This window comes from Prauserella shujinwangii (assembly GCF_003001955.1).
Taxonomy (GTDB): Bacteria; Actinomycetota; Actinomycetes; order Mycobacteriales; family Pseudonocardiaceae; genus Qaidamihabitans; species Qaidamihabitans shujinwangii.
In genome coordinates this window covers 114,588-171,462 of the sequence record NZ_PVNH01000001.1, presented here as the reverse complement: position 1 = coordinate 171,462, position 56,875 = coordinate 114,588, and the positions used below count along the sequence as shown (strand labels likewise).

At 73.7% G+C, this 56,875-nt stretch carries 51 protein-coding genes, 1 pseudogene and 1 riboswitch (2 of these 53 only partly in view); of the genes and pseudogenes, 26 read left to right on the top strand and 26 right to left on the bottom strand.

Annotation, left to right across the window (positions count from 1 at the left end):
* The 3 genes from B0I33_RS00670 to B0I33_RS30285 form a co-directional block, all read right to left on the bottom strand.
* Positions 1–24 carry the 5' portion of a GNAT family N-acetyltransferase gene (locus B0I33_RS00670; RefSeq protein ID WP_106176969.1) on the bottom strand. The gene continues 462 nt to the left of window position 1, outside the view, so the window shows 24 of its 486 coding nt (coding positions 1–24); it begins with the start codon at positions 22–24; the stop codon falls past the left edge of the window.
* A gap of 272 nt (positions 25–296) precedes the next feature.
* Positions 297–1,373: an LLM class flavin-dependent oxidoreductase gene (locus B0I33_RS00665; RefSeq protein WP_106176517.1), complete on the bottom strand. Its 1,077-nt coding sequence runs from the start codon at positions 1,371–1,373 to the stop codon at positions 297–299.
* 65 nt (positions 1,374–1,438) lie between these two features.
* Positions 1,439–1,843 carry a PASTA domain-containing protein gene (locus tag B0I33_RS30285; protein WP_245900375.1) on the bottom strand — a complete coding sequence of 135 codons (405 nt, stop codon included), beginning with the start codon at positions 1,841–1,843 and terminating at the stop codon, positions 1,439–1,441.
* A 91-nt stretch (positions 1,844–1,934) separates the two neighbouring features.
* Here B0I33_RS30285 and B0I33_RS00655 point away from each other — a divergent pair, with 91 nt between their 5' ends.
* Positions 1,935–3,092 carry an acyl-CoA dehydrogenase family protein gene (locus tag B0I33_RS00655; RefSeq protein ID WP_106176516.1) on the top strand — a complete coding sequence of 386 codons (1,158 nt, stop codon included), beginning with the start codon at positions 1,935–1,937 and terminating at the stop codon, positions 3,090–3,092.
* A 24-nt stretch (positions 3,093–3,116) separates the two neighbouring features.
* Here B0I33_RS00655 and B0I33_RS00650 read toward each other — a convergent pair whose 3' ends face one another.
* A complete protein-coding gene (locus B0I33_RS00650; protein WP_106176515.1) occupies positions 3,117–4,292 on the bottom strand; it encodes an oxidoreductase in 1,176 nt (391 codons plus the stop codon).
* Positions 4,289–4,906, bottom strand: coding sequence for a TetR/AcrR family transcriptional regulator (locus B0I33_RS00645; protein WP_106176514.1), 618 nt, complete (start codon positions 4,904–4,906; stop codon positions 4,289–4,291). Before B0I33_RS00645 ends, B0I33_RS00650 begins: the two co-directional genes overlap by 4 nt.
* Before the next feature lie 78 nt (positions 4,907–4,984).
* On the opposite strand from B0I33_RS00645, the gene B0I33_RS00640 reads away from it, so the two are divergent.
* Positions 4,985–5,776: an SDR family oxidoreductase gene (locus B0I33_RS00640; RefSeq protein ID WP_106176513.1), complete on the top strand. Its 792-nt coding sequence runs from the start codon at positions 4,985–4,987 to the stop codon at positions 5,774–5,776.
* Here B0I33_RS00640 and B0I33_RS00635 read toward each other — a convergent pair.
* A complete protein-coding gene (locus tag B0I33_RS00635) occupies positions 5,710–6,531 on the bottom strand; it encodes a helix-turn-helix domain-containing protein (RefSeq protein ID WP_106176512.1) in 822 nt (273 codons plus the stop codon). The genes B0I33_RS00640 and B0I33_RS00635 overlap by 67 nt on opposite strands.
* A gap of 85 nt (positions 6,532–6,616) precedes the next feature.
* Here B0I33_RS00635 and B0I33_RS00630 point away from each other — a divergent pair, with 85 nt between their 5' ends.
* From B0I33_RS00630 to B0I33_RS00625, 3 genes and pseudogenes are all read left to right on the top strand, one after another.
* The gene (locus B0I33_RS00630) at positions 6,617–8,029 is read left to right on the top strand and encodes an MFS transporter (RefSeq protein WP_219927095.1); all 1,413 of its coding nucleotides are present in this window, start codon (positions 6,617–6,619) and stop codon (positions 8,027–8,029) included.
* A 78-nt stretch (positions 8,030–8,107) separates the two neighbouring features.
* Positions 8,108–8,500, top strand: a pseudogene (locus tag B0I33_RS30645) (DUF222 domain-containing protein); the annotation flags it as partial.
* 31 nt (positions 8,501–8,531) lie between these two features.
* A complete protein-coding gene (locus B0I33_RS00625) occupies positions 8,532–9,266 on the top strand; it encodes an HNH endonuclease (RefSeq protein WP_281259330.1) in 735 nt (244 codons plus the stop codon).
* 682 nt (positions 9,267–9,948) lie between these two features.
* Here the strand turns inward: B0I33_RS00625 and B0I33_RS00620 are convergent.
* Positions 9,949–11,562 (bottom strand): alkaline phosphatase D family protein, encoded by a 1,614-nt coding sequence (locus B0I33_RS00620; RefSeq protein ID WP_245900374.1) that lies wholly within the window; start codon positions 11,560–11,562, stop codon positions 9,949–9,951.
* Positions 11,563–11,888: 326 nt separating this feature from the next.
* The gene (locus B0I33_RS00610; protein WP_181193128.1) at positions 11,889–13,058 is read right to left on the bottom strand and encodes an ROK family transcriptional regulator; all 1,170 of its coding nucleotides are present in this window, start codon (positions 13,056–13,058) and stop codon (positions 11,889–11,891) included.
* Positions 13,059–13,301: 243 nt separating this feature from the next.
* Between B0I33_RS00610 and B0I33_RS00605 the strand changes: the two genes are divergently transcribed.
* From B0I33_RS00605 to B0I33_RS00595, 3 genes are all read left to right on the top strand, one after another.
* Positions 13,302–14,234 (top strand): sulfite exporter TauE/SafE family protein, encoded by a 933-nt coding sequence (locus tag B0I33_RS00605; RefSeq protein WP_106176508.1) that lies wholly within the window; start codon positions 13,302–13,304, stop codon positions 14,232–14,234.
* Between the two features lie 185 nt (positions 14,235–14,419).
* A complete protein-coding gene (locus B0I33_RS00600) occupies positions 14,420–15,547 on the top strand; it encodes a tryptophan dimethylallyltransferase family protein (protein ID WP_106176507.1) in 1,128 nt (375 codons plus the stop codon).
* Positions 15,548–15,567: 20 nt separating this feature from the next.
* Positions 15,568–16,950, top strand: coding sequence for a tryptophanase (locus tag B0I33_RS00595; protein WP_106176506.1), 1,383 nt, complete (start codon positions 15,568–15,570; stop codon positions 16,948–16,950).
* Between the two features lie 100 nt (positions 16,951–17,050).
* Here B0I33_RS00595 and B0I33_RS00590 read toward each other — a convergent pair whose 3' ends face one another.
* From B0I33_RS00590 to B0I33_RS00565, 6 genes are all read right to left on the bottom strand, one after another.
* A complete protein-coding gene (locus tag B0I33_RS00590) occupies positions 17,051–17,665 on the bottom strand; it encodes a GTP-binding protein (protein WP_106176505.1) in 615 nt (204 codons plus the stop codon).
* Positions 17,646–18,011, bottom strand: coding sequence for a DUF742 domain-containing protein (locus B0I33_RS00585; RefSeq protein WP_106176504.1), 366 nt, complete (start codon positions 18,009–18,011; stop codon positions 17,646–17,648). The genes B0I33_RS00590 and B0I33_RS00585 overlap by 20 nt, the downstream gene beginning before the upstream one ends.
* On the bottom strand, positions 18,011–18,436 hold the full coding sequence (locus B0I33_RS00580) for a roadblock/LC7 domain-containing protein (protein WP_106176503.1): 426 nt from the start codon (positions 18,434–18,436) through the stop codon (positions 18,011–18,013). The genes B0I33_RS00585 and B0I33_RS00580 overlap by 1 nt, the downstream gene beginning before the upstream one ends.
* Positions 18,437–18,461: 25 nt before the next feature.
* Complete coding sequence (locus tag B0I33_RS00575; protein ID WP_281259329.1) at positions 18,462–20,864, bottom strand: sensor histidine kinase; 2,403 nt, start codon at positions 20,862–20,864, stop codon at positions 18,462–18,464.
* Positions 20,865–21,116: 252 nt separating this feature from the next.
* Entirely contained in the window at positions 21,117–21,719 is a 603-nt protein-coding gene (idi, locus tag B0I33_RS00570; protein WP_106176966.1) for an isopentenyl-diphosphate Delta-isomerase, read from the bottom strand.
* A gap of 74 nt (positions 21,720–21,793) precedes the next feature.
* A complete protein-coding gene (locus B0I33_RS00565) occupies positions 21,794–22,780 on the bottom strand; it encodes a DMT family transporter (RefSeq protein WP_106176501.1) in 987 nt (328 codons plus the stop codon).
* Positions 22,781–22,876: 96 nt separating this feature from the next.
* Between B0I33_RS00565 and B0I33_RS00560 the strand changes: the two genes are divergently transcribed.
* A complete protein-coding gene (locus tag B0I33_RS00560; protein ID WP_106176500.1) occupies positions 22,877–23,548 on the top strand; it encodes a TetR/AcrR family transcriptional regulator in 672 nt (223 codons plus the stop codon).
* 60 nt (positions 23,549–23,608) lie between these two features.
* Here the strand turns inward: B0I33_RS00560 and B0I33_RS00555 are convergent, their stop codons facing one another.
* A complete protein-coding gene (locus B0I33_RS00555) occupies positions 23,609–25,060 on the bottom strand; it encodes an Nramp family divalent metal transporter (RefSeq protein ID WP_106176499.1) in 1,452 nt (483 codons plus the stop codon).
* Between the two features lie 128 nt (positions 25,061–25,188).
* Positions 25,189–25,902 carry an NUDIX hydrolase gene (locus B0I33_RS00550; RefSeq protein ID WP_245900373.1) on the bottom strand — a complete coding sequence of 238 codons (714 nt, stop codon included), beginning with the start codon at positions 25,900–25,902 and terminating at the stop codon, positions 25,189–25,191.
* Between the two features lie 225 nt (positions 25,903–26,127).
* Here B0I33_RS00550 and B0I33_RS00545 point away from each other — a divergent pair, with 225 nt between their 5' ends.
* From B0I33_RS00545 to B0I33_RS00535, 3 genes are read left to right on the top strand one after another with little or no spacing between them, the layout of a single operon-like run.
* Entirely contained in the window at positions 26,128–27,030 is a 903-nt protein-coding gene (locus B0I33_RS00545) for a 5'-methylthioadenosine/S-adenosylhomocysteine nucleosidase (protein ID WP_106176497.1), read from the top strand.
* Entirely contained in the window at positions 27,027–29,219 is a 2,193-nt protein-coding gene (locus B0I33_RS00540; protein ID WP_106176496.1) for a hypothetical protein, read from the top strand. The genes B0I33_RS00545 and B0I33_RS00540 overlap by 4 nt, the downstream gene beginning before the upstream one ends.
* Before the next feature lie 48 nt (positions 29,220–29,267).
* A complete protein-coding gene (locus tag B0I33_RS00535; RefSeq protein ID WP_245900372.1) occupies positions 29,268–29,957 on the top strand; it encodes a hypothetical protein in 690 nt (229 codons plus the stop codon).
* Between the two features lie 4 nt (positions 29,958–29,961).
* Here B0I33_RS00535 and B0I33_RS00530 read toward each other — a convergent pair whose 3' ends face one another.
* Positions 29,962–30,309 (bottom strand): DoxX family protein, encoded by a 348-nt coding sequence (locus B0I33_RS00530; protein WP_106176964.1) that lies wholly within the window; start codon positions 30,307–30,309, stop codon positions 29,962–29,964.
* A 106-nt stretch (positions 30,310–30,415) separates the two neighbouring features.
* On the opposite strand from B0I33_RS00530, the gene B0I33_RS00525 reads away from it, so the two are divergent.
* The 3 genes from B0I33_RS00525 (at position 30,416) to B0I33_RS00515 (ending at position 35,610) form a co-directional block, all read left to right on the top strand.
* Complete coding sequence (locus B0I33_RS00525; RefSeq protein WP_106176495.1) at positions 30,416–31,351, top strand: LysR family transcriptional regulator; 936 nt, start codon at positions 30,416–30,418, stop codon at positions 31,349–31,351.
* A riboswitch (cobalamin riboswitch) is annotated at positions 31,350–31,571 on the top strand. Its footprint overlaps the gene before it by 2 nt.
* Before the next feature lie 147 nt (positions 31,572–31,718).
* Positions 31,719–34,022 (top strand): 5-methyltetrahydropteroyltriglutamate--homocysteine S-methyltransferase, encoded by a 2,304-nt coding sequence (metE, locus tag B0I33_RS00520; protein ID WP_106176494.1) that lies wholly within the window; start codon positions 31,719–31,721, stop codon positions 34,020–34,022.
* 94 nt (positions 34,023–34,116) lie between these two features.
* Entirely contained in the window at positions 34,117–35,610 is a 1,494-nt protein-coding gene (locus B0I33_RS00515) for an FAD-dependent oxidoreductase (RefSeq protein ID WP_106176493.1), read from the top strand.
* 15 nt (positions 35,611–35,625) lie between these two features.
* Here the strand turns inward: B0I33_RS00515 and B0I33_RS00510 are convergent, their stop codons facing one another.
* Both B0I33_RS00510 and B0I33_RS00505 read right to left on the bottom strand, forming a co-directional pair.
* Positions 35,626–36,468 (bottom strand): SMP-30/gluconolactonase/LRE family protein, encoded by an 843-nt coding sequence (locus B0I33_RS00510; protein WP_106176492.1) that lies wholly within the window; start codon positions 36,466–36,468, stop codon positions 35,626–35,628.
* A gap of 124 nt (positions 36,469–36,592) precedes the next feature.
* On the bottom strand, positions 36,593–37,447 hold the full coding sequence (locus B0I33_RS00505; RefSeq protein WP_106176491.1) for a formate/nitrite transporter family protein: 855 nt from the start codon (positions 37,445–37,447) through the stop codon (positions 36,593–36,595).
* 292 nt (positions 37,448–37,739) lie between these two features.
* On the opposite strand from B0I33_RS00505, the gene cynS reads away from it, so the two are divergent.
* The 3 genes from cynS (at position 37,740) to B0I33_RS00490 (ending at position 41,666) form a co-directional block, all read left to right on the top strand.
* A complete protein-coding gene (gene cynS / locus B0I33_RS00500) occupies positions 37,740–38,189 on the top strand; it encodes a cyanase (protein ID WP_106176490.1) in 450 nt (149 codons plus the stop codon).
* Between the two features lie 449 nt (positions 38,190–38,638).
* A complete protein-coding gene (locus B0I33_RS00495; RefSeq protein ID WP_106176489.1) occupies positions 38,639–39,799 on the top strand; it encodes an HNH endonuclease in 1,161 nt (386 codons plus the stop codon).
* A gap of 940 nt (positions 39,800–40,739) precedes the next feature.
* On the top strand, positions 40,740–41,666 hold the full coding sequence (locus B0I33_RS00490) for a hypothetical protein (protein WP_106176488.1): 927 nt from the start codon (positions 40,740–40,742) through the stop codon (positions 41,664–41,666).
* 436 nt (positions 41,667–42,102) lie between these two features.
* Here B0I33_RS00490 and B0I33_RS00485 read toward each other — a convergent pair whose 3' ends face one another.
* Complete coding sequence (locus B0I33_RS00485) at positions 42,103–42,567, bottom strand: MarR family winged helix-turn-helix transcriptional regulator (RefSeq protein ID WP_106176487.1); 465 nt, start codon at positions 42,565–42,567, stop codon at positions 42,103–42,105.
* 126 nt (positions 42,568–42,693) lie between these two features.
* Between B0I33_RS00485 and B0I33_RS00480 the strand changes: the two genes are divergently transcribed.
* The 3 genes from B0I33_RS00480 (at position 42,694) to B0I33_RS00470 (ending at position 45,418) form a co-directional block, all read left to right on the top strand.
* A complete protein-coding gene (locus tag B0I33_RS00480; protein ID WP_106176486.1) occupies positions 42,694–43,614 on the top strand; it encodes an LLM class flavin-dependent oxidoreductase in 921 nt (306 codons plus the stop codon).
* 104 nt (positions 43,615–43,718) lie between these two features.
* Positions 43,719–44,738, top strand: a complete 1,020-nt coding sequence (locus B0I33_RS00475) for a metallophosphoesterase family protein (RefSeq protein WP_146147434.1) — start codon at positions 43,719–43,721, stop codon at positions 44,736–44,738.
* A gap of 155 nt (positions 44,739–44,893) precedes the next feature.
* Positions 44,894–45,418: a hypothetical protein gene (locus tag B0I33_RS00470; RefSeq protein WP_106176485.1), complete on the top strand. Its 525-nt coding sequence runs from the start codon at positions 44,894–44,896 to the stop codon at positions 45,416–45,418.
* A 20-nt stretch (positions 45,419–45,438) separates the two neighbouring features.
* Here B0I33_RS00470 and B0I33_RS00465 read toward each other — a convergent pair whose 3' ends face one another.
* The 3 genes from B0I33_RS00465 to B0I33_RS00455 form a co-directional block, all read right to left on the bottom strand.
* Positions 45,439–45,936 carry a DUF1772 domain-containing protein gene (locus B0I33_RS00465; RefSeq protein ID WP_106176484.1) on the bottom strand — a complete coding sequence of 166 codons (498 nt, stop codon included), beginning with the start codon at positions 45,934–45,936 and terminating at the stop codon, positions 45,439–45,441.
* A 109-nt stretch (positions 45,937–46,045) separates the two neighbouring features.
* Positions 46,046–46,708: a response regulator gene (locus B0I33_RS00460; protein ID WP_106176483.1), complete on the bottom strand. Its 663-nt coding sequence runs from the start codon at positions 46,706–46,708 to the stop codon at positions 46,046–46,048.
* Entirely contained in the window at positions 46,705–47,892 is a 1,188-nt protein-coding gene (locus B0I33_RS00455) for a sensor histidine kinase (RefSeq protein ID WP_106176482.1), read from the bottom strand. The genes B0I33_RS00460 and B0I33_RS00455 overlap by 4 nt, the downstream gene beginning before the upstream one ends.
* 153 nt (positions 47,893–48,045) lie before the next feature.
* Between B0I33_RS00455 and B0I33_RS00450 the strand changes: the two genes are divergently transcribed.
* On the top strand, positions 48,046–48,495 hold the full coding sequence (locus B0I33_RS00450) for a hypothetical protein (RefSeq protein ID WP_106176481.1): 450 nt from the start codon (positions 48,046–48,048) through the stop codon (positions 48,493–48,495).
* 305 nt (positions 48,496–48,800) lie between these two features.
* Here the strand turns inward: B0I33_RS00450 and B0I33_RS00445 are convergent, their stop codons facing one another.
* Positions 48,801–49,154 (bottom strand): STAS domain-containing protein, encoded by a 354-nt coding sequence (locus B0I33_RS00445; protein WP_106176480.1) that lies wholly within the window; start codon positions 49,152–49,154, stop codon positions 48,801–48,803.
* Positions 49,155–49,480: 326 nt separating this feature from the next.
* Here B0I33_RS00445 and B0I33_RS00440 point away from each other — a divergent pair, with 326 nt between their 5' ends.
* Complete coding sequence (locus tag B0I33_RS00440) at positions 49,481–49,996, top strand: ATP-binding protein (RefSeq protein ID WP_106176479.1); 516 nt, start codon at positions 49,481–49,483, stop codon at positions 49,994–49,996.
* Between the two features lie 120 nt (positions 49,997–50,116).
* On the opposite strand, the gene B0I33_RS00435 is transcribed toward B0I33_RS00440, so the two are convergent.
* The gene (locus tag B0I33_RS00435; protein ID WP_106176478.1) at positions 50,117–52,210 is read right to left on the bottom strand and encodes an AfsR/SARP family transcriptional regulator; all 2,094 of its coding nucleotides are present in this window, start codon (positions 52,208–52,210) and stop codon (positions 50,117–50,119) included.
* Positions 52,211–52,219: 9 nt separating this feature from the next.
* The gene (locus tag B0I33_RS00430; protein ID WP_106176477.1) at positions 52,220–53,026 is read right to left on the bottom strand and encodes an enoyl-CoA hydratase-related protein; all 807 of its coding nucleotides are present in this window, start codon (positions 53,024–53,026) and stop codon (positions 52,220–52,222) included.
* A gap of 121 nt (positions 53,027–53,147) precedes the next feature.
* Here B0I33_RS00430 and B0I33_RS00425 point away from each other — a divergent pair, with 121 nt between their 5' ends.
* The 3 genes from B0I33_RS00425 to B0I33_RS00420 all read left to right on the top strand — a co-directional run.
* Entirely contained in the window at positions 53,148–53,750 is a 603-nt protein-coding gene (locus tag B0I33_RS00425; protein WP_146147433.1) for a LysE family translocator, read from the top strand.
* Between the two features lie 233 nt (positions 53,751–53,983).
* Positions 53,984–54,226 (top strand): type 2 periplasmic-binding domain-containing protein, encoded by a 243-nt coding sequence (locus B0I33_RS29795; RefSeq protein ID WP_181193127.1) that lies wholly within the window; start codon positions 53,984–53,986, stop codon positions 54,224–54,226.
* 155 nt (positions 54,227–54,381) lie between these two features.
* Positions 54,382–56,875, top strand: partial view of an AfsR/SARP family transcriptional regulator gene (locus B0I33_RS00420; protein ID WP_181193126.1) — the 5' portion only. Its footprint extends 338 nt past the window's final position; only the first 2,494 of its 2,832 coding nucleotides appear in the window; its start codon is at positions 54,382–54,384; the stop codon falls past the right edge of the window.

Genomic DNA, 56,875 nt, shown 5'->3' with positions numbered 1-56,875 from the left:
GGCGGTGGCTTCGCGGACGTGCATGGCGCCAGTGTGCCCGACGGCCCCCGTGGCGCCGGGCGCCCGGTCACCGGGCCGTCCGGTCACCACACGACCACCGCGCGCAGGCTGGCGTGCGTGGACCCCACTCCGCATACGCGCGAAGCACGACACCCCAGTCCCGTGGCACCGTCCGGCCCGGTCACCATGCCGCCCCGTCACCGTGCGGCCCCGTCACCAATGCCGCCCGGTCACCAATGCCGCCCCGTCACCAATGCCGCCCCGTCACCGTGCGGCCCGGTCACCATGCCGCTCCGTCACCGCGCGGCGGCCGCGCGCAGGCTGGCGTGCGTGGGCGCGTCCGGCACGTGCGCCGGGCGCCGCGCGTCCAGCTCCGCCCGCAGGACGGGCACGACCCGCTCGCCGAGCAGGTCCAGCTGCTCGAGCACGGTCTTCAGCGGCAGTCCGGCGTGGTCGACCAGGAACAGCTGCCGCTGGTAGTCGCCGAAGTGCTCGCGGAAGGTGAGGGTCTTGTCGATCGCCTCCTGCGGGCTGCCCACGGTCAGCGGCGTCTGCTCGGTGAACTCCTCCAGCGAAGGCCCGCCGCCGTAGACGGGCGCGTGGTCGAAGTAGGGCCGGAACTCGGCCACGGCGTCCTGCGAGCGCTCGCGCAGGAACACCTGCCCGCCCAGGCCGACGATCGCCTGGTCGGCGGTGCCGTGCCCGTGGTGCTCGAACCGCTCCCGGTACAGGCCGACCAGCCGGATGAAGTGCTCCTTGGGCCAGAAGATGTGGTTGGCGAAGAACCCGTCGCCGTAATAGGCGGCCTGCTCGGCGATCTCGGGGCTGCGAATGGAGCCGTGCCAGACGAACGGCGGCACGCCGTCCAGCGGGCGGGGTGTCGCGGTGAAGCCCCGCAGCGGGGTGCGGAACCGGCCCTCCCAGTCCACGACGTCCTCCCGCCACAACCGGTGCAGCAAGTGGTAGTTCTCGATGGCGAGCGGGATGCCCTGACGGATGTCCTGGCCGAACCACGGATAGACCGGCGGGGTGTTGCCGCGCCCCAGCATGAGGTCCACCCGGCCGTCGGCCAGGTGCTGCAGCATCGCGTAGTCCTCGGCGATCTTCACCGGGTCGTTGGTGGTGATGAGCGTCGTCGCGGTGGACAGGATCAGCCGCTCGGTGCGCGCGGCGACGTAGCCGAGCATCGTGGTCGGCGACGACGGCACGAACGGCGGGTTGTGGTGCTCCCCCGTCGCGAAGACGTCGAGCCCCACCTCCTCGGCCTTCTGCGCGATGGTCACCATCGCCTTGATCCGCTCGGCCTCGGTCGGCGCGCGCCCGGTGGTGGGGTCCGGGGTGACGTCGCCGACGGTGAAGATCCCGAACTGCATCACGGCTCCTCGTCTAGTTCAACGCTCAACTACTGACGAGGCTACCCGCCGCCGGTGGCCGGCGGTCAGTCGGTGTACTTGACCGCCGTGAGGGTGACGACGGTCCCGGGTGGCACCCGCGTTCCCGCGGGCGGGTCCTGGCCGACCTGGACCCAGTTGCGGTCCCAGACCAGCATCCGGCCCTGCCCGGTGCCGTCCACCTCACGCAGGTTGAACAGGCCCGCCGCCTGCATCGTGTCCTGCGCCTTCTGATGGTTCATCCCCGCGACGTCCGGGACGGTGATCAGCTCCGCCGTGCTCGGCGCCCGCTCCGGCGTGCTCTCCACCGGCGGATCCGGATCGGGGCCGGCGGGCCCGCTCGCGGTCACCGTGACCGTGGCGGGCGCGCCCGGTGGCGTGCCCGGAGCGGCGCATCCGGCCGTCAGCAGGGCGGCGGCGAGGCATGCGGTGATGGTGTCCCGGCGTCTCACGGATGGTCTCTCGGTGTGCACGGCGCGGACGTTACGGTGCCCGCGCCGTACCCTCGGGCGGACCCGGCACCGAGCGCGAGGGGGACGGCCGATGGACCCGCTGGCCGACGAGGAAGAGGCGATCGTCGCGACCGTGCGCGCGTTCGTCGACCGGGACGTGCGCCCGGTGGTGCGCGAGCTGGAACACGGCGACGTCTACCCGGAGCGGCTGATCGAGCGGATGAAGGGCCTCGGCGTGTTCGGGCTCGCCGTGCCGCGGGCCTACGGCGGGGTCGCCGTGTCGGCGCCGTGCTTCGCGCGGGTCACCGAGGAGCTGGCGCGCGGCTGGATGAGTCTCGCCGGGGCGATGGGCGGCCACTCCGTCGTGGCCACGCTGCTCGCCCGCTTCGGCACCCCCGGCCAGCGCGCGCGGTACCTCCCGAGGATGGCGACGGGCGAGATCCGTGCGGCCATGGCGCTCACCGAGCCCGGCGGCGGTTCCGACCTGCAGGCGATCACCACCACCGCGCGCCGGGACGGCGAGGACTACGTGGTCGACGGCACGAAGACCTGGATCAGCAACGCGCGGCGGGCGGGCGTCATCGCGCTGCTGTGCAAGACCGATCCGGCGGCCACTCCCCCGCACGCCGGCATCGGTATCCTGCTCGCCGAGCACGGCGAGGGACTGGCGGTCTCGCGGGATCTGTCCAAGCTCGGCTACAAGGGCGTCGAGACCTGCGAGCTGTCGTTCGCGGGGTACCGCGCTCCCCGGGCCGCGCTGCTCGGCGGCGAGGAGGGCCAGGGGTTCACCCAGATGATGAAGGGGCTGGAGATCGGCCGCATCCAGGTGGCCGCCCGCGCGCTCGGCGTCGCCAGGGCCGCGCTCGACGACTCGCTCGCCTACGCCCAGCAGCGGGAGAGTTTCGGCAAGCCGATCTGGCGGCACCAGTCGGTGGGCAACCAGCTCGCCGACATGGCGACCCGCTACAGCGCCGCGCGGCAGCTCGTGCTGCACGCGGCGCGCTGCTACGACAGCGGGCGGCGCAGCGACCTGGAGGCCGGGATGGCGAAGCTGTTCGCGTCCGAGACGGCCATGGAGATCGCCCTGTCGGCCGTCCGGGTGCACGGCGGGTACGGCTACTCCACCGAGTTCGACGTCGAGCGGTACTTCCGGGACGCGCCGCTCATGATCGTCGGCGAGGGCACCAACGAGATCCAGCGGAACGTCATCGCCGCCCAGCTGGTGGCCCGCGGCGGCCTCCCCCGGTGAGCGCAGGCGGCACGAAGGTGGCGTTCACTGCCCGGGCGCCTCGGCGGCCAGCACACAACGGGTGCGCCGGTAGATGGTCGGCATGCACTTGTTGCAGTGCACGCACAGGGACCGCGCGCCTGGTTCGGCCTCGAGGCGGCGCGGCAGGCCTGGCTCGCGCAGCAGCGCCCGCGCCATCGCGACGAAGGCGAAGCCCTCGGCCAGCGCGGCCTCCATCGTCTCCCGGCGCGTGATGCCGCCGAGCAGGATCAGCGGCAGCGCCGTCTCGTGCCGGAACTGCCGCGCCCGCTCCAGCAGGTAGGCCTCCCGGAACGGGTACTCGCGCAGGAACGCCCGCCCGCCCAGCCGGATGCCCCAGCGCAGCGGAGGGGGGAACGCGGCGGCGAACTCGCGCACCGGCGCGTCGCCGGTGAACAGGTACATCGGGTTGAGCAGCGAGCTGCCCGCCGTGAGCTGCAGGGCGTCCACCGTGCCGTCCCGCTCGAACCAGCGGGCCAGTTGCAGGCTCTCGTCGAGCCAGAACCCGCCGGGCACGCCGTCGTCCATGTTGAGCTTCACGGTGATCGCCATCCGGTCGCCGACGGCGTCGCGCACGGCTCTCGTGACGGCCAGCGGGAAGCGGGCGCGGTTGGCGAGGCTGCCGCCGTAGGAGTCGGTGCGGGTGTTCAGCCGTGGACTGAGGAACGCGCTCGCCAGGTAGTTGTGTCCGCAATGGATCTCGACGGCGTCGAACCCGGACTCGTAGGCGAGCCGGGCCGCCCCGGCGTGCGCGGCGACGATCCGGTCGAGGTCGGCCTCCGTCGCCGCCCGGGTGAGGCGCATCCCGAGCGGGGAGAACATGCGGGTGGGCGCGATCGCGGGCGCCCGGTTGGAGGCGGCGTTGGCCACCGGGCCCGCGTGCCCGATCTGCGCGGCCACCGCGGCGCCCTCGGCGTGCACGGCGTCGGTCAGCCCGCGCAACCCGGCGACCGCCTCGGGGCGCAGCCAGAGCTGGTGCCGGTGGGTGCGGCCCTCGGGGCTCACCGCGCAGTAGGCGACGGTGGTCAGGCCGGCGCCGCCGCGTGCGGTGGCGCGGTGGAACTCGACGAGGTCGTCGGTGACGAGGGCGTGCGGGGTGCGGCCCTCGAACGTGGCGGCCTTGATGATCCGGTTGCGCAGCGGCACGGGGCCCAGCCGCGCCGGCGCGAACAGGCCGGTCACCGACGCTCCCCCGGGGGCGCGTCGAGCCCGGCGGCGACGAACGCGACGAGCACGTCCGGCGGGACGTCGGGCACCGCCTCGGCGCGGGGCACGTCGGCGAGCGGGTCGCCGAAGGCGTGCAGGATCAGCGTGAACCCGGCCACCCACCGGGCCCGCGCCGCGCCCGCGGTGAGCCCGGGGCGGGCCTGCCGGAGCAGGTCCACCCACGGTTCGAGGCCGAACCAGCGCGAGCTCCACTCCGGCGCCCGCCTGCCCAGCGTGAGCCGGGCGAGCATGTGCAGCCACAGCCTGCCCTTCGGCTCGGCCGCGAGCGGCAGCAGCGGGCCGACGGCGACGTCGACGAGCTCGCGCGCGGTGGGTACCGAGCCCTCCGCCCGGCGGCGTTCGAGCGCGGCCAGCGGTTCCTCCCACAGCGGGCCGAGCCGGTCCTCCAGCAACGCGGCGGCGAAGGCGTCCTTGGAGCCGAAGTGGTAGTGGACGGCGGCCGGATTCATCCCGGCGGCCGCGTTGACCGCCCGCACCGACACCCGCTCGTAGCCGGAGTCCAGCATCAGCCGCTCCGCGGCGGCGAAGAGCCGCTGCCGGGCGGACGTGGCCTCGGTCGTCCCTGCCATCCGCCCAGCACAGCACCCGTGCCCGCCCGCTGTCAATCAGTGATTGCATCAATGATGGGACACTCGTACGCTGGTGGGATGCGGACGATCGCGATCACGGGTGCCGCCTCAGGGATCGGCGCGGCCGTCGCCGCCCGGCTGTCCGGCCGGGGCGAGCGCGTCCTCACCGTGGACCTGCGCGACGCCGAGGTCGTCGCGGACCTCGGCACCCCGGCCGGGCGCGAGCACGCGGCCGGGGAGCTGACCCGGCTCTCCGGCGGGCGGCTGGACGGGGTGGTGACGAGCGCGGGGCTGGCCGGCACCCGGCACGCTCCGGCGGCGCCGGTGGTCTCGGTGAACTACTTCGGCACGGTGACCCTGCTCGACGCGCTGCGCCCGGCGCTCGCCGGGGGTGACCGGCCCGCCGCGGTGTGCCTGTCCTCCAACTCGGCGACGTGCCAGCCGAACTGGCCGGTCGAGCTCGCCGAGGCGTGCCTCGCCGGGGACGAGCGAGCCGCGTGCGCGCTGGCCGACGAGCACGGTGGGCTCGCGGCCTACCCGGCGACCAAGGCGGCCGTCGCCTGGTACGTGCGCGGCCACGCGCCGGGCGCCGGGTGGGCCGGGGCGGGGATCCGGCTCAACGCCGTGGCACCCGGCTTCGTCGACACGCCGATGACCGCGCGGGTGCGCGAGGACCCGGACCTCGCGGCGGCGCTCGACGCGTTCCCCGTCCCCCGGCAGGCGCCCGGCACCCCCGAGGAGGTGGCCGCGGTCGTCGACTTCCTGCTCGGCCCGGACGCGGCGCTGCTGTACGGGTCGGTGGTCTACGCCGACGGCGGCACCGACGCGCTGCTGCGCGCCCGCGACTGGCCGCGCGTGTGGTCGGTGTGAGCGGCGGCGAGGTAGTCGCTGGGCGAGGTCCCCACGGTGCGGCGGAACGCGGCGAGGAACGCGCTCGCGGTGGCGTACCCGACCTGGTGCGCCACCGCGGCGACCGGTCTGCCCTCGGCGAGCAGCGCCAGCGCCGCGCGCATCCGCACGTGGGTGCGCCACCGCTCGAAGCTCATCCCGGTGTCCTGGACGAACAGCCGGGTCAGTGTGCGGCGACTGACCCCGGCCGCGCGGGCGTGCTCGGCGAGGCCGCGCCGGTCACCCGGCCGCGCCAACAGCGCGGCCGCCACCGCCCGCACCCGCTCGTCGGCGGGTTCCGGCACCTCGACCGGCGTCGCGGGCAGCGGCCGGAGCAGGTCCGGCACGATCGCCTCCGCCCGCAGGCGCGCCTCGTCGGGCAGACCCGGCCGGTGCAGGTAGCCGATCAGCTGGGCGAGCATCCCGTCGACGGCCACCGGCGTGGGCTCGCGCCAGCCGATCCCGCAGCGGTCGACGTCGAGATAGAGGCTGCGCAGCTCCGCGTCGCGGGTGGCGCCGGTGCGGTGCACGAGCTCCGCGGGGATCCACAGTGCCCTCGTCGGCGGCAGGACCCAGTGCTGCCCGCCGGTCTCCACCACCACGACACCGCGGGGTGTCCACGCCAGCTGGTGCTGCGGGTGGCGGTGCGCCGCGAACCACCCTCCCGCCGAGAGCGGGAAGCTGCCGACGACGATCGCGCCCACGCCGATCGGCGCGGCACAGTCCTTTTCGGTCACGGCGGCGAGTCTATGGCCGTAACGCGCAACGACGTGTCCCCGGGAAGGATCGCCCGCCGGTACGCCCCGCCGCTAGCGTCAAGGCGTGACCGCGTTCTCGTCCCGCTCCCGCCGCTGGTCGGCGCTCGCGGTGCTGTGCCTGGTGCAGTTCATGCTCGTGCTCGACGACACGGCGGTGAACGTGGCACTGGCGACGATCCGCGCCGAGCTCGGCTTCGGCACCGCGAGCCTGACATGGGTCGCCGACGCCTACTTCCTGGCCTTCGGCGGGCCGCTGCTGTTGTTCGGTCGCGCGGCGGACGTGCTCGGCCGCAGGCGGCTGTTCCTCACCGGAGTGCTGCTGTTCGCGGTGGCGAGCGCGGCATGCGGGCTCGCCCGCGCACCCTGGCAGCTGGTCGCGGGCCGGTTCGGGCAGGGCATCGGCGCGGCGATGGCCGCCCCGGCGGCGCTCGCGCTGATCAGCGTGCTGTTCCCGGGCGAGCGGGAGCGGGCGCGGGCGTTCGCGGCCTGGGGTGCCATCGCGGTGGGTGGCGGGGTCTCCGGCCTCGTGTTCTCCGGTGTGCTCACCGGACTCGCGTCGTGGCGCTGGATCTTCCTGGGCAACGTGCCGGTCGCGCTGATCGCGCTCCTGTCGCTGCCGCACCTGGTGCCGGAGAGCCGCGCCGGCGGCGTCCCGCGCCTGGGTGTGCCGGGGACCGTGCTCGGCACGGGTGCCGTGGTATCCGGTGTGTACGGATTGCTGCACGCGGCGGAGTCCGGCTGGGCCGACCCGGTGACCGTGCTGGCGCTGGGGCTGGGTGGCGCGCTGGCGGTGGCGTTCGCCGCCGTCGAGCGGCGGTCGGCGGGGCCGCTGATCCCGCGGTCGTTTCTCGCCGCGCGGACGCGGGCGGTGGCGGTCGTGGTCAGCCTGCCGTTCACCGGTGGGTTCTTCGCGATGTCGTTCCTGCTCATGCTTCACGTGCAGACCGTGCTGGGCCTCGACCCGCTGCGGGCGGGGCTCGCGTTCCTGCCGTACGGCGCCGGCATCCTCACCGGGGTGGCCACGTCCGCGCACCTCGTCGCCCGGCTCGGCACGCGGCGCGCGCTGATCGCGGCGTTCCTGGCCGCCGCGTGCGGGCTGCTCCTGCTCGCCGCGGCCGTTCCCGGGGCGGAGTCCGCGGTGGAACTGCTGCCCGGCATGGTCGTCGCGGGCCTCGGCGCCGGAGCGGGATTCCCCGCCCTGACGGTCGCCGCGCTCGCCGGCAGCGGTGGTGACGACGCGGGCATCGGTTCCGCCGTGCTCACCACCGCGCAGCAGCTGGGCGGCGCCGTCGGTCTCGCACTGCTGGTCGGCCTCGCCGTCGCCCGCCGGGGCACCGACATCACCGACGGCGCGGCCTTCGCCTTCCTCGTCACCGCGGGCGCACTCACCCTCAGCTCCGCCGTGATCACCGCCGCTCTCCCCCGGGCACGAGATACCCTTTCGTCCACTCAGGACACACGTGGTCACGTTCAGTGAACTGGAATTCACCCGTAATGACGTGGACGTTAGCGAGCTACACGGCTAGCGTGGAGGTGTCTCTGGGGAGGAGTCGCCATGGTCACGAGCGGAGCGTACGGCCCGGACGCGGTGCTGGACCGGATCGTCGAGGACGCGGCGTCGGTCGCGCGGCTGCAGGCGTCGATACTGGAAGGGATGGCCGAGTTCCGCGCGTTGCGGGGCGGGAGCCGGGATGTGGCCGTCGAACTGGCGTTGGTGCTGGCGATGACGGAACGGTCCGTGGAGCGGCAACTCGATCTCGCTGACGCGCTGGTGACCCGCCTGCCGCGGACGTTGGCGGCGTTGCGACGTGGGGAGATTGACGCGGACAAGGCGTCGAAGGTGCACGAGCCCACCGCGTGCCTGACCGACGAACAAGCCCGCGAGGTGGACGCCCGGATGGCTGCCAGGCTGGTGGGCAAGAACCCGCCGAACCTGCGCGCCGCCGTGCACCGGCAGGTCCACCGGGTCGACCCCGAAGGTGCTGCTGAGCGGGCCCAGCGCCGCCGCGCCGAAACGCCGCGTCGAGCTGATCCACGGCGAGGACGGCATGGCCACCCTGGTCGCCGACCTGCCGGTGGAGGTGGCCAGCAGCATCTACGCCCGCCTCGACCACACCGCGCGCAAACTCCGCAGCGCCGGAGAAACCCGCACCCTGGACCAGCTACGCGCCGACATCCTCACCGACACCCTGCTGTCCGGAACCGGACTCCCGCCGGGGCCGAAAGCCGACATCCACGTCTACGTCGACCTCACCACCCTGGCCGGGCTCAACACCGAACCCGCCGAGCTGGCCGGGCACGGCCCCATCCCCGCCTGGCTCGCCCACCAGATCGCCCACCAACCGGGCAGCACGTGGCGGCGCATCATCACCGACCCCGCCACCGGCGCGCCCGTCGACGCCGGCCGGCAACGCTACCGGCCCCCGGCCGTGACGGATGATTTCGTGCGGGTGCGGGACCGCGAGTGCCGCCACCCGGGTTGCCGCCGTCCGGCACAGTTCGGCGACCTCGACCACGCCCACCCCCACGCCCAACACGGCACCACCAATGCCACCAACCTGGTCGGCTACTGCCGCCGCCACCACCGCACCAAACACACCCCCACCTGGCACCACCACTTGTGCCCCCACACCGGACAACTCACCCTCACCACCCCCACCGGAGCGACCTTCACCAGCAACCCCGAACCCCTCCACGAACCCCGCACCACCTGACCACCCCGCGAGACCCCTGTTCCGGCGCGCGACGTCCGCCCTCAGCACCGCGAGTTCTGCGTTCAGGACCGCGAAAGCTGCACTCAGGATCGCGAAAGCTGCGCCCACGGGCGCGAGTGCCACGCTCGGCACCGCGAATGCTGCGCTCCCGGACGCGCGTGCCGCGTCCGGCGCGGCGACCGCGGCGCCCGGGACCGCGAACATCGCGGTCCCATCCCCGCGCCGCACCGGCCCGCCGAGCCCGGACCCGCCGGGCCCGGGCTTGTCCGAAGACCACCGAGCCCGCGCCGGCACCGTCCGCCTTTCCCGGGTCTTCCACCGGGACGTCCCGTGCCACCGGCACCTCCGCGCCGCCTCACCGCTGCGCCAGCCCGCACCCGCCCCCGCCTCGACGCGCTCGGCCGGACCTGTTCACCGCACCGGCGCAGGAACGGCAACACTCCAGCCGCCGCAAGCCCCGCTCCTGGTGACGCCCCCACCTACCGGACGTCGCGATGCCCGTGTACCCGGACAGCTCGTGTCGAATCCACCCGGGCCGGACCGTCCACAGGCAACAGTCCATCCCCGCACCGGCGCCGCGGACCGGGCGCCGGTACGAGTCGGCACGTACTTCTACCGCACCGGGATCGGGCAACCACCCGACCGGGAACGGACACCTCGTCAGCCGGGTCTCACCCCGACGTCACAGCGCCAGCGGCAGACGCGCCTGCTCCACGAGGCCCTCTGGCCGGGCGCATTCGAGGATCGCCTCGGCGCGGCGTCCCGCGAGCTCCAGGGTCAGCACGGCGTTCCCGAAATGCGGGCCGGTGGTACGCGACCACTCCACCTCGGGTGGTTCGACCCCGGCCCACCGGGACCACCGTCGGGCGAGCCGCTCCGCCACGGACCACCAGCCGGCGCGCAGCACGCCCCGCAGGTACCACGGGACCTTGTTGTGCAGCGGGGAGCACGTCAACTGGAACACCGCCGAGGTGAGCCGCCACGGGAACCGCGCACCGGCGACGTAGCTGTGGTGCACGTCCCCGGAGAGCACGGACACCGTCGCGGGCGCGTCCCTGGACTGTCCGATACGGACGATGAGGCGGGAGAGCCGGTCGAACGAGTCGCGGAACGCCGCCCAGTGCTCCAGGTCCGCGGCCTGCCGGATCCACTCGGCGAACCTGCCCCGCCTGCCGGGACGCGTGCAGGCGCGCTCGTTGGCCGACTCCAGATGCGAGAAGGCGGGCGGCAGCAGCCACGGCAGTGACGAGCCGATGAGCAGGTGGTCGTGGTCGCCGACCGCGTTGTCCTCGACCCAGCGGAACTCGTCCTCGTCCAGCATCGAACGGCGGCCGCCGCCGAGGATCCGCCCCGCCCTGCTGTCGATCACCAGCAGGCGGACCCGCCCGAACTGGCGGCGGTAGCTCCACCGGACGTCCTTCCTGCCGTCCAGCTCGTGGTCGGCCCGGTCGGCGAGCTCCCGCAGCACCTCCGCCCGGTCGCCGGGCCCGCCGAGGACGTCGGCCACCGTGGGGTCGTCGGCGAGCTCGGCCGGGCCCAGGTTGCCCAGGTGCTGGTACACCCAGTACGACATGAACGCCGCGCGCAGCCGCCCCTCCCACCACGGCTGCCGCCGCATGCGCTCGCGCCACGCCTCGGAGGTGTTCCAGTCGTCGCGCACGTCGTGGTCGTCGAAGATCATCGACACGGGGAGCGTCGAGATCAGCCAGCGCATCGCCGGGTCGCCCCAGGTCTCGCGGTAGAGGTGCGCGTACTCCTCGAAGTCCGTCACCTCGCTGCCCGGCGCCCGGCGCAGGTCCCGCCGCCCCGCGAGCCAGCGCCGCGTGGCCACGGTGGTCTCGTCGGCGTACACCTGGTCACCGAGCAGCAGCAGCGCCTGCGGCCAGGTGTCCTCCGGCTGCCGGGCCATCCGCTCCGCGTAGGCCTCCAGCGCGTCGGAGCCGAGCGCGCCGAACCCGTTCGGCTGGCGGCACGAGCCGCACAGAAGCCGGAACAGCGCACCGCCCGCGGTGGGCAGCGTGCGGATCCGGCTGGCCGGGAACCGCGAGTCCGGCTCCGGCCACACGGCCCGCCCGTCGAGGCGCACCGTGTACGGCAGGCTCGCCGCCGGTTCCAGTCCGGTCAGCACCACCAGCGCGTAGTGGTGGCCGCTCACCTCGAACGTCGGTGCGCGGGCACCGGCGGTGCCCGCCTCGACCGCCACCTCGCACGGCGCGCTCGTCTCGACCCAGACGGTCGCCGAGGTCGCGTCGACGTGCCGCAGCAGCGGTCCCAGTACAAGCTCGGCCTGGCTCACGCCGGGCAGGCTAACCACGCCGCCTGGCCGCCGCAGCGCGACGCGCGACCGGGTGCCCCGGCGTTGCGGCATCCGGCGTCCGGCGTTGCGGTGGACGGCCCCGTCCAGTGACCGGAGCGTGGTCAGCCGGGCACAGCCCCGAGCACGGAGAACAGGCGCCCACAGAACCCCGCCCACAACCGCGACACCACCCACCCCAGCAGCCCCAACAACACCGGCAAACCCCAACCAGACACGACCACGAGCACCGAAAACAGACACCCACAGAACCCCGCCCACAACCGCGACACCACCCACCCCGACAGCCCCAACAACACCGGCAAACGTCAGCCGGGCACGGCCGCGAGCACCGAGAACGGGCGCTCGTAGAGCTCCGCGAGCAGGCCCGTGCAGGCGGCCATCGCCTGGACGTGCGGGCCGAACCGGGTCCGCTCCACGATGCCCGGCCGCGGCAGCGCCGTGGTCGCCTCGTAGGCCCGCACCAGGTCCCCGAAGTACTCGGGCGCGTCGGTGATGGCCTGCCCGCCGAGCACGACCAGGTCCGGGTTGACGATGTCACGCAGCAGCCCCACCGCGCGGCCGAGCGCCGCCGCCCGCTGCCCGAGCAGGCGGTGCGCGCCGGGGTCGCCCGCGCGCGCCGCGGCGTACAGGGCGCCGATGCCGGGTTCGGCGAGCACGCCCTCCCGCACGGCGTCCGCGACCAGCCGGTCCTCGGCGACCGTCACCTCGAGGCACCCGGTCCGGCCACACGGGCAGGGCACGTCCCCGCCGACCGGGAGGTGCGCGATCGTGCCGACCTCTCCCGGGCCGCGGTGCAGCCTGCCGTGCGCGGCGAAAGCCGCGCCGACCACCTGGCGCGCGTAGAAGTAGAGCGCGCTGTCCGCCCGGCCCGCCGAGCCGAACAGCAGCTCGGCGGAGGCCATCGCGGGCACGTGGGCGCCGAGATGCACGGGGAGACCGGTGGCCCGCCGCAGCACCTCCCTGGCCGGCACACCCGACCAGCCGATCCGGTCGTGGTCCAGCGTCCCCCACTCCTGGTCGACGCGGCCACCGGTGACCAGGCCGACGCCGATGATCGTGCGATCCGGGCGGCGCGCGCACAACGCGAGCACGCGCTCGGCCAGCTGTTCGAGCACGTCGGCCGCCGGGGCCGTGGGAACGTGCTCGCTGTCCAGCAGCCTGCCCCGCACATCCGTCAGCGCGTACGTCGTGGTGCTCACCCCGATGTGCACCCCGCAGGCGGCCACCACGCCGGTGTCCAGGTCAACGGGCACCGTCGGCCTGCCGAGCCCGCCGTTGCGGGCGGCGTCCGGGAGCTCCCGCAGCAGCCGGTGGTCGATGAGCACGCCCACCTGGCGGCTCACCGTCGGCATGCTCAGCCCGGTGCGGCGCGCGATCTCCGCCCTCGCCAGCGGCCCGTCCACCCGGACCGCGCTCAGGACGGCCGCGGCGTTGGACTCCCGCACCCCCGCGGAGGCCGCACCCGTTCGCGCCACAGAACCCTCACCCTCGCCGTGGGCGCGTTCCACGCCCGAAGGGAAACGATACGAGACGCTCCCTCCGGAACGGCACCAGGCGCCGCGTCCGATGTCCCTTTCCGCCCGGAAATCCGGTCCCGTTATGTTTCGCTCGGAAAGAAAGTCGCGCACCCGTGGACCAGCCCCGATGCGCCTGCCAGCATCGATTCCGGACCCGGCCGGACCACGTCCCCGTTCGGCTGCCCCGAATCCGAGGTAGGAATGCGCACGCTCCTGTTGTTCGGCATTGCCGGCTTTCTCGCCCAGCTCGTCGACGGCTCGCTGGGCATGGCGTTCGGCGTGACCGCCACGACGACGCTGGTCGCCGTCGGCACCGCCCCCGCGGTCGCCTCGGCCGCGGTGCACCTGGCCGAGGTGGGCACGTCGCTGGCGTCCGGTCTCGCGCACTGGCGGTTCCGCAACGTGGACTGGCGCACGGTGGGGATCCTGGCACTGCCGGGCGCCACCGGCGCCGTACTCGGCGCCTACGTGCTGACCTCGCTGTCCACCGAATCCGCCTCGTTCTGGATCGCGACCGTCCTGCTGCTGCTCGGCCTCTACGTGCTGGTGCGGTTCGCCTTCCTCCGGCTGGGCAGGCTCGTCACGACGAAGCGGCCCGGCGCCCGGCTGCTCGGCCCGCTCGGCCTCGTGGCCGGCTTCCTGGACGCCAGCGGCGGTGGTGGCTGGGGCCCGGTCGCGACCACGACCCTGCTCTCGTCGGGCAGGCTCGAGCCACGCAAGGTGGTCGGCTCGGTCGACACGTCGGAGCTCGTCGTGGCGGTGGCGGCCAGCGCCGGATTCCTCTTCGCACTGTCCGAAGAGGAGCAACTGAACTACACGGTCGTCCTCGGGCTGATGATCGGTGGCGTGCTCGCCGCCCCGGTGGCGGCCTGGCTGGTGCGCAAGCTCCCGCCGCGGGTCCTCGGCGCGGGCGCGGGCGGCCTGATCGTGCTCACCAACGCCCGCACGCTGCTGTCGGCCGCGGACGCGGGTGCCGCCGTCACCGCGGCGGCCCTGGTGGCGGTCTGCGCGCTGTGGGCCACCGGGCTGGCCGCCGCCGTCCGGTCCGTCCGCGAGGAGCGGCGGGTCAACGCCCTCGCCGGCGAGTCGGACGCACCGGAGCTGAGCTCCACAAAGGACGTCCACGTACGGTAGCGAGAGGTCACGGACCGCGACCATTCACTGAAATGGCGGTACCACCCTCTGCCAGAGAGTGATCACAGCCCGTGTCCAACGTCACTCCCAAAGTGGTACCTGCGGTATCTCGACCTGCGTAACCTCGGCAAGCGTGCTCAGCCGAGGGCACGAGTGACCAGTGTCCGCAAGACCACGGAGCGACTGTGAACGGCGCCGACGTTACTCTGTCCGATTACACGAGTCAGCAGCTTCGGAACCTCTGCCGAGAGGCCGGGTTCACGGACACGGACACCCCCGCCGAACTGCTACGGGAACTGCTCGGCGCGGCGGGCGGGCGACCGCTGTCCGCCGGGCCGCTCTGGCCGTCGGATGTCGCCGACGACGCCACGCCCGTCGAGTTCTCGTTCGCGTTCGACGACGGCGGTGACCGCGCCATCCGGGTTCTCGGCGAGACGATCGCCGAGCGGCCCGGCCCGGACGCCAACGTGGCGGCCGCGCGGCGCTTCCTCCACACCGTGACCGAACGCTACGGCTGCACCGCCGACCGGTTCGAGGCGGTGCAGGACCTGTTCCTGCCCGAACGGCCGCGCGGGAAGTTCGCCCTCTGGTTCTCCCTGATCTTCCGGCCGGGGGCGGCGCCCCGCGTCAAGGTGTACTTCAACCCGGACGTGCGCGGGCCGGAGCGGGCGCGCGAGCTGGTCGCCGAGGGGCTGCGCAGGCTCGGCATGGACAACGCCTACGACATCGTCCTGGCGCACGCCCTGAGCCGGGGAGACCGGGACCGGTTCTCGTTCTTCGCACTCGACCTCGACGACGACCCGCTGTCCCGGGTCAAGCTGTACGTCTCCCACGCGGCGGCCTCGGTGCCGGACGTCGAGCGGGCGGCCGCCGCCGTCAGCGGGATCGACCGGTCCGAGATCGGCCGCTTCTGCGCGCTCGTCGGCGGAAGCTCCGGGCCGTTCGCCGGGCGCCCGCTGATCTCCAGCTACTCCCTGGTCGAGGCCGACCCCGACCGCCCTGGCAACTACAGCCTCTACCTCCCCGTCCGCGACTACGTGCCCGACGACGAGACGGCGCGCTCGCGCATCCGGTCGTTCCTGGCGGAACACGGACTCGACCCGGCCGATCTCGACCGGGCGCTCGGCGCGGTGTCCGGCCGCCCGCTGCGGGACGGGCGCGGGCTCCTCGCGCACGTGTCCCTCCGGCTCGGTGGATTCGGCTCCGGCACGACGGTCTACCTTTCCTCCGAGGCCTACGACGTCACGCCCCCGCGGCGCGGGACGGCCCGGCCGGTGCCCGTACCGCTCGCGGACGCTCCCCTCGGCGGTTGACGACAGAAAGCAGGTGCGCCGTGAAGTCCTTCCCTCCGTACCGGATCCAGGTCGTCCGGGAGATCCCGATCACCACCCGGCAGGAGCGGGAAGAAGTGCTCGCCGGCGCCGCCTACAACATGTTCGACGTGCCGGCGAACAAGGTGACGATCGACCTGCTCACCGACTCCGGCACGGGCGCGGTGTCGGCGGCGCAGGAGGCCGCGGCGGCGGGCGCGGACCGCTCGTACGCGGGTTCCGACTCCTACTTCCGCTTCCGCGAGGTGGTCGCCGAGCTGACCGGGCAACCGCACATCCTGCCGGTCCACCAGGGCCGCGCCGCCGAGCGGGTCCTGTTCGGCTCGGCGCTGGGCCCCGGCCGGATCTCGCTGTCCAACACCCATTTCGACACCACGCGCGCCAACGTGGAGCTGACCGGCGCCGAGGCCCGCGACCTGCCCTGCCCCGAGGCGGCCGACCTGGACAGCACGGACCCGTTCAAGGGCAACATCGACCTCGACGCGCTGGAGCGGACCCTCACCGGTCCGGACGGCGGGCGTGTCGGCCAGGTGCTCGTCACGATCACCAACAACGGCGGCGGCGGGCAACCGGTGTCGATGGCCAACCTGCGGGCGGTGCGCCGGCTCTGCGACCGGCACGGTGTCCCGTTCTTCCTCGACGCCGCGCGGTTCGCCGAGAACGCGTGGCTGGTCACCCAGCGCGAGCCCGGCTACGGGGGGCATGCGCCCCGCGAGGTCGCGCAGGAGGCGTTCCGGCTCGCCGACGGGTGCGTCACCAGCCTCAAGAAGGACGGCATCGCTCCGATGGGCGCGTTCATCGCGCTGCGCGACGCCGGGCTCGCCCAGCGCTGCGAGGCCAACCTCATCGCCACCGAGGGTTTCCGCACCTACGGCGGGCTGGCCGGACACGACCTGGAACGCGTGGCGCAGGGCCTGCGGGAGGTGCTCGACCCGCACTACCTGCGCGCCCGCACGGCGGAGACGGCGCACCTCGCCGACCTGATCAACGAGGCAGGGGTGGACATCGTGCGCCCCGCGGGCATCCACGCGCTCTACCTCAACGCGGGCAGGCTGCTGCCGCACATTCCGCCGCGCGGCTTCCCCGGCCACGCGCTCGCCTGCGAGCTGTACCTGGCGGGCGGCATCCGCTGTGCCGAGCTGGGCTCGCTCTACCTCGGCCGGTTCGACGACGCGCACGAACTCGTCGCGCCGGCGCCGTTCGAGCTGGTGCGGCTGGCGATCCCGCGCCGCACCTACACCGAGAGCCATCTCGAGTACGTCGCGGACGTGCTCTCGTCGATCGCGAAGAACCCGGAGCGCGTGCCCGAGTACCGGGTGGTCGACGCGCCACCCGTGCTGCGGCACTTCAACCTCCGCATGCGGCAGGTGCCCCGCGACCGGTGACGAGCGCGGCACTCTCGCACCGAGAACGCGGCACTCGCGCGCCGGAGCGCAGAACTCGCGGCGCGCGCGAGTTCTGCGCTCGGGGCGGCGAGTGCTGCGCTCAGCCCGCCGAGGAGACCATGCCTGCCGGCTTCGGCAGCTTGCTCATCGCGTAACGGACGAGCTTGATCAGCGCCAGCTTGCTCGACTCCCGCTGCCGTGCGTCGAAGAACAGCACCGGCACGTGCGGGGCGATCACCAGCGCCCGGCGGATCTCCTCCTCGTCGTACTGGTCGGCGCCGTCGAAGCAGTTGACCGCGACGATGAACGGAATCTTGCGCCGCTCGAAGAAGTCGATCGCGGCGAAGCTGCTGTCCAGCCGCCGCGTGTCCACCAGCACGACGGTGCCGATCGCGCCCCTCGCCAGCTCGTCCCACATGTACCAGAAGCGGTCCTGGCCCGGCGTGCCGAACAGGTACAGCACGGTGTGCGGGGAGATGGTGATGCGCCCGAAGTCCAGCGCCACCGTGGTCGTCGTCTTGCGCTCGACCCCGGTGATGTCGTCCACGCCGTCGCTGGCCTGGGTCATCAGCTCTTCGGTGGACAGCGGCGAGATCTCGCTGACCGAGCCCACCATGGTCGTCTTGCCCGCGCCGAAGCCGCCGGCCACGACGATCTTGACCGGCGTCGGGATCACGTTCTCGGACGTGCCGGCGTCATAGTTTGTGGAGACCATCGAGTACCGCCTGAAGTAGTTCGTAGTCCGGGGCCTGCTCGGGCTGCGTGGGCGAACGGACGATCACGTCGCCGCGCTCGATGAGATCACCGCACAACACCTTCACCACGGCGATCGGAATCTTGATGTAGACGCCGAGCTCCGCCACCGAGAAGGGGCGCTTGCACAACTGCAGGATCGCCAGGTGCTCCGGCGTGAGCCCGACCGGGTCCTGTGTGGACGGGATCGCCATCACCTGCGTGGCCAGGTCCAGCTCGAACTCCGAGTCGGGAATCCGGCCACGGGTGATCGCGTAAGGCCGCACCAGCGGCCCCGCCGCCTCGTCGTACCATTCGTCCTCGTCCATCACGTTCCCTCGGCCACCGAGCCCGCCGCCTCCCGCGGGGCCGCCGACATGTAGTCACCCACCCGCTTGACCAGGCGGCTCATCTCGTAGGCGATCATCTCGACGTCGACGGTCTCCTCCGCCAGGACCGCGAGGCACGCCCCCTGGCCCGCCGCCGAGACGAACAGGTAGCCCTCCGCCATCTCGATGAGGGTCTGCAGGACCGGGCCCCGCGCGAAATGCTTGCTGACCCCCTTCGCCAGGCTCTGCAGGCTGGACGCCATCGCCGACAGCTGGTCGGAGTCGTCCTTCGCCAGCGCGGCGGACTTCCCCATGAGCAGGCCGTCGGCGGAGAGCACGACCGCGTGCTGGGCGCCGACCACACGGTCCACCATGTCGTCAAGCAGCCAGTTGAGGTCGGTCTTGGAGTTCCCGTTCTCGTTCATTGGTGAGATCCGATTCCCCTATCGATCAGTGGTTGCTCGTCTGGTCTTCTGGACCGTCGGCGTCTCGCCCTCTGCGGGTGCCCTTGTGGAACGCCGAGAGCGTGCTGCGAGTCCTGCCGGTGAAGGCTTCGATGTCAGCCGGGTCCCCCTCGGGGTCGTCCCGCAGCTGCGCCACGAGGTTCTGCTGGGGTTGCCGTTGCGGCAACGGCGCGCGCCGCCGGGGGCGCGCGGGGAGCTCGGAACTGTCGGGCTGGGCGGCCGGGATGGTGGGCGCCGGGATGACCCGGGTGTCCTCCTCCTGCCGCCGCGCTTCACTTTCGCTGCTCATCACCGTTCTCGACGCGATCGGCTCCGCACGGGACTCGACGACGGTCTGCGTGGACCGCCCGCCGTTCCCGTCACTCGCGCCGACGGGTTCCGCGGGCCGCTCCGGCTCACCGGTCGCCTGCACGCCACCGGCACCGTCGACGTCGTCGTCGCCGACCTCACGTGCGAGGTTCTCGGTCGGGATCAGCACGGTGGCGCGGGTGCCACCGTAGCGCGAGGAGTCGAACATGACCTTGACCCCGAGCCGCGCGGCGAGCCGCGCGACCACGAACAGGCCGAGGCTGGAGTCGGCCCGCAGCGCCATCGCGTCGAACTCCGGCGGCTCCGCCATCATCTTGTTCGCCCACTCCTGGACCTCGTCGCTCATCCCGAGGCCCTGGTCGGCGACGTCGACGACGACCCCGCGTGCCACCAGCGTGCTGGTCATGTGGACCGGCGATCCCGGAGGGGAGAACGACGTGGCGTTGTCGACGAGCTCGGCGACGAGGTGGATCGTGTCGGCCACGGCGGAGCCGACGATCGCGATCTTCGGCACGTTCTCCACCTCGACGCGGGAGAAGTGCTCGGTCTCCGACACCGCGGCCCGCAGCACGTCCATCAGCCAGACGGGCTTGCGCCAGCGCCGGCCGGGCTGTTTGCCGCCGAGGATGATCAGGTTCTCGGTGGTGCGGCGCGCCCGCGTCGCGAGGTGGTCCAGCTGGTAGAGACCCTCCAGCTGGTTCGGGTTCTCCTCGCGGCTCTCCATCCGGTCGAGGATCTGCAGCTGCCGGTGGACCAGGCCCTGGTTGCGGTGGGCGATGCCGAGGAAGACGTTGTTGACACCGCTGCGGGCCTTCGCCTCGCTGACGGCGGCGGACACCGCCGTGTGCTGGGCGATGTTGAACGCCTCGGCCACCTGCCCGATCTCGTCCCGGCCGTGGTCCAGCCTGGGCAGCTCGGCCTTGAGGTCGACGGACTCGCCACCTTTCAGCCTGCTCACGATGCTCGGCAGGCGCGTCCGGGCGAGTTCCAGCGAGTCGTTGCGCAACCGCTCGAGCCGGGTCATCAGGGTGCGGTCGACCAATGTCCGCGACACCCGGACGGCGACGATGATCGACGCGATCGCGGCGAGCAGCGCCAGCGCGCTGCCGATGACGACCGTGCGCAGGTTGTCGTTGCCGTCGGCCAGCGCCTGGGACGAGGCGCGGTCGGCCTGTTCGACGGTGAGGTTGGTCAGCTCCGTCGAGACGTGGCTGGTCAGCTCACGCCACTGCGTCTCGTTCACCACCGCGCCGACCCCCGGGTCGGGCAGCGACCCGGGGCCCGACGTGATGAGCGCGTCCTCGGCCGCACTGAGGCGCTTCCACGCGTCGCTCGCGGTGATCTCCTGGTAGTGCTCGCCCACCTCGGGGCGCATGAACGGGGCGAGCTTCGTCAGCGCGGCCCGGTAGGACCCGACGAGCTGGGCGAACCGCAGATGGTCCTGAGTGGAGAAACCGTCCTGCGCGTAGGCGCTCGACGCCAGCGACGCGGCCCGCGACATCTGGTCCGCCGCGCGGAAGATCTCGGTGGCGGCGATGCCGCCCTGCGTGGCGGTGACGTCGGGGACCATGCGCGCCTGGGCGTCGAACAGCCCCGCCGCGGTGTCGATCAGCTGGTTGTAGAAGTCGTTGACCTGCCCGGGCGAGATCGTCCTGAGGTTGATCTCCGCCCGGATCACGGGCAGCCGGTCCAGCCGGCTCTCCAGGTCGTTCATCCGGTCGGCGATCTCGGCGGGCACCAGTTCCTTGACCGGCGCCATCGCGCTCCGGAGTTCGGTCAGCGACCGGTCGATCTCCTGCTGCTGGGCCTGGAGATCCCGCAGGCCGACCTGCGGCCGTTCCAGGTAGACGAGGCTCAGCTGCCGCTCCTGCTGGATCGAACCCAGTGCCGTGACCGCGGGAATGGACACGTCCTGGACGCTGGAGGCGACGGTCCTGACGTACACGGCCTCGATGACGAAATACGCGGACACGCCCGTCCACATGGCGAGCAGCGCGATACTCGGTATCAGCACCGTCCCGGTCAGGCGTTTCCGGATCGACTTGTGATGTCCTTCGCCGGACTGCTTCTCTTTTTTCACGACGCTCCACCCGGGGCATGGCCGGTCACGAGGTCCGAACCATCGGCCCGGAGCGCACGCGATGCGATCGCGGAGGTGCGCCACCCACCCACCGGGGCTCGACGGTCACCCTGCGTAACGGTCACAGTCACCGACCACTCGTATTCGGACACTCTGCAGGGTGCAGATGATGGCGCATCCGGATTTCCCGCCGACCGCGGCCCCTCCTTCGCGGGGCCCGGGAAACCGCTCAACCGCCGGGAACTGCGAAAATCACCGGGCGGCCGCCGGCAGCTCCGTCTCCGGCCGCACCGGCCAGGCGAACGGGTCGGGTCCGAGCTCGCCGAGCGCGGACACCTGGAGCGCGCACCACGGTGAGACGGACTCGGGATCGTCTCGCACCTCGGCGACGAACTCGTGCCACGGCACCCATCGCGCATCGTCCACCTCGGCCGGGTTCGGCCGCAGCGGGCGCGGCGCGCGGACCGTGGCCCGGTAGACCGGGCAGACCTCGTTCTCCCGCGTGCCGTCCGGCATCGTCGCCTGGTAGCGGAAGGCGGGCAGCACGAGCTCGATCCGGTCGGCGGCCACGCCCAGCTCGTCGTCGAGCCGCCGGGCCACCGCCTCGTCGACCGGCTCGCCCGGCCCCGGGTGCCCGCAGCAGGAGTTGGTCCGCACCCCGGGCCAGGTGCGCTTGCTCCGCGCCCGCCAGCTGACGAGGAAACGTCCCCGCTCGTCGAACAGGTAGCAGGAGAAGGCCAGGTGCAGTGGGGTGTCACTGTGGTGCACCTCGGCCTTCGGCGCGTAGCCGACGGCCTCGTGGTTCTCCCCGCACAGCACGACGTACTCGACGCCGGGGTCGAGCGCTGGCGTCATGTTCCCGACCACCTTCCCTGTCGTCCGCCGGACGATCATCGACGGTGCCGCCCGTTCCTGGCAAGGCCGGTGAGCTACCCCATAGCGCTCCCCGGCTCCTCCTCCGGCGGCCCTCCGATGTCCACTGAGGACATCTGGACCAGTCCCGAGCCCACGACCAGCAACGACAGCCCGGCCACGCGGGCCGTGGTGAGCGGGCGGCGCGGCAGCAGGAACAGGCCGCGCCCATCGATCGCCGCCGACGCGAGCTGCTGGCCCGTCACGGTGAGCGCGACGGTCGTCGCCGCGCCGATCACGGGGATCAGCAGGAACGTCGCCGTCACGTACGCCGCGGCGCAACCCGCGCCGGCCCAGCCCCACCACGGCATGTCCGCCAGCGGGCGGACCGCGGGCCTCGGCGTCCGGCCCGCCACGAGCAGGGCGAGCGACAGCACGAGGATGGCCGCCGTCGCGACCGTGAAGCTGGTCAGCGCGACGGCGAACGGCTCGCGCAGCGTGCGCAGCAGGGCGGCGTTCACCGCGCCCTGCACGGGCAGCGCGGCACCGGCGGCGACACCGAGGACGATCCAGGCCGCCCGTGGGCGGCCGCCGCCCGCCACGGCGCCGTGCGTGCCCGCCCGCTGCCCGCGCAGGACGACCGTGATCCCGGCCAGCACGGCGAGGGCACCGAGCCCGGCGCCGACCGTCAGCCCGCGCCGGGGAACGCCGATCGGGCCGAACAGGTCGAGCGCCAGCGACGCCGCCAGCTGGCCGGTGACGAACAGCCCGACCGAGGACACCGCGCCGAGCCGGGGGAACAGCAGGATCGCGCTGGTGATGTAGAGCGGGCTGGCGAGCCCGCCGAGCAGCTGCCACGCCGGGACGTCCGCGAGCGCGGGCAGCGACCCGGTGGCGCCTGCCGCCACGGCGAGGCCGCCGAGCAGCGCGGCGGCGAGGCCGAGCTGGAGGGTGGCCGCCGCGTAGGGCGTGCCGACGGCCCCGGTGAGCCGCACGTTCGCCGAAGCCTGGACGGCGAGCAGGCCGCCGACCAGCAGGGCGGCGAGCAGGAACACGGAGTGCATGACGGACCTCCCCCATAAGCGGACACTGTGACCGTTTCACCGTAGCGACATCCGGACATGGTGTCCACTTTCTGCGGAGCGGGCTAGCATGAGGCCATGGCGACGGCGCGTACTCCCGCGGAGCTACCGGTCCTCGGCGACACCCCGGCCGGACGCGGGCCGCTGCCCCGCGAGCGGGCGGACGCGGCCCGCAACCGGGCGCGCGTGCTCGCGGCGGCGGAGCGGGTGTTCGCCAGAGGTGACGCGCGCCAGGTCACGATGGACGAGATCGCCCGCGAGGCCGGGGTGGGCAGGGCGACGCTCTACCGCCGCTACCCGGATCCGGCGTCGATCGCGACGGCGCTGCTCGACGAGCACGAGCGGCGGCTGCAGGACCGGGTGCTGCGCGGCCCCGCGCCGCTGGGGCCGGGCGCGGCACCCGGCGAGCGCCTCGCCGCCTTCTACGCCGCCATGGTGGAGCTACTGGAGCGGCACCTGCATCTCGTGCTGGGCGCGGAGACCGGCCGGGCCCGGTTCGCGGCGGGAGCCTACGGCTTCTGGCGCGCCCACGTCCGCGCGCTGCTGGCCGACGCGGGCACCGCCGATCCGGAGGTGCTCGTGGACAGCCTGCTCGCGCCGCTCGCCCCGGAGGTGTACCGGCACCAGCGGCACGATCTCGGCTTCCCGCCCGAGCGTATCGCCGCCGGGCTCGGCGGGCTCGCCAGGCGGGTCCTCGTCAGCGGCGTCAGCGGCTTCAGCGGAGAATGCCCACCGCCCACATCAGCGTGAGCAGCCCCATCCAGATCACCAGCGCGACGAGCACGCGCAGCCACAACTGTTTCAGTGCCATCACGACCCGCCGAGGTTGTCGACGACGAGCAGGACCGAGAGGAAGCCGAAGAACAGGAACGACACCGCCAGCACCGCCAGCCGGACCCCGCCGATCTTGAGTGGCGCCGGCAGCGCCTTGCGGTTGAGCATCATCAACAGTCCGGAGTAGATGAACATCTGCACGCCGGCGATCGACGACGAGATCACGACGAGCAGGAACGGCTGGTCCACACCGGACAGCAGGATCACCGAGCCCACGACGATCATCAGCCAGACGAACGCCGCATAGATCTTGCTCTCCGACCAGAACGAGCTGTCCTTGAGTGCGTTGATCTTGAGCTGGTCCGCGACCAGCCGGCACGTGTAGTCGATGATCCCGAGGTTGGTGGAGAACAGCGCCACGGTCGCCGCCGCCCAGAACGCGGTGCCGAACCACGGCGCCACGGTGTCCTGCAGCGCCTGCCCCTCCGTCTGCAGGAACGCGAGGTCCTGCTGTTCCACCTGGCCGACCGGCAGCGTCGAGTAGGCGAGCACCGACAGGATCACCAGGGAGACCACGCCGAGGAGGAAGAACGTGATGAACTGCTCCCAGTTCGCGACCCGCCACCAGCCGCGCCACCGGCGCATGTTGTCCTCGTCGGTCGGGAACACGTAGCCCAGGGACGGCCGCGCCTCCTCCTGCCCGGTGAGCGGCGAGACGATCCGCGGGATGCGCAGGCCCATGCCCATCCCCTTGTCGCGGATGTAGTTGCTCTGCACGAGGTTGTTCGCGCCGCCCGCGCCGGCGAACGCGAGCGCGCCGAGGAGCAGCGCGATGCTCAGGTCGTCGTGGCCGATCGGGAAGCCGATGTCACCGACGCCCTCGGTCACCAGGGCGCTCCACGCGTCGGTCGTCGTGGCCAGGGGAATGGCGACGATGACGAACAGCATGATCAGCGCGACGAGCAGGCCCTGGATCTTCTCGACCACCTGGTAGACCACCGGGGACAGGGTGAGCGTGATGCCGATGGCCACCAGCGCGGCGATCGTCACCGGCACGATCGGCGCGTCGTCACCGAGCCCGAGCGCGAACGAGAACGTGGTGGACGCGCCCGTCGCCCAGCCCGGCCAGAAGTTCTGCAGCAGGGCGAAGACGATGAACAACCACCACCACGGCTTCCACAACCGCGCGAAGCCGGTGATCGCGGTCTCGCCCGTGGCGAGGGTGTAGCGCTCGATCTCCATGTTCAGGAAGAACTGGATGGCGAAGCCGACGATCGCGGCCCAGATGAAGACGAACCCGATCTGGGAGGTGATGTACGGCCAGAGGATCATCTCCCCCGACCCGATCGCCGTCGCCAGGATGATCACGCTCGCGCCGGTGACCTTGCGCAGCGGCACCGGGTTGGGCAGATCTCGGAATTCCGGAGCCGGCAGGTGCTTGCTCGGCAGTGTCGGCTGGTCTCGCTTCGGGCCACTGGCTTTGGTCATATGGCTGCCCTCACCTCACCGCGAGCGAATGAGTCCTACCCGGCGCGCAGGCGTGCCGTCAGAGAGTGACGCACATCACCCGATGGTGTCAAATGATGAACAGCCGTGCACTGTCCGGCAAGCGACCGTCATGCCTGGTGCCCTCGCAGGAACGCCGGATGCAACAGGGTCGCCGTTCCCCGCCGGTACAGCTCCGCCGGCCGTCCGCCGTTGCGCGTCGTCTTCCGGCCGGTCGGCACCAGGAAGTCCTTGGCTCCGGTCACCTTGCGATGGAAGTTGCGGGGATCGATGATCTCGCCCCACACGATCTCGTATACCTCCCGCAACTCGGCGACGGTGAACTCCTCGTCGCAGAACGCCGTCGCCAGCGTCGTGTACTCGATCTTGCTCCGCGCTCGCTCCACCGCGTCGAGGACGATGCCGTGGTGGTCGAACGCCAGTGGCAGCCGGCCCTCGAGCACCTCAGCGACGGGAACCCACGACGCCGCCGAGGCGTCCCCACCGGCGACCGGATCCGGCAGGTTCGGAACCAACGCCAGGTAGCACACGGTGACGACGCGCATCCGGGGGTCCCGCCGGGGCGCCCCGTAGGTCCGCAACTGTTCCAAGTGGAACCGGTCGGCGTCCAAACCGGTCTCCTCCGCGAGTTCCCTGCGTGCCGAGACGTCGATGTCCTCCTCGACGGAGGACAGGAACCCACCCGGCAGCGCGCGCATTCCGGCGAACGGCTCGATCGCGCGCCAGACAAGGAGGATGTGCAACGCCCCGGAGCGCACGGTCAGGATCGCGACGTCCACGCTCACCGCGACCTCGGGGATCTTCCAGTTCCTCTCATCGTTCACCGGGCCATCCTGACCTGCCGCCCGCACGTCCGAGGGGGCCACCCTCGGACGTGCCATTAATCGTCATCTTGACGAGAAGATACCGCGTCGGTAACGTCAGCGCTCGCCATGGCACGGCGCGGGATCCGAGCGCCGCTCACGTCGACCGCCCACCGACTCGCATCACGCGACGCCAAACCAGCGACCACACCGGTCGCGAGTCGCCCTGTCCTGGGAGATGAACGGATGATTGTCGTGCTCACCGCACTGGAAGTCGAACACCGCGCGGTCCTCGACCGAATCGACGACGTCGAGGGTCACGAACACCGCTCCGGAACGCATTTCGACATCGGAAGAACGAAGGACGAGGCACGGACCGAGATCGCGCTCGCCTTCTCCGGAATGGGCAACCTGCCGGCCGCCACCCTGGCGGAACGCTCGGTGAACGAGTTCCGCCCGAGCGCGCTCATGTTCGTGGGCGTCGCGGGAGCCCTCCGTCCGTGGCTGCACCTGGGAGACGTCGTCGTCGCGACCCGGATCTACGCCTATCACGGCGGGCGCAGCGACGACACCGGCTTCCGCAGCAGGCCGCGGTCGTGGGACCTCACCCACACCTGTGACCAGCGGGCGAGGGTCCTCGCCAGGACCGCGCGCTGGCGGCACGAGTTCATCTCGCTCGACGGGCACGGCGAACCCGACATCCTGTTCGGTCCAGTCGCGGCCGGGGACGTCGTGCTGGACTCCGCGGCGTCTCCGACGGCGGCGCTCCTCCGCGACCGCTACAACGACGCGGTGGCCATCGAGATGGAAAGCGCCGGTCTCGCGAGCGCGGGCCACCTCAACGACTCGGTTCCGACGATCACCGTGCGCGGCATCAGCGACCACGCAGACGGCGAGAAGGAGCGCGGGGACAGTGCCGGCTGGCAACAGGTCGCCGCCCACAACGCCGCCCGCTTCGCGCTCGCCCTAGCCGGTGAACTCGACTCCCCTCGGGATCCCGCCCGGCCCGCGCCGGACCCGGACGGTCCCCGGCACGGAACGGGTACCGCCGTCAACCGGGCCGGCGACCACACGACCATCGGCCAGCAGAACGGCGTCAACTACGGGGTGTTCACCATGCACGTCGGGCAAGTCGGTGAGCACAGGTGACCGGGGACGGCGAGTGGCGGGCGGACACACCCCAGCCTGCCGGGGAGCCCGAGCGCTCCGGAGCGGAGGGGCCGACGACGGTCGGCCAGCAGAACGAGATCAACTACGGCGAGACGACGATCCACCTGTCGAACCACTACTCCTACCGCGATGACGACCCGCCGGAACGGAAGTTCGAAATCGCCCTGCACTTCCTGTGCGGTGGATCGCCGCGCATGGCGGAACGCATCCTCGACGAGGTGAGCCGGTCGGGATACGGACCCACCCGGTTCCGCTACTACCACGCGCTCGCCGTCCTGGGCGGGCGCTCGCTCAACGAGATCGACGACGTGGTCGCGGAGAAGGTCGACTACGCGACCCGGATACCGGACGGGACCGAGGAAGACGAGTGGACCGCCTCGGCGCTCGTCATTCGCCGCATCGTGGGCGCGGCGTGGTACCAGGACGGGGCGGCCACACGGGACCCGGCCTTGGCGAACGAGATCCTCGGCCGCATCGGCACGCTCCCACCGGAGCGGCGGACGGAGCTCCATCGCCATCTCGACATGCTGCTCAGCGGGGTGACCGAGAACGACCTCGGCACCGACCGGCTGCGGGCGCTCGACTCGGAGCGCAGGCGGAACTCACGGGCGTACCGGGCATGGAAGTTCTTCGAGCCCGACCCGGCAGCCCCGCGACGCCGGCGCACCGAGCCCTACCGGCCGGGCTGGCCGGAGGTGCCGCACACCGCGTCCGGCCTCGTCCTGCTCGTCGCCGGGGTGCTCGCCGGCGGCTGGGCCGCCACCGGCGCACGCAACCCGGCCCTGCTCCTGCTCACCGTGCTGGCACTGCTCGCGGGGATCGCCACCGCAACCAGGTACGACACGGTCCTGCGCACCCGCGCCATGACGCTACGGCGCAAGGAGAAGGAACATCAGGGAGCCGCGGCCGACCTGCCTGCCCAGCCCGGCCACTGGGTGACGTCGGAGTTCACGACACGCGTCGCCCGGCTCGTGGAGGACGAGTTCGCCAGGGCGGCACCGCCGTCGGACCCGAACTGGGAACGCACCACGAGCGGGATCCGCAAACGACTGGCGTTCATCGTCGCGGACCTCTACGGGAACTCCCGGGTCGAGCCCGGGCAGCTGCGCTGGCTGGTGCGGTTCCACGCGCGCGGAACGAGGGAGGCGTTGCAAGACGGCTCCCTGCGAAGCCACCGCGCCGACCTCGCGCCGCCGCTGCGGGAGCGGGTCGGTGTCGCCGCCGGCCGGTGCCTCGCCGTCGCGGCGGCGGTCACCATGGTGCCGATGGGCGGCGCCGTGGCAGCGCCCCTGCTGCTCATCGGTGGCGTGCTGGGCGCGCACAGTCTGGCCTCGATCGTCGCCGCGCGACAGGACGGCATCGCCGCCCAGGCGGAGGCCGACGCCGTGCTGCGCGACGAACAGGCCGAGTACGACCGGTGGCGGGGCGTGCTGGCGGACCGGCCCAGCGACGACGAGATGGGTGAGTGGCTCGACCGGGACAAGACCTACGTCCTCGCGGCGGCGGTGCGGGACTGCGGGCTCGCCTACCGGGATCTCCTGAGTCACGTCGTGCTGACCCAGGCCAGCGGCGGGGCGAACCGGGCGAGGGTGAGTGGCGGACCACTGAGATACTCCTCCTACCACGTCATCGTCTTCCTCCTCACGAAGAACGGCGTCCGGCAGGTCCGCTTCCGGCTGGACTTCCTCCACGCCACCCTCTGGAGCCAGGAGCGCACGGCGTTCCGCTACCAGGTGCTCGTGGCCGCGACGATCAGCCGGAGCGGGAACCGCTACCAGCCGGCTCACGCCGCGACGGCCGACCATCTCGTGGCCAAGGCCCCCTCGCTGGGTTTGCGGTTCGTCGACGGGACCTCCCTGACGATCCGGCCGGACACGGCACGCGAGGATCCGGCGGGCTCGCCGTGGAACGCGCCGGACACCGCAGAGGAACTCGCGTTGGAGAACTCCGGCATCACGGCCGCGCTGCGGATCCTGGAGACGGTCGCGGCCGAGGGCGGCGACTGGACCGCACGGGAGCAGCAGCGGAGGCAGCGCAGGATGCGGCGCTGGCTGTCCGACTCCGCAGGCGACTCGACCCGTCCGCGCCGAACACGACCGCCTGGGGCGGAAGGCGTCCACCCTCTGCCGGTGCGCGTCGGAGCACCGGACGACGCGCCGCCGTCGTGACGCCTTCGTCCCCGCATAACAGGCGCCGGGACCGGGTATGCCGGGGGCATGGTGCGCGAGTTCGACGACGACGAGGTACGGAGCGCGGGGCCCTCGGTGGTGTGGCAGGGCCCCGGGGAGGCGCCGGCGGTGCTCGTGCTCGACCCCGCGGGCGAGGCGAAGCACAACGAGCTGCCCGCCACGTGGCGGGACCTCGCCGAGCACCTGCGCGTCGGCTGGTGCAGGCTGCCCGCCGAGGTGGGTGACGAGCCGTCCGTCGAGGACATCCTCGGCGGCCTGCGGCAGCGGGCCCACCTGGTCGCGTCCGGTACCGCGGCCGAGCTGGCGCTGCGGCTCGCGCTCGAGCACAGCGACGTCGTGCGCAGCGTGATCGCCGTCGACCCGAGCCCGTCCGGGCCCTCCGCGCCGCGGGTGAACGACTTCTCGTCGTCGGCGGTCTGGTGGGACGACACCACCGCCGCGCGCCGCAAGAAGCTGCTCTCGCGCGGGATCCGCGTGGAGTGCTTCGTCCACCGGGACAGCGACCCGGCCGTCCGGGTGGAGCCGCCCGTTCCGCTCGGCCATCCCGATGTGGTCGGCCGCGTCGTGCAGACCCTGCTGTCGTTCCAGGGCGACCGCGCCGACCCGGAACCGGTCGAGCCGGAACGTCGGGAGATCGCCGAGGCCTGGCGGGCCGTGCGCGAGCGGTTCGGGCCCCCGCTGGAGCGGGCCCGGCGCTCGGGCGGCGGCAGCGCCTGAGCGGTCACGCCGCCAGCCGCAGCGCCAGCGCCGCCACGGCCAGGACCAGGAAGGCACCCGGATACCGCAGGTCGCCATAGCACCGGGCGCGGACGACCGTCCCGACGGCACCGACGAAGTAGCCGAGCAGCGCGGCCGCCGCCGCGATCCCGATCGGCGGGTACGCCAGCCCGGCGAGCAGGCCGGCCGCGCCCGCCGCCTTCGCGGCGCCGAGCGGATGGATCCACCGGTGCGGGATCCCGTACCGCGTCATGTTGGCGAGGATCCACTCCGCACGGACGAAGTCGGCGACAGCGGCCGCGACGTTGGCCGCGGCGGCGACGACCACCACCACGACGTAAGCGGTGAACACCCGGAACACTCCCTTCCAGCTCCGGCCCAGGGCAGGCCCGATCAACGGTTCCACCCTCACCGAGTGCGCACTCGACGTCCAATACCAGCGGCTATAACCTGATGGAATGGATGTGGACACGCGGCTTGTGCGGTCCTTCCTCGCGGTCGCGGACGACGGCAGCCTGACGCGTGCCGCGCAGCGCCTCTTCGTGTCGCAGCCCGCGCTGACCAAGCAGATCCGGTCGCTCGAGGCGCAGCTCGGCGTCCGCCTGTTCACCCGCTCGCGCGCCGGGATGATCCTCACCGAGGCGGGACACGCGCTGGCGGAGCGGGCACCGGAGCTGCTGGCCGCGTGCGACCGCGCACTGCGGGAGGCGAAGAGCGCGGCCAGCCGGGCGGCGCGGGTGCTGCGCGTCGGGTTCCTCGCCAGTGCCGCGAACGAGGCGACACAGGAGATCATCGCCCGGTTCGGCCGGGTCCGGCCGGAATGGCGGGTGGAGATGCGGCAGGCGGCGTGGTCGGACCCGACAGCGGGGCTGGCCGGTGGCGAGGTCGACGCGGCACTGCTGCGGCTGCCCTTCCCCGGGCAGGAGTCCCTGCGCGTGGAGGTCCTGCTCACCGAGCCGCGGTGGGTCGCCGTGCCCACCACGCATCCGCTGGCGGCACGGGACGGCATCGACTTCCGCGACCTGTGGGACGAGCCGTTCGTCGCCGCACCGCCGGAGACGGGAGCGTGGCGCGACTTCTGGCTCGCCACCGACGAACGGGAGGGCCACCCGCCCCGCATCGGCGCGACCACCGACCAGCCCGACGACTGGCTCCAGGCCATCGCCAACGGCTACGGCATCGCCCTCGCCCCCGCCTCGGCGGCGCGCTTCTACTCCCGGCCCGGTGTCACCTACCGTCCCGTCACCGGGGTGAGTCCCACCCGGGTCGCCGTCGCGTGGCCGCCCGCGGCCGACGGCAACCCCGCCGTGCGGGACTTCGTGCGCTGCTGCCGCGCGGTGCGCGACGCGGTCCCACCCGCTGGACGCCCTTGCGGCCCCGCCGCGGACCACTAGACTCGCCCGCGCTGGTGGTTCACCCCTCCCGGCCACGGGGCGGGGTGAGGCAAGAGGGAACCCGGTGTGAGTCCGGGACTGCCCCGCAGCGGTGAGCGGGAACGACCGCCGTCATCGAGCACTGGGCGCACACGCGCCCGGGAAGCGACGGCCAGTAGGTCCACCGGAGACCCGGTGGGTGCCCGCGAGTCCGAAGACCTGCCGCCGGCCCGCGCACCGCCGGTGCGCGGACGTCCGGCGCCTCGCGGGAAGGCGCACGCGGACGCGCCCACCGGGCGGGCCGGTCGTGCCCGCCCGCCGCGCTTCTCGTGTGCCGACCGCGATGTGCGCCGGACGCCACGCCGTCAGCTCGCGAGGAGAGAGCCTGATGACCGCAGCCACGCCCCCGATCGGATCCACCGTTCTCGGATATCCCCGGATCGGCCCGGACCGCGAACTGAAGCGCGCACTGGAACGCTACTGGGACGGGCGCCTCGACCAGGCGGGCCTGGCCCGGGTGGCCGAGGACCTGCGCACCCGCACCTGGACCGAGCTGGCCGGCTCCGGCCTCGACTCGGTGCCGGGCAACACGTTCTCGCTCTACGACCACGTACTGGACACCGCGGTGTTGTTCGACGCCGTCCCGCCCCGGTTCCGCGAGCTTGGACTGTCTGCTGTGGACAGTTACTTCGCCATGGCACGCGGGCACGGGAAGACCGCACCGCTGGAGCTGACGAAGTGGTTCGACACCAACTACCACTACCTCGTGCCCGAGCTCGGTCCCGGCACCCGGTTCCGCCTCGCCGGGGACAAGCCGGTCACCGAGTACCGGGAGGCCGCCGCGCTCGGCATCGAGACCCGCCCCGTCCTGCCCGGCCCCGTCACGTTCCTCCTGCTGGCCAAGCCGGAGCCGGGCGCACCGGCCGGGTTCACCCTGCTCGACCTGCTGGACGACCTGCTGGACGGCTACGCCGAGCTGCTCGCGCGGCTGGCCGCGGCCGGTGCGGCCTGGGTGCAGCTGGACGAGCCCGCCTTCGCCGCCGACCGCACCGAAGCCGAACTGGCCGCGCTGCGCCGCGCGTACGACCGGCTCGGCGCCCTCCCGGAGCGTCCCCGCCTGCTCGTCGCCGGATACTTCGGCGACCTCGGTCCCGCCCTGCCCGTGCTGGCGGAGACGCCGGTCGACGGCGTCGCGCTCGACCTCGTCGCAGGCGGGCCCGCCGCGGGCGCCGCCGTCCACTCGCTCCCCGGGCTGCGCGGCAAGACCGTGGTCGCCGGGGTGGTGGACGGCCGCAACGTGTGGCGCACCGACCTGGAGGCGGCCGCGTCGGCCTGCGCCAGCCTGCTCGGCTCGGTCGGCTCGCTCGGGGTGTCCACCTCGTGTTCCCTGCTGCACGTGCCCTACGACCTGGACGCCGAGACCGGCCTCGCCCCGGCGTTGCGCGACCGGCTGGCGTTCGCCCGGCAGAAGATCGCCGAGGTGGTGCTGCTCGGCCGCGCCCTCACCGACGACTCCCCCGCCCACTCCGCCGCGATCCGTGAGGCGACCGGGCGGGCACGCCGCGCGGGCTCGGCCCGCTCCCGGGACGACCGGGTGCGGGCGCGCCTGGCCGCGCTGCGCCCCGAACACCGTCGCCGCGCGCCGGCCGCCGAACGCGCCGCGGCCCAGCGCGAGCGGCTCGGCCTGCCCGCGCTGGCGACCAGCACGATCGGCTCGTTCCCGCAGACCAGTGAGGTGCGCAGGGCACGGGCCGACCTGCGCGCGGGCCGGATCGACGAGGCCGGCTACGCCGAGCGGATGCGCGCGGAGATCCGGCGCGTGGTCGCGGTGCAGGAGGAGGCCGGGCTGGACGTGCTCGTGCACGGCGAGCCGGAGCGCAACGACATGGTGCAGTTCTTCGCCGAGCGGCTCGACGGCTGCACCGCCACCGAGCACGGCTGGGTGCAGTCCTACGGCTCCCGCTGCGTCCGGCCACCGATCCTGCACGACGACGTGTCCCGGCCCGCGCCGATGACCCTGGACTGGACCACCTTCGCGCAGTCGCTGACCAGCAGGCCGGTCAAGGGCATGCTCACCGGCCCGGTCACCATCCTCGCCTGGTCCTTCGTCCGCGACGACCAGCCCATGGCCACCACGGCCGACCAGGTGGCGCTGGCGCTGCGGGACGAGATCCGCGACCTGACGGCCGCGGGCATCCGCGTGGTGCAGGTCGACGAGCCCGCGCTGCGGGAGCTGCTGCCGCTGCGGGCGGAACACCGCAAGTCCTATGTGGACTGGGCGACCGGCGCGTTCCGTCTCGCCACCGGAGCGGCGCCCGCCACGGTGCAGATCCACACCCACCTGTGCTACTCGGAGTTCGCCGACGTGCTCGACGCGATCGACGGCCTCGACGCGGACGTCACCACGATCGAGGCGGCCCGCTCCCGCATGGAGGTGGTCGGCGACCTGGACGCCGCCGGGTTCGCCCGCGACGTCGGACCCGGCGTCTACGACATCCACTCCCCCGCCGTGCCCACAGTGGACGAGCTGGTACGGCTGCTCGAGGCCGCGGTCGCGGCGATGCCCGCGGAGCGGCTGTGGGTCAACCCCGACTGCGGGCTGAAGACCCGCCGGTACGCGGAGGTGGAGCCCGCGCTGCGCAACATGGTGACCGCCGCCCGCACGGTGCGGCGGCGCCTCGGCGTGGCGTGACCCGGCCGCCGGTGTGACGGCGGCGGTTCCGGGTACCCGTCGGGCACGGCCCCTTCCCTCCACGGGGCCGTGCCCGACGGCGAGGAGGAAGCGGATGACCGTCAGCGGTGAGCGGTCGCTGTGGCTGGACCGGCCCGCACCGGCGGAGTTCCCGGAGCTGGCCGGAGAGCAGCGGTTCGACGTGGCCGTGCTCGGGGCCGGCATCACCGGCCTCACCACGGCGCTGCTGGCCAAGCGCCAGGGCGCCCGGGTCGCGGTGCTGGAGTCCGGCCGGGTCGCCCGCGGCGCCACCGGGAACAACACCGCGAAGGCCACGGCACTGCAGTCGATCGTCTACTCGACCCTCGAGCGGCGGCACGGGCCGCGGACCGCGGCCGCCTACGCGAGCGGCAACCTGGCCGCGGTGGAGACGATCGCCCGGCTGGCCGCCGAGGAGGGGATCGACTGCGACCTGGAGCGCAGGCCCGCCACGACCGTGGCCAGGAACGGCGAGGAACGGACCCTGGTCGAGCGGGAGGCGAGGACCGCGGCGGACGCCGGGCTGCCCGTGGAGCTCACCGACCGCGCCGACCTGCCGTTTCCCGTCGAGGCCGCCGTCCGCCTCGCCGACCAGATCGCCCTGCACCCGGCCCGCTACGCCGCCGGGCTGGCGGCGGCCGTCGACGGTGACGGCTGCCGCGTGTTCGAGGGCAGCCGCGTGCACTCGGTCTCCGCGACCGCCCCGTGGCGGGTCGGCACCCCCGGTGGCACGGTCGTCGCCGACGCGGTGGTCGTGGCCACCCACTACCCGCTGCTCGACCGCGGGCTGTTCTTCGCCCGCCTCGAACCGGAGCGCTCCTACTGCGTCGCCGCGCGGATCCGGGGCGAGCCTCCCGGCGACATGGCGATCACGCCCGGACCGCCGAAACGCTCGGTGTCACGCCACGGCGACCTCCTCATCGTCGGCGGCGAGAGCCACCCCGCCGGCGCGCGGGACGTCGGCGCGGAGCGCTTCGAGCGGCTGGAGGCGTTCGCCCGCGAGCACTGGGACGTCACCGAGATCACGCACCGCTGGTCGGCGCAGGACCCGTCCGGGTACGACGCGCTGCCCATGATCGGCAGCTACCTTCCGGGACACCCGACGCTGCTGGTGGCCACCGGTTTCGCCAAGTGGGGCCTCACCGGCGGCACGATGGCCGCGACCGTGCTCGCCGACCGGCTGGCCGGCCGGGACAACCCGCTGGCTCCGCACTTCTCCCCGCAGCGGGTGTCGCCCCGGTCGCTGCCGTCGCTCGCGCGGATGAACGCGAAGGTCGGCACCGACCTGGTGGGCGACCGGCTGACCCCGGCGGACGCCGGATCCGCCGCGGACGTGCCGCGGGGGCAGGCGCGCACCGTCCGCGACGGGCTCGGCAAGAAGGGCGTCTACCGCGACGAGGACGGCGAGCTGCACGCCGTCTCGCTGCGCTGCACCCACCTCGGCTGCCTGCTGCGGTTCAACGGTGCCGAACGCAGCTGGGACTGCCCGTGCCACGGCTCGCGGTTCGACGTCGACGGCGCCGTCCTGGAGGGACCCGCCGTGCGGCCGCTGGAGCGCCGCGACCCCTGACCGGCCGCGGGCGGCTCAGGGCCTGCCCGCCTTCGGCGCGGGGGCGGGCACGGCGAGCACCCGCCCGGTGCGGGCGGCGAACAGGTCCCCCATCGACTCGAGCCCGCGCCAGTCGGCCACCATCAGGAACAGCGTCCTGCCGTCCGGCCCGCCGAGCATGCAGGCGAAGCACGGCGTGTCGAGGTCGATGCGGTCGAGGATCTCGCCGCCCTCGCGCACGCGCTGGCAGACGGCCCCGCCGTCGGCCATGTCCGAGCACCACACGGCGCCGTCGGCGTCGAGGCAGATGCCGTCGCCGCCGACCCCGGCCCACACCCGGCGACGGGACAGCCCGCCGTCGGGGCCGATGTCGAAGGCGGTGAGCTTCTGGGCGAAGGACTCGGCCACGATCAGCGTCGAGTTGTCCGGGGTGACCACCATGCCGTTGGGGAACGCGACGTCCTCGGCGACTCGCCGCACCGTGCCGCCCGGGGTGACGAGCGCGATCGAGCCCGGGCGGAACTCCTCCGCGCCGAAGCTGAAGCCGATGTCGTTGACGTAGACGTTGCCGCGCCCGTCGACGACCAGTTCGTTCCAGTGCGCGCCGAGCCCGCTGAGGTCGGCGTACGGCTTCAGTGCCCCGTCCGGCTCCCTGACCAGCAGGTTCTCCTCGCCGGTGACGAGCAGGCGGCCGTCGGGCAACCAGTCGATCGAGTACCCGACCGGCTTCGGGGCCGTCGCGATCACCTCCGGCTCGCCGCCCGGGCCGAGCGCGACGATCTCCTGCGCGCCCCAGTTCGCGAACCACAGCCGGTCCTCGTGCCAGCGCGGCGACTCGCCGACGCCCAGCCCGGTCAGCACCTCACGCGGCTCGGTCATGTGTTCCTCCTTCGTCGGGTGTCCTCACTCCCCGAACGAACAGAACCGGGCCGGATCGACAGCGCCCGCCCGGACGCGAGGAGGTTTTTTCTCGCGCGTCCGGGCCGCGGCCATCGTGTGCTGGTCAGGCGTCGACCTTGGCCGGCAGGCCGAAGTTCTCCTCGGGCACCGGCCGCTTGCGGCCCGCGCCGGTGCGGGCGTGGGTCGCGTACAGCGTGAGGCCGACGAAGGTCAGCCCGCCGACGAGGTTGCCCACCACGGTCGGGATCTCGTTCCACAGGAGGTAGTCGGCGACGGAGAAGTCGCCGCCGAGCATCAGGCCGGACGGGAACAGGAACATGTTGACCACGGAGTGCTCGAAGCCCATGTAGAAGAACACCAGGATCGGCATCCACATGGCGATCACCTTGCCGGACACCGACGTCGACATCATCGCGGCGACCACCCCGGTGGACACCATCCAGTTGCACAGCACGCCCCGGATGAACAGCGTCAGCAGCCCGGCCGCGCCGTGGTCGGCGTAGCCCACGGTCCGCGACGCGCCGATCTCGCCGAGCTTCTGGCCGATCTCGTCCGGCTCCACGGAGAAACCGAACGTGACGATCACGGCCATCATCAGCGCGACGGTGAGCGCCCCGGCGAAGTTGCCGACGAACACCAGACCCCAGTTGCGCAGGACCGTCCGCAACGTGACCCCCGGCCTGCGGTCGATCCACGCCAGCGGGACCAGCGTGAACACGCCGGTGAGCAGGTCGAAGCCGAGCAGGTAGAGCATGCAGAAACCGACCGGGAACAGCAGCGCCCCGACCAGTGGCTGCCCGGTCTGCACGGTGACCGTCACGGCGAACGCCGCGGCCAGGGCGAGGATCGCCCCCGCCATGTACGCGCGGATCACGGTGTCGCGGGTCGACATGAAGACCTTCGACTCACCCGCGTCGACCATCTTGCCGACGAACTCCGGCGGGTTCAGGTAGGACATACCGTCGCTCCTAGGTAGGGGGCCACTGCCGTGTGCTGCGGGCAGCCGCCGCGATCCTCGGCACGGGATGTTTCCTCCCGGTGACGGGCCGGAGAGCAGCACGTCACGAGGTCCGCACCGCCGTCCCGGCCCGGCGGCGGCACACGTTGCCTCCGCGTCACATCGGTGCCACGAACCCGGCGTCGCGTGACCTGCCCGTGAAGATCGGGTGTCGGCGGGCGGGATCCATGGCTCCCGGCGCGCCGGGCCGACAGCCTGGGGTCATCCTGCCGACCCGAGAAGGAGTGACACCGTGGACCCGATCCTCAGCAAGTCCGCCGCCGCCGACCTGGTCGTCGCCGCCCGGCTCCGCCGCGGCCTGTCCTGGTCCGACCTCGCCGGGGAGATCGGAGCTCCCGTCGTGTGGACGACCGCGGCGCTGCTCGGCCAGCACCCGATGACAGCCGAACAGGCCGAACGGGTGTGCCGGATGCTCGGCCTGGACGAGACGGTGGCGGAGAGCCTGCGCAGGCAACCCACCCGGGGCACCGATCCGGCGCTGCTGTCCGACCCCACGATCTACCGTTTCGCCGAGGCCCTCGCCGTGTACGGGCCCGCGCTCAAGGAACTCATCCACGAGGAGTTCGGCGACGGCATCATGAGCGCCATCAACTTCCGGGTCGGCTTCGCCCGCCGCCCCGACCCCGACGGTGACCGGGTCGTGGTCACCTTCGACGGCAAGTTTCTCGACTACCGATGGTGACGACCCGGGCGGCGCCGCCGGGGCCGGCGTCCGTGCGGTGCGCTACGGGCAGTTCGTCACGGTGTCACCAGGATCGGCGAAACACTCGTCGACCCCCGGCCCGCCACCGGCTCGGTCGTTGCCGCGCACCCCGCCGACGTGGTCGATCGTGTCGGCGCCACGACCGCCGCCGGTGATCCGGTCAGGGCCCCCGCCGCCGAGGAGCAGGTCGGGCCCCGCGCCCCGTCGGGCGAGTCGGCAGCGGCGGCGCCCTCCAGGGTGTCGCGTCCCTGCCCGCCGATCAGCGTGTCCCGGGCCGCCCTGGAGGTGACCGAGAACGGTGTCACGAAAGAAAACTTTGTGTCCGAAAAGGACACCTGTGGTGACGATGCGTGTTCCCCTTACGCCCGGTCGAGCGATGAAACTAGCGCGCTACCCGGGTAGCGTCGTGGGTGAGCCGAGGGGGTCACATGACCGAGACGTTGGTTCCCGGTGTCGCCGAACAGGGTTTGCTGCGCCGGGCTGAGGAGTTCGCCGCTCAGGTGGCGCGCTACCAAGCGTTGTTGCTGGAGACGCTGGCGGAGTATCGCCGGTTGCGGGGCCGGGCGCGGGATGTGCCGCAGGAGGTGGCGCTGGTGCTGGCGGTGACCGAGCGGGTCGCCGCCCGGCAGCTCGATCTCGCTGACGCGCTGGTGACCCGCCTGCCGGAGACCTTCGCTGCTCTGGCCCGGGGTGAGATCGACGCGGACAAGGCCGCCAAGGTGCACGAGCCCACCGCGTGCCTGACCGACGAACAAGCCCGCGAGGTGGACGCCCGCATGGCGGAGAAGCTGGCGGGCAAGAACCCGCCGAACCTGCGCGCCGCCGTGCAGCGGCAGGTCCACCGGGTCGACCCCGAGGGCGCCGCGCTGCGGGCCTGGCGTCGGCGGGCTGAGCGGCGGGTGGAGCTGGTGCACGGTGAGGACGGGATGGCGACCCTGGTGGCGGATCTGCCGGTGGAGGTGGCCAGCAGCATCTACGCCCGCCTCGACCACGCCGCGCGCAAACTCCGCAGCGCCGGAGAAACCCGCACCCTGGATCAGCTACGCGCCGACGTGCTGGCCGACACCCTGCTCACCGGCGCCGGGTTGCCCGCGGGCCCGAAAGCCGACATCCACGTCTACGTCGACCTCACCACCCTGGCCGGGCTCAACGCTGAGCCCGCCGAGCTGGCCGGGCACGGCCCCATCCCCGCCTGGCTCGCCTACCAGATCGCCCACCAACCCGACAGCACCTGGCGGCGCATCATCACCGACCCCGCCACCGGCACCCCCGTCGACGCAGGCCGCCAACGCTACCGCCCCCCAGCCGTCACCGACGACTTCGTGCGCGTACGCGACCGCGAATGCCGCCACCCCGGCTGCCGCCGCCCCGCCCAGTTCGGCGACCTCGACCACGCCCACCCCCACGCCCAACACGGCACCACCGACACCACCAACCTGGTCGGCTACTGCCGCCGCCACCACCGCACCAAACACACCCCCACCTGGCACCACCACTTGTGCCCCCACACCGGACAACTCACCCTCACCACCCCCACCGGAGCGACCTTCACCAGCAACCCCGAACCCCTCCACGAACCCCGCACCTGACCAACCGCCGTGTCCGCGATCTGTGCACCCGTGTCCGCCGCCTGCGCACGCGTGTCCGCGATCTGTGCACGCGTGTCCGCATCGCACGACGCAGACACACGTACACAAGTCGCGGACACGGACAGCCGTCACCGACCCGCACGCGCGAACCACACAGCCCGCACCAACCGACAACACCACCCGCACCGCGACCGGACACACTGACCGTGAACCACCACCCAGGCAGGCCCACCACCGCGCCGCACACAGCACCCACCGCCCCAACACAGCACTCCCGTGCCCCCACGCAACACCCGCACACCCGAACGCAGTACCGAGCGCAGGACTGGCGTCCTCGAACGCGGAACTGGCGCGGCGCGACACCCACCGCCCCGAGCGCCGCGGTCACCGACCGCACGACGAACCGACACCAGCCACGCGGCACACACCCAGCGACACACCGCTCGCCCGCCCGGCCGTGACACCCACCGAGCTCCGCACCAAGCCGCTACCGCCAACCGCCGCACCCCCACCCCAACGCACCACTCGCCCCGCGAACACCTCACCCGCCCGGCCGTGACACACCACGGCACAGTCCGCTCCCCACCCGCGCCGCCTTCCGCCCCAGCACGGCACCGGTCTTCTGGCGCCCGCACGCGGTGCTCCGGTGGTGTCCACACGGCGCGGAACGCGCGTCGCCGAGCGAGACGTTCGGCGGCCTGGGCGCGACGGTCGGCGGCGTGGATGCGGCACTCGCTGTCCCGAACGCGGCACGCGCGCGCAGGAGCGCGGCGCTCGCCCGTCGGCAGGAGCGAGGCACGCGCGTGGCGGCCGCGGCAGGAACGCGGGCCCGGTGATGCGGGCCGGGCACCGGAGCCGGGCTCACGCCGCGGTACGTAACGCCGAGGGTCCCCGGTTCGAACCCACCCTCACACGTGCCGTCCGCCGACGGGAGGACAGGGTGGTCGAGAACTGGTCCGAGGGCCTGGTGATGCTGGGGACCGGGACGGCCGGGACGACCGTCGCCGTCACCAGGGAGGAGCACCACCAGGACGTGCTCGCCCGCTACCCCGTCGCACCGGGCGGGCAGCGGCACGTCGCCGTCGAGCTGGGCTGGTGCGTCATCGGCTCGGGCAAGTACCGCGGCGAGCACGCCATCGAGGTCCGGCTCGACAGCGCCCGCGTGGGCGAGCTGACCTACGCGATGTCGCAGCGGTACGGCCCGCTCGTCGCGCACGTCGCGGCACAGGGTGGCCGTCCCGGATGCGAGGCGGTGATCCGCGAGGGCAACCGCGGGCTGGAGATGGTGCTGCGCCTGCCCCGCGACCCCGCGAGCGCCGTCCCCGGCCCGCCGCCGTACGCCACCGCCCCCATGGCGGCGCTACCGCCCGCACCGGCGCCACGGCGCGGGATCCTCTCCCGTCGTCCACTGTGGATAGCGGCGGCCGTCGTCCTTCTCGTCGTCTTCTTCGCCGCGATCGTGAGCCCCGACGAACCGACCACCACCGGCGACACCGACGGCGAGCCGGACCGCGAGGTCATCGTCGCCACCGCCACCACCACCCCGTCGCCGACCACACCCCGCACGACACCCACGACCGCGAGTGTGGCCACGAAGCCGTCCGCGCCCACGACACCCCGGCGCTCCGAACCCGAGCCACAACCGCAACCGAAGCCACAGCCACAGCCCGAGCCCCAGCCGGAACCGCGGCCCGCACCCGGCCCGGAGTGCGACCCGAACTACACCGGATGCGTTCCCGTGGCCTCCGACGTCGACTGCGCGGGTGGCAGCGGCAACGGCCCGGCCTACGTGGCCGGCCCCGTGCGCGTGGTCGGCAGCGACATCTATCGCCTGGACCACGACAACGACGGCACCGCCTGCGAGTGACGCGCCGCCGCCCGCCCCGCGCACGGCGGCGCACAACGAACCGACCACGACAGGCGCCGCAACACGGCGTCGGCGATCTCCCCCAGCGCGCTCCCCCACAACACCCAGCCACCCACACACAGCGGCGCAGAAACCGACGTCACCACGGCAGGCGCCCCAACACGGCGTCAGCGCACTCCCCTAGCCCTCCCTCCACAGCGTCCAACCACCCGCGCACAGCGACACACAACCGAACCGACCACGACAGGCGCCGCAACACGGCGTCGGCGATCTCCCCCAGCGCGCTCGCCCACAGCACCCCAGCCACCCACGCACAGCGGCGGCGCACAACCGGCGTCACCACGACAGACGCCGCAACACAGCGTCAGCGCACTCCCCCCAGCACGCTCACCCACAGCACCCCAGCCACCCACGCACAGCGGCGCCGAAACCGGAGTCACCGCGGCAGGCGCCGCAACACGGCGTCGGCGATCTCCCCCAGGGCGTCCAGTTGCTCGGCGGTCAGCGCGTCGGCCACGTACCGCCGCACGGCCTCGTCGTGGCACCGCTTCGCCTCGGCCGCGAGCTCGCGGCCGTGCTCGGTGATCCGCACGACCGCGCCCCGGTTGTCCTCGGCGCACTCGCACCGGACGACCAGCCCGCGCTGCTCCATCCGGCGCAGCTGGTGAGACAGCCTGCTCTTCTCCCACTCCAGCCCGCAGCGCAGCGTCAGCGCCCGCACGCCGTCGCCATCCGGGGACTCGGCGAGGGCCGTGAGGATCTCGAAGTCGGCCTCGGACAACCCCGTCCGCGCCGCCAGCTCGCGGCCGAGCCGCCCGGCGAGCAGCACCCGCATCCGCTGGTACCTCGCCCAGACCGCCGCCTGGTGCTCGGAGAGTTCGGACAGTCCGGAGGTGCCCACGGTCCCAGTCTACCCACGTAGGTTGATGCATCAACCAAATCGGGCTAGGGTCGAGGCTGACGTATCAACCTCAGGGCCCAGCAGTGGCTTCACGGACCCTGCGACCGCATCGCCGGGAGGCGAACGATGACCGACTACGGCCACGACCCGCTGTTCGGCGCCTTCATCACCCCCTCCGTGCAGCCGGCGCGGCACGCGGTGGACCTCGCGATCGCCGCCGACCGGGAGGGCCTCGACCTCGTCACGTTCCAGGACCACCCGTACCAGCCGCGGTTCCACGACACCTGGACGCTGCTGTCCTACGTGGCCGCCCGCACCGAGCGGGTGCGCCTTGCGGGCAACGTGCTCAACCTCCCGCTCCGGCAGCCCGCCGTCCTCGCACGCAGCGCCGCCAGCCTCGACCTGCTCAGCGGCGGACGAGTGGAGCTGGGCATCGGCGCGGGTGGCTTCTGGGACGCGATCGAGGCCATGGGCGGCACCCGGCTGTCCCCCGCCGACAGCGTGGTCGCGCTCGAGGAGGCCATCACGATCATCCGCTCGATCTGGGCGGCAGGCGAGCGGGGCGGGGCGCGCGCCGGCGGCCGGTTCCACCAGGTACGCGGCGCCAAACGGGGTCCCGCGCCCGCGCACGACATCGGCGTCTGGGTGGGCGCGTACAAGCCGAGGATGCTGGAGCTGACCGGGCGGCTCGCCGACGGCTGGCTGCCGTCCCTGTCCTACCTCCCCGGAGGCTTCGCCGACCTGCCCGAGCTCAACGCGCGCATCGACGGCGCGGCACACGAGGCGGGCCGCGCGCCCTCCGCCGTGCGGCGCCTGCTCAACGTCGCCGGGGAGTTCGGCGGAGCGAGCCACTCACCGCTGCACGGGCCACCCGGCCGGTGGGCGGAGGAGCTGGCCTGGCTCACGCTGGAGCACGGGGTCAGCGGCTTCGTCCTGGCCACCGACGACCCGGCGGCCCTCCGGACCTTCGCGGCGGAGGTCGCCCCGGCCGTCCGGGAGCGTGTCGCGGCCGGGCGCGCGGCGGAAGGGAACGGTCCCGCGGACTGAGCCCGCGGCACGCCCGCGAGGCGAGACACCGATTTCAGCGGTTGGCCACCCTCGGCCCACCACGACGACACCGCGACGCCACTCCTCCCGCGCAGGCTCGCCGCATGACCCGACCCCGCCTGGCCGCGCTCGCCGCCGCCGTCCTGCTGCCGCTCACCACGCTGCCGCTCACCACCGCCCCGGCCACCGCCGTGCCCGACGGCACCTCACCGTCGCGGGCCCCGCTCACCCTCGCCGTCCTCGGCGACACGCCGTACGGCGCCGAGCAGGTCGAGGACTTCCCGAACCTGGTCCGCGCCGTCAACCGCGCCGCCGGGGTACGCCAGGTCCTGCACCTCGGCGACATCAAAAACGGCGGGAGCGTCTGTGACGACGCCTACTTCCAGCGGATCGCGGGCGACTTCGAGCGCTTCCTCGACCCGGTGCTGTACACGCCGGGCGACAACGAGTGGACCGACTGCCACCGCGCGAGCAATGGCGGCTACGACCCGCTGGAGCGGCTGGACGCCCTGCGCTCGGTGTTCTTCGCCGAGCCGGGTTCCGCGCTCGGCGTCCGGCCGATGCGAGTCGCGACCCAGGCCGGGGATCCCGCGCACGAGACGTTCGTCGAGAACGTCCGCTGGACGGCCGCGGACACCGTCTTCGCCACCGTGCACGCCGTCGGCTCCCACAACGGGCTCGCGCCGTGGTTCGGCGACGCCGAGACACCCGGGCAGCGGGAACGCCGGGAGGCCGAGGTGCGGGCCAGGACCGCCGCCGCGCTCGCCTGGATCGACGCCGCTTTCGACACCGCCCGCTCGGCCGGCGCCCGGGGCGTGGTCCTCGCCATGCAGGCCGACACGTTCATCGGCGGGGGCGGCACCGGCTTCACCGCGATCGTGCGCCGGATCGCGGACCGGTCGCGCGCCTTCCCCGGCGAGGTGCTGCTGCTCCAGGGCGACAGCCACCGGTTCGCGGTCGACCGGCCACTGCGCGAAGGACACGCCGGGTACGGCATCACCGAACCCGTGCCCAACCTCACCCGCCTCGTGGTCGAGGGCGAGACCACCGCGGAGTGGCTGCGGCTCACCGTCGACCCCACCGCCCGCGACCTGTTCCGCTGGGAGCGGGTCACGCGGAACTGAGGTGCGTGCGCAGAGTGACCAAGCGCACGCCCTGTCGCCGCGCCCGGGCTGCTAACTTCGGCAATCGCTAGCACGAACGCGGGACGCCGTTCACTTTCCGTGATCACTCGTCCACGGCGTCCCGCGTCGCGCCCGCGATTGTGAGGTTCGCACCCATGTCCAGTGACCTGACACCGGTCATCGCGGCCACCGCCCGGTGGCTGCTGCACGCCTACCCGGCCACCGGGGGCGCCTTCAGCGCCACCCTGGCCGAGGCACAGGCACGGCAGGCCGCGATGGTCGCCGCGTGGCTGCGGTACCCGACCGAGCTCGACGCGTCACTGCTGCACGTGGTCGGCCCCGGCGGCGCCGAGCGGCTGGACTGGGTCACCGGACTCGACATGGACGACGACCTCGACGGCGAGGGCGCGTGGCGGGGCTGGGTCGACGAGGTGGTCGCCAGCTGGGCCGCGTGCCTGCTCGCCGACAGCGAGCTCGCGGCGGCCGCGGCCGCCGCGGTGCGGGGTAGCTGCCACCTCGCCGGGCTGCGGTGCGACTTCCGCCGCCTCACCGAGCCCGACCGGTACGACCGGCAGGCGGCCGCCCTGCTCCGCCACCCCGATCTGCTGGCCCCCGTCGCCGACCTGCACGCGGCCGCGCTGCGGGAGCGGCTCGGCGACGCCCCGGCCGAGGCCGCCTGAGCGCGTCCGCCCTCGACCGCTCACGAAGGCCGGGCGGGCTCGCGCAGCCACCGGACGAGCGCGGTGAACATCAGCGCCGACGTCAGCCCGCTGCCCGCGACGCGGACCCAGTGGCCCGCGACGAACTCGCGCGCGGTCTGCCGCAGGAACTCCGCCGAATGGGTGCCGACGGGGTCGACGAACATGATCTCGTTGCGTGGCCAGAACCAGACGACCGAGAAGATCAGCTCGAAGCACAGGTAGGCCGCCGCGGCGCCGAGAACGTACCAGCGGATGCGCGGGTACCGCCAGGTGAGCAGCACCGTGGCGGCACCGGTGCCGAGAATCGCCATTCCCAGTGGCGGGAAGAAGTCGGAGGGGCTGCCCGCGACCAGGAACTCCCTCGCCCGCGCCAGCGACTCCGGCGGGTCGTGGAAGATGTTGGGGTAGAGGATGAACGTCTCCCCCAGGATGGCGCCGAACGCGACGGTCGTCGCGGCGGTGAGGGCGATCAGCAGCGCGGTCACGAGTTGTCGCATGCCGTGGACGCTAGGCCGGACGGGCCCGGCGGGTCGTCCTGCCGGAGTCGTCGTCCGTTGTCGCCTGCCGGGGTACCCGGCGGTCGCGCGGTGTCGACCGGGTGCGACCTCAGTCCTCGCCCGGGGTGACCAGCCCGCACTCGTACGCCGCGATGACCAGCTGTGACCGGTCGCGTGCGCCCAGTTTGGACAGCAGGCGGGAGACGTAGGTGCGCGTGGTGGCGGGCGAGAGGTACAGCACCCCGGCGATCTCCTCATTAGACAGTCCACGGCCCACTTGTTCGAGGACTTCCCGTTCCCGGCCGGTCAGGGCGGCGAGCCGCCCGCCGTCGGTGACGCGGCGCGGGGCGTGCGCCAGCGAGTCCATCACCGTCCTCGTGACCGAGGGTGACAGCAGCGCCGAACCGTCCGCGACGACCCGGATCGCGTGCCGCAGCTCGTCCGGGGACACGTCCTTGAGCAGGTACCCGGCCGCACCGCTGCGGATCGCCTCCACGACGAGCTCGTCGTCGTCGAACGTGGTCAGCACGACGACCCGGACGGCGGCCAGCTCCGGATCGGCCACGATGGACCGCGTCGCCGCCAGGCCGTCCATCTCGGGCATCCGGATGTCCATGAGAACGATGTCGGGCCGCAGCTCGCGCACCCGGCTCAATCCGGACCGGCCGGTGGCGGCCTCCGCGACCACCGCGATGTCGCCGTCGCGTTCGGCGAGCGACCGCAACCCGGCCCGGACCAGCTCCTGGTCGTCGACGAGGACGATACGGATCATGTGCGTAGTCTGGCCGGTAGCCGGGCGTGCACCTCGAAACCCCCCTCGGCGCCGTCACGCGCGCGGAGCGATCCACCCAGGAGGGTGACGCGCTCGGTCATGCCCGCGATCCCGTGCCCTCCGCCGCCGGGCGCGTCCGTCCGGCCCCGGCCGTCGTCGGCGATCCGGATGTCCAGCTCACCGTCGTCGAGGCGGACGGTGACGCCGACCCGGGTGGCGCCCGCGTGCCGGATGACGTTGGTGAGCGCCTCCTGCACGACCCGGTACCCGGCGGCCGAGGCCGCTCCGTCCACGTCGGCGGGGTCGGCGTCGACGCGGAAGTCGGTCGCCAGCCCCGCCTCGCCGGCCACCCGTTCCAGGGCCGGCAGCGCGGCGAGGCCCACCGCGCCGTGGCCGTCGTCGCCCGCGCCGGGCGTGCGCAGCAGCTTGACGGTGGCCCGCAGGTCGCGCATGGTCGCGGCGGCGGCGGCGCGGACGCGCTCCACGGCCCTGGCGGCCTCGGCGTCGTCGCGGCCCACGGCCTCCGCGGCCACGTTGCCGTGCAGGATGATGACGGAGACCGCGTGGCCGACCACGTCGTGCATGTCCCTGGCGATCTGCATCCGTTCGGCGTGCACCCGGTTCTCGGCGGCGCGGGCCTGTTCGAGCGCGGTCAGGGCCCGCAGGCGCTCCTGGTGGGCTTTGGTCTCGCGGCGCAGGCGCACACTGACCCCGAGCGCGATCGCCGCCGCGACCAGCGCCACGTTGGTGAGGAACTCGTAGCTCGCGACGTACGCGGTCGGCAGGCCCTCGTCGATCCGCGCGTAGGCGGCCACGACGGTCAGCACGACGCCGGCGAGCACCGCCGACCGGGTGTGCCCGCGCTCGGCGGCCGAGTACAGGGCCGCGACGGCGGGCAGCGCGATCCCGATCGGCGGGAGCCCGAAGCTGTAGTAGGCGAAGATCGCCAGGACCGTCAGCCACAGCAGCATCCGGGGCGCGCGGCGGCGGGCGAGGACGAGCGCGCCGAACCCGGCGGCGAACAGATAGGCCGCCGGGCCGCCGCGGCCGGTGCGTTCCACGTCGGCGGCGATGACGACGGCGACGGCGAGCGCCATCGCCACCGCCAGCAACGCGTCGACCAGCCGGGGGTCGGCGCTTCCGGCGTGCGCGGAACCCGAGCGTGGGGTCGTCCCGGACGGCATGGTGCCAGCTTACGAACGCTGGCCGCCCGCGCAGCCGGGCGACGGCGTGCCCCGGCCTCGCCTGCGGGGGACCCCACCCCTCGTCCCCAGGCGACCGGGACGGTCGAGCCGGGCCGGACGCGCCCGGCCCGCGGGCGGCCCACACTCGGTTCCATGCCACCGGAGCCCGACCACCGACCGGGAGACCCGACCGGCCCCGGGGACCCCGACGTCCCGGCGCGGCCGCCGGTCAGCTGGCCGCTCGTGTTCGGCCTGGGCGCGCTCGCGCTGCTCTGGCCGCTGACGCGGCTCACCGGGCTCGCCGGGACGCTGGGCACGCCCGGCACGGCACTGCTCGTGCTGGGCACGATCGCGCTCACCTGGATCGGTGTCGCCGGTCTCGGCCGCGTTCCGCGGCCGGTGCTCACGCTCGTCCTCGCCGGCGCGGTGCACGGCGCCGTGCTCGTGGTGCAGTCGCACACCCTCGGCTGGCCCGGCGCCGGGGCGGACGGAGCGCTCGCCGCCGTCGCGGCGGTGGCGGAGGTCGGCCGATCCGTCCTGTTCGGACTGCTCGCCGGGCTGGCGGCGCGCGGCCTGCGGCGCGCACGGGAAGGCGGGCGCTGAGCCAGCGCACGACGAGCGACCCCGCGCGCCGGGCGGCGTCACACAGGGCCGCACGCCGCGAGCGCCACCTCCACGCTGTCCACGACGGCAGCAACACCCACCGCACCACCCACCACACCAGACAGCGTCACCCGACGCCACCGGCCGCGAGCGCCACCTCCACGCTGTCCACGACGGCAGCAACACCCACCGCACCACCCACCACACCGGACAGCGTCACCCGACGCCACCAGCCGCGAGCGCCACCTCCACGCTGTCCACGACGGCAGCAACACCCACCGCACCACCCACCACACCGGACAGCGTCACCCGACGCCACCGGCCGCGAGCGCCGCCTCCACGCTGTCCACGACGGGCAGCTCCGCGCGCAGCCCGGTCACCTCCAGGGGACGCAGGACCTCCCGGGTGGCCGCCACGAGATGCCACGGCAGGTCGCGCTCCCGGCACCGCTCGTGTACGCGGACGAGCATGCTCAGCCCGCTGGACGCGAGGAACGTCACGCCCCGCAGGTCCAGCACGACCGCGCCCGCCGCCTCGTCGACCACGCGCACGAGCCGCGCCTCGACGCTCACGGCGTTGCGGACGTCGATCTCGCCCGCCAGGCGGGCCACGACGACCGAACCCACCTGGTCCGTGGTGACACGACAGACTTCCGACATGGGAGGAGACCTCCTTCTCCGGCCACGTCCGGCATCGACCCGACCCCGCGAGGCGCGCGACCGTCACCGGCGCGCTGGAGAGAAGGACTGCGAATGGCCCCACATCGTGCCCACACCTCGCGGGCGCGGCTGGCTGCTCAACCGCAGTGGACCGAACACTAGCACCGCTATTCGTGAATCTCAGGTCGGGCACCTGCAGCGCGCGCGTGGCGGAGACCACAGTCGCGTCACCACAATGGACCTCCGGTCGCCACCGCTCCACTGTCCGGCGCCGGCACCGGCGGCGCGTTACCGTGGGAGCGGAAGGGAAGGAGTGATCACCGGACGTGACTCCGCACCACCACAGCGCGACGGCGGCGGGGCAGTCCCCGCCTCGCGACGTCCCTGCGCACGGGACGGGCACCGGCCGCTCCACCGGCGACGTCCTCGCCCGGCGTGCCCGGGCGGGCCGCGGGCCCGCGGAGGCGCAGGTCCTGCCCGGGCTTCCACCCCAGCCATCCTCGGTGACCCGCGCCCGCGACTTCGTGCGGCGCGTGCTCGCAGGCTGGGCGCTGCCCCGGCGCCGGATCGAGGAGATCGCCCTGGTGGCGACGGAACTCGTCACCAACAGTCTCGAGCACGCGCGGTCGGCGTCGGACCTCACCGTGCGGCTGCACCGGGGCACGCTGGTCCTCACCGTCGCCGACCGTTCCAGCACGGCCCCGGTGCTGCGGCCTGCCGAGAGCCGCGCCGTGCGGGGACGCGGAATCCGGCTCGTCGCGGCCCTCGCCGACGACTGGGGCTGCACGCCCACCGGCACGGGGAAGCGGGTCTGGGCGCGCTTCTCCACCGCACCGGCCTGAGCCCGTCCGGACCGGCCGCCCACCAGGCCCGGCCGCGGGTGACGGTCCCCGGACCGACGTGCCGACCGGCCACAAGGGACAGTGCCGGTGCCCGCGGGTGCCGGGCGGCGCCGGGAGCCGCTACCCGGCGGGGGCGAGCACGGTGGCGGCGAGGGCGTACACCGCCGCGTCGTCACCGCGGGCGACCGTCCCCGCGGCGGCACCGGCGTGGCGCTCGAAGTCGGCGCCCGCCGCCGCGGCCGCCCGCCCAGCGGCGCGCGCCAGGTCGGGCTGCTCACCGGGCGGCAGCTCCCGGCCGGTCCGGCGGCGCAGCTCGCGGGCGGCGCCGGTCAGCGTCGCCACGTCGAGCGGTGTGCGCGCGGTCACCGCGGCGCTCTCCAGCGCGTAGGCGACCGAGCGGGGATCACCGGTGCCGAGCGCGGCCCGCAGCGCCTCGCGCTGCAGCGACCGGCGCTCGGCGGCGTCGCCCACCACGCGCGAGAGGGCCGCGGCGGTGAAGGCGACCCCCGATCCCGACCCGGTGTCGCGGTACCACCCGAGCGCCTCGCGATGACGGTGCCGGGCGCGGGCCGGTGTCCCGGTGCGGACGTCGACCACGGCCAGGCCGTTCAGCGCGTAGGCGGCCAGCTGGTGCGACCCGAGCTCGCGGCCCAGCGCCAGCGCCTCCGTCAGCCGGGCGCGACCCGCCTCCGGGTCGCCGGCCAGGCCGAGGACGCTGCCGAGCCGGGCGAGCTGCCTGCCCCGCGCGTGCGGCCAGTCCCCGTGCACCGCGTACTCCAGCGCACGCAGGTGGTGCCGGGCCGCCGCCCGGTACCGGCCGTGGACCTCGCTGGAGTACCCGAGCACGTCCAGCGCCGCGAGCTGGCCCGCCGGGTCCGCCAGCCGCTCGAACCGGGACAGCGCCGCCGTCGCGGCCCGGTCGGCCGCGTCGCAGGACCCGCTCAGCAGCAGGCCGCGGGCCTCGACAAGCTCGGCCAGCGCGAGGCCCCAGACGTCGTCCGCCGCGCGCAGCGAGCGCACGGCGCCGCCCAGCAGCTCCCGCGCCGCCGCGCGCTCGCCGCGCTCGTGGTGACGCTCGGCGACGAGGACGGCGGCGAGCGCGTCGGTGCCCGCCCACGACGTGCCCAGGGCCGCGAGCGCGTCCCGCGCGTCGCGCAGTGCCCGGTGCTGGTCCCGGTCGTGCACGCTGAGCGCTCCCGCCCACGCCCTGGCGCGCAGGTCGAGCGTGCGGTCGGAGCAGCCTCCATTCCGGTACCGCACGAGCAGCTCGTGGATGAGCGACCGGCCCCGGGCCCGGTCACCGGTCAGCCACCAGCCCCACGCGCACCGCACACCCAGCCGCAGCGCGGGTTCCACGTCACCGGCCTCGGCGAGCCAGCGGAGCATCCCGAGCGGATCCAGCACGCCGGGACCGGCGAGCCGGGTCCGTGCCCTGCTGCGCTCCTCGCGGAGGATGCGCTGCTGCAGGGATCGCAGTTCCGTGGCCGGTTCCAGCCCGGTGGCCTCCGCGACCAGCCGCCGTCCCGCCTCGTACACGTCGAGGGCCTCGGCGCGGCGGCCCGCGGCGTCGAGCGCGCGCATCAGCTCCGCCCTGCCGCCCGGCCACAGCGGGTCCTCCTCGACCAGGAGGCGGCCGGCCGCGACGGCGCCGTCCAGGTCGCCCGCCTCCCTGGCCGCCGCGCACCGGAGCAGCCGCGCCGTGCGGTGCAGCTCGCGCAGCGCCGCCACCGCCGTCGCGGCGAACGGTGCCTGCCCGTGCGGCGCGTACGGCTCACCTCGCCAGAGCTCGAGCCCGGCGGTCAGCACCTCCCCCGCCGCCACCGGCTGGTCGGCCCCGAGCAGCCACCGGGCCCGGTCGACCGCGTCGCGCAGCAGGTCGTCGTCGGCCTCCCCGGCCGGAACGCGCAGCCGGTAGCCACCGGAGCGGAACTCCAGCCCGGCGGCCCGGCCGGGACCGAGCAGCCCGCGCAGGCGCGAGATCCTCGCCTGCAGCGCGTTGCGGCTCGGCGCATCCCGCTCCGGCCAGGCCCAGCCGGCGAGGCGGCTCGCCGGGACGACCGTGTTGCGGTGGGCCAGCAACGCGGCCAGGACGACCTGGTCCCGGGGCGCCGGTGCCCGGTGGCCGTCACCGAGGGCGACGGCCACCGGGCCGAGGACGAGGAAGCGCGGGCGCACCGGTCCCGGCGCGTGCCCTCGGCTGGAGCGGCCGCTCATGGCCGCATGTTACGCCCGGGCGGGTGCGTTCCCCTCGGTGTCGCGCCGGGACCGGCGGCCGGTCAGGAACCGGTCGAGCCCGTCCCGCACCCCATCGGTGGGCACCGTGGTCGCGAACCACGCGGCCTCGATCGCCAGGCCCTCGTCGATGGGCACGTTGATGCCCCGGGTGACCGCCGCCAGGCACGCCGCGACCGCGGTGGGCGCGTGCCGGACGACCCGGTCCGCCAGCGCCCTCGCCGCGTCCGCGAGCGCGGCGGCGGGCACCACCGCGTTGACCAGCCCAAGCTCCCGCGCGCGGTGGGCGTCGACGCGGTCGCCGGTGAGGATCAGCTCCAGCGCCACCTTGCGGCCCACATGCCGGGGAAGCCGCTGCGAGCCGCCGAACGGGGGCGGGAAGCCGAGCGTGATCTCGGGCTTGCCGAACGTCGCGTGGTCGGCGGCCACCGCGAGGTGCGCCGCCTCGGTGATCTCGCAACCGCCGCCCAGCGCCATCCCGTTCACGGCGGCGAGCACCGGTTTCGGGAAGTTCTCGATGCGCCGGGTCAGCCCCTGCCCGCGCGCGACCACCTCGCGCAGCGCCCGGTCGGCGCCGCCCCGGATGCTCCCGGCGAGGTCGGTGAGGTCGGCGCCCGCGCTGAACGCGCGGTCCCCCGCACCGGTGAGGATCACCGCGCGCGTGCCGGGGTCGGCCTCGCACTGGTCGAGCACCCGCCGCAGCCGGTCGATGGTGGCGTAGTCGAGCGCGTTCAGCTTCTCCGGCCGGTCGATCACGACGGTGGCGATCGAGTCCACCGTGGTCACCCGCACGGTCATCGGCGTCTCCCTGGTCGGTGTCGGGACGAGGGTGGCGGCCGCCGCTGACAGGTGGCTGACGGGTGGCCGTCCGGTGCGGGGTCGTCAGCGATCCGTCAGCGCGGCTGCGCAGGCTGACGGCATGTCCGTGCTCGGGTGGCTCGCGTCCGTCACCGCGCTCGCGTTCGTCATGGCCGTGACGCCCGGCCCCAACAACGTCCTGTTCGCGGCGAGCGGCGCGCGCGTCGGGTACCTGCGCACGCTGCCCGGCCTGCTCGGCATGACCACCGGGTTCGCCGCGATCATCGCGGTGAGCGGCGCCGGCGTCGGGGCACTCGTCGCGCGCAGTCCCTGGCTGCGGCTGGCGCTCACCGTGGGCGCGTCGCTCTACCTGCTGTGGCTCGCGATCCGGCTGTGGCGGTCCTCGGGACGCCCGGCGTCCGCCGACGGCGCCGGGGCCGTGCCGGGCTGGTGGCAGTTCGCCACGCTGCAGTTCGCGAACCCCAAGACCTGGCTGGCCAGCCTCGCGTTCGTCTCCGGGTTCCTCGGGCCGCACGCCCCGGGCGGGCGCGCGGTCGACCTGCTCGGCGTCGCGTGGTTCCTGGGAGTGGTGTGGTGCGCCGCGAGCGTCTGGGTCCTCTTCGGCGCGGCGCTGCGCACCCGGCTCGCCGACCGGCACTGGTCCCGCTTCAACAAGGTGCTCGCGCTGCTCGCGGCGAGCACGATCGGCACGTTCTGGCTGTGAGCGGCCGGGCTCACCCGGGGAAGCCGACCGCGTGGGTGTCCATGAACTCGCGGAGACCCTCGGCGCCCCTCGCGCGGCCCATGCCGCTGCCCTTGACGCCGCCGAACGGTGCCCGCTCGCCGAGGTGCGGGCGCGGGAGAGGTCCGTGCCGTCCGCCACGGTGCCGAACTCCCTGACCTCGGCGCCCGCCCGAGCAGGTCGCGCACGAAGTCCCGCTGCGCTGGGGCCTGCGGGTGGACAGCTACCCGGCGACGCCGCACGTCGTCGTGGGCACCGGCCGGATCGCGCGGCATTTCGCGGGCCGTTCCGGCCTGCGGCTGCTCGACCGCCCCGGTGATCCACCGCCGATCGTGGAGATCCTGTGGTGGCACGAGCAGAGGGAGCACGACGAGGCGCACCGCTGGCTGCGGCGGATCGTGGAACGGGCCGCGCGGCGCTCCGACCGGGCGCTGGAACTCCCCGGGCCGCCGGGCTGACGCCGCCCTCCCGGCCGTCCCGCGTCCGTGTGATCTCCCTCAATTCCGCGGTATCGCGCGAAAACCCGCCCCCGCCGGCGCGCGGTTCGTGGCAGCGTCGTCCGTGGGACACCACGGGGCGCCCGCGCGGCGCGCGAGGGATCGGGGGGACGACCGTGACGGAGGTCCGGTTCGGGGTACTCGGGCCGATCGCCGGCTGGCGAGGGACGGAGGAGATCGGGTTCGGCGCGGCCAAGCGGTCCCGCGTGCTCGCGGCGCTGCTGCTGCACGCGGGACGACGGGTGGACCGCGAGACCATCATCGACGTGGTCTGGGGCGGCGACCCGCCCCGCAGCGGGGTGAACCTCGTCCAGAAGTACGTCGGCGACCTGCGGCGGGTGCTGCGGCGCCTGGGTTCCGGCGACATCGTCGAGTCGGCGGGGCACTGCTACCGGCTGCGCCTGGCTCCGGAACAGCTGGACAGCTGGGTGTTCGGCAGGCACCTGGAGCAGGCGCGGGCAGCCCGCGCCGCCGGTGAGCCCGCGCTGGCGGGGAAGGCGCTCGACGCCGCGCTCGGGTTGTGGCGCGGCCCCGCGTTCGGTGGCCTCGACGCCGGGCCGGTGGTCGTCGAACGGGCCCGGCTGGAGGAGAGCAGGCTGGCCGCGGTGGAGGAGCTGCTGGAGATCCGCCTGCTGCTCGGCGAGCACGCCTCCGTCCTGCCCGAGCTGTCCCGGCTCAGCCGCGAGCACCCGCTGCGGGAACACCTGCGCGAGCTGCGGATGCTCGCGCTGTACCGGGCGGGGCGGCAGGCCGAGGCGCTCGCCGTGTTCGACGACACCCGCAGGCTGCTGGCCGACGAGCTGGGGGTCGACCCCGGCCCGGCGCTGCGCGCGCTGCACGAACGGATCCTGCGGGCCGACTCCGCGCTCGACGCGACGCCAGGGCGGGCGGCGGCCGCGCCCGGCGGGCCTGCCGGCGCCGAGGGCGGGGAGCCGCCCGCGCGGCAGCTGCCCCGGGACGTTCCCGACTTCACCGGCCGGGCGGACGCGCTGGCGACGCTGGCCCGCCTGCTCGCCGATCCCGGGCATCCGCCGGTGGTCGTGGTCGGCGCCCCCGGGGTGGGCAAGTCGGCGCTGGCCGTACGGGCCGCGCACGCCGCGGCCGGGCTGTTCCCCGACGGTGCCCTCTACCTCAACCTCGCCGGAACGTCCACGGAGCCGCGCCCGCCGTCGGCGATGCTGGCGGAGTTGCTCCGCGCCATCGGCGTGCGCGGCGCGGCCATCCCCGAAGGGCTGGACGAACGCGCCGCGCTGTACCGCTCCCACCTGGCGGAGCGGAGAACGCTGCTGCTGCTCGACGACGCCGCCGACGCCACCCAGGTGCGGCCGCTGCTGCCCGGCACCGCCCACTGCGCCGTCCTCGTCACGAGCAGGCACCGGCTCACCGACCTGGCGGGCGCCCGCGGTCTCGAACTCGGCGTGTTCCGCCCGGACGAGGCCCGCGAGCTGCTGGCCAGGGTCGCGGGCGCCAACCGCGTCGAGGACGAGCCGGACCAGGCCGACGCGATCGCGCGGTTCTGCGGCTACCTCCCGCTGGCGATCCGCGTGGGGGCGGCCAAGCTGGCCGGCAGGCCCGGCTGGTCGCTGCGGGTGCTGCGCGACCGGCTCGCCGACCAGTCCCGCCGGATCGGCGAGCTGCGGGTCGGCGACACCAGCGTCCGCGCGAGCTTCGAGGTCAGCGTGCGCATGCTGTCCGACCGTGCGGCGCGCGCGTTCCGGTCACTCGGGTTGCTCGGCGCGCAGACGTTCCCCGGCTGGGTGATCGGGCCCCTGCTCGGCGAGCGGAACGCCGACGACGCGCTCGACGAGCTGCTGGACGCCAGCCTGCTCACCGTGGTCGGCACGGACGCCGTGGGGCAGGCCCGGTACCGGCTGCACGACCTGCTGCGGGACTACGCGGTGAAGGCCGCCGACGCCGACCCGCCGGAGGCGCGCGCCCGGGCGGTCGCCCGCGTGCTCGGCGCGTGGCTGCACCTCGCGGAGAAGGCGAACGAGGGGCTGCCGCGCAGCGTGCTCGGGGCGGGCCGGGGGTCCGCGCTCCGCGTCCCGCCCGGCCGGGAGACCGAACGGCCGCTGCTGCCGTGCCCGCTCGCCTGGTTCGACACCGAGCGGATCCCGTTGCTGGGGGCGGTCGCGCTCGCCGCCGACTGGGGGCTCGACGAGCTGGCGTGGGAGCTCGCCACGGCGGTGGTCCCCTACTACGACCACCGCGGCAACCACGACGACTGGCAGCGCGGGCACGAGGTGGCCCTGCGAGCCGTCGTGACGGCGGGCAATCGGCGCGGTGAGGCCGCGCTGCTGCGCGGGCTCGGGCAGGTGCGGATCTACCGCGAGGACTTCGGCGCGGCCACGCGGACGCTGCGCCGTTCGCGGCGGCTGTTCCACGCGTGCGGCGACGAGCGGGGCGAGGCGACGGCGCTGGCGGGCCTGGCCACCGCCTTCCGGCTGACCGGCCGGTTCGACGACGCGCTCGGCCACGCGGTCGCCGCGCTGGACCTGCTCGCCGGGCGGGACCGGCCGGTGGAGGCGCAGATCCGCAACGGCGTCGGGATGATCCGCCTCGCGCAGGGCCGCGACGACGAGGCGGGCGCGTGGTTCACGGAGGCGCTGC

Excerpts from the sequence above, each read along its gene's own strand:
- B0I33_RS00665 (WP_106176517.1), bottom strand. The coding sequence starts at position 1,373 with ATGCAGTTCGGGATCTTCACCGTCGGCGACGTCACCCCGGACCCCACC.
- B0I33_RS00655 (WP_106176516.1), top strand. The coding sequence starts at position 1,935 with ATGGACCCGCTGGCCGACGAGGAAGAGGCGATCGTCGCGACCGTGCGC.
- B0I33_RS00645 (WP_106176514.1), bottom strand. The coding sequence starts at position 4,906 with ATGGCAGGGACGACCGAGGCCACGTCCGCCCGGCAGCGGCTCTTCGCC.
- B0I33_RS00640 (WP_106176513.1), top strand. The coding sequence starts at position 4,985 with ATGCGGACGATCGCGATCACGGGTGCCGCCTCAGGGATCGGCGCGGCC.
- B0I33_RS00605 (WP_106176508.1), top strand. The coding sequence starts at position 13,302 with ATGCGCACGCTCCTGTTGTTCGGCATTGCCGGCTTTCTCGCCCAGCTC.
- B0I33_RS00590 (WP_106176505.1), bottom strand. The coding sequence starts at position 17,665 with ATGGTCTCCACAAACTATGACGCCGGCACGTCCGAGAACGTGATCCCG.
- B0I33_RS00585 (WP_106176504.1), bottom strand. The coding sequence starts at position 18,011 with ATGGACGAGGACGAATGGTACGACGAGGCGGCGGGGCCGCTGGTGCGG.
- B0I33_RS00580 (WP_106176503.1), bottom strand. The coding sequence starts at position 18,436 with ATGAACGAGAACGGGAACTCCAAGACCGACCTCAACTGGCTGCTTGAC.
- idi (WP_106176966.1), bottom strand. The coding sequence starts at position 21,719 with ATGACGCCAGCGCTCGACCCCGGCGTCGAGTACGTCGTGCTGTGCGGG.
- B0I33_RS00565 (WP_106176501.1), bottom strand. The coding sequence starts at position 22,780 with ATGCACTCCGTGTTCCTGCTCGCCGCCCTGCTGGTCGGCGGCCTGCTC.
- B0I33_RS00560 (WP_106176500.1), top strand. The coding sequence starts at position 22,877 with ATGGCGACGGCGCGTACTCCCGCGGAGCTACCGGTCCTCGGCGACACC.
- B0I33_RS00555 (WP_106176499.1), bottom strand. The coding sequence starts at position 25,060 with ATGACCAAAGCCAGTGGCCCGAAGCGAGACCAGCCGACACTGCCGAGC.
- B0I33_RS00545 (WP_106176497.1), top strand. The coding sequence starts at position 26,128 with ATGATTGTCGTGCTCACCGCACTGGAAGTCGAACACCGCGCGGTCCTC.
- B0I33_RS00535 (WP_245900372.1), top strand. The coding sequence starts at position 29,268 with ATGGTGCGCGAGTTCGACGACGACGAGGTACGGAGCGCGGGGCCCTCG.
- B0I33_RS00525 (WP_106176495.1), top strand. The coding sequence starts at position 30,416 with ATGGATGTGGACACGCGGCTTGTGCGGTCCTTCCTCGCGGTCGCGGAC.
- metE (WP_106176494.1), top strand. The coding sequence starts at position 31,719 with ATGACCGCAGCCACGCCCCCGATCGGATCCACCGTTCTCGGATATCCC.
- B0I33_RS00515 (WP_106176493.1), top strand. The coding sequence starts at position 34,117 with ATGACCGTCAGCGGTGAGCGGTCGCTGTGGCTGGACCGGCCCGCACCG.
- B0I33_RS00510 (WP_106176492.1), bottom strand. The coding sequence starts at position 36,468 with ATGACCGAGCCGCGTGAGGTGCTGACCGGGCTGGGCGTCGGCGAGTCG.
- B0I33_RS00505 (WP_106176491.1), bottom strand. The coding sequence starts at position 37,447 with ATGTCCTACCTGAACCCGCCGGAGTTCGTCGGCAAGATGGTCGACGCG.
- B0I33_RS00495 (WP_106176489.1), top strand. The coding sequence starts at position 38,639 with ATGACCGAGACGTTGGTTCCCGGTGTCGCCGAACAGGGTTTGCTGCGC.
- B0I33_RS00480 (WP_106176486.1), top strand. The coding sequence starts at position 42,694 with ATGACCGACTACGGCCACGACCCGCTGTTCGGCGCCTTCATCACCCCC.
- B0I33_RS00475 (WP_146147434.1), top strand. The coding sequence starts at position 43,719 with ATGACCCGACCCCGCCTGGCCGCGCTCGCCGCCGCCGTCCTGCTGCCG.
- B0I33_RS00470 (WP_106176485.1), top strand. The coding sequence starts at position 44,894 with ATGTCCAGTGACCTGACACCGGTCATCGCGGCCACCGCCCGGTGGCTG.
- B0I33_RS00465 (WP_106176484.1), bottom strand. The coding sequence starts at position 45,936 with ATGCGACAACTCGTGACCGCGCTGCTGATCGCCCTCACCGCCGCGACG.
- B0I33_RS00460 (WP_106176483.1), bottom strand. The coding sequence starts at position 46,708 with ATGATCCGTATCGTCCTCGTCGACGACCAGGAGCTGGTCCGGGCCGGG.
- B0I33_RS00455 (WP_106176482.1), bottom strand. The coding sequence starts at position 47,892 with ATGCCGTCCGGGACGACCCCACGCTCGGGTTCCGCGCACGCCGGAAGC.
- B0I33_RS00450 (WP_106176481.1), top strand. The coding sequence starts at position 48,046 with ATGCCACCGGAGCCCGACCACCGACCGGGAGACCCGACCGGCCCCGGG.
- B0I33_RS00445 (WP_106176480.1), bottom strand. The coding sequence starts at position 49,154 with ATGTCGGAAGTCTGTCGTGTCACCACGGACCAGGTGGGTTCGGTCGTC.
- B0I33_RS00435 (WP_106176478.1), bottom strand. The coding sequence starts at position 52,210 with ATGAGCGGCCGCTCCAGCCGAGGGCACGCGCCGGGACCGGTGCGCCCG.
- B0I33_RS00430 (WP_106176477.1), bottom strand. The coding sequence starts at position 53,026 with ATGACCGTGCGGGTGACCACGGTGGACTCGATCGCCACCGTCGTGATC.
- B0I33_RS00425 (WP_146147433.1), top strand. The coding sequence starts at position 53,148 with ATGTCCGTGCTCGGGTGGCTCGCGTCCGTCACCGCGCTCGCGTTCGTC.